This window comes from Streptomyces sp. NPDC054975 (assembly GCF_053609105.1).
This window is the reverse complement of the sequence record NZ_JBSGWV010000027.1, coordinates 4,356-60,899: the sequence shown is the minus strand read 5'-3', so window position 1 is coordinate 60,899 and position 56,544 is coordinate 4,356. Positions and strand designations below refer to the sequence as shown.

51 protein-coding genes (1 of these 51 cut by a window edge) are annotated in these 56,544 nt (G+C 71.8%); 25 read left to right on the top strand and 26 right to left on the bottom strand.

The annotated features are described in order from the left end of the window. A protein-coding gene (miaA, locus tag ACWF79_RS22810; RefSeq protein ID WP_453729970.1) for a tRNA (adenosine(37)-N6)-dimethylallyltransferase MiaA crosses the window boundary here: on the bottom strand, positions 1-39 show its 5' portion. The gene continues 900 nt to the left of window position 1, outside the view; 39 of the gene's 939 nt are visible here — the first part of the coding sequence; its start codon is at positions 37-39; its stop codon lies beyond the left edge, outside the window. A 261-nt stretch (positions 40-300) separates the two neighbouring features. On the opposite strand from miaA, the gene ACWF79_RS22805 reads away from it, so the two are divergent. After that, a complete protein-coding gene (locus tag ACWF79_RS22805; protein ID WP_453729969.1) occupies positions 301-537 on the top strand; it encodes a hypothetical protein in 237 nt (78 codons plus the stop codon). Positions 538-591: 54 nt separating this feature from the next. Continuing rightward, positions 592-915, top strand: a complete 324-nt coding sequence (locus ACWF79_RS22800) for an antitoxin (RefSeq protein ID WP_453729968.1) — start codon at positions 592-594, stop codon at positions 913-915. Between the two features lie 334 nt (positions 916-1,249). Here ACWF79_RS22800 and ACWF79_RS22795 read toward each other — a convergent pair whose 3' ends face one another. The 5 genes from ACWF79_RS22795 to ACWF79_RS22775 all read right to left on the bottom strand — a co-directional run bounded on the left by ACWF79_RS22795 (position 1,250) and on the right by ACWF79_RS22775 (position 6,682). Further along, a complete protein-coding gene (locus tag ACWF79_RS22795) occupies positions 1,250-1,957 on the bottom strand; it encodes a class III extradiol dioxygenase subunit B-like domain-containing protein (RefSeq protein WP_453729967.1) in 708 nt (235 codons plus the stop codon). Positions 1,958-2,150: 193 nt separating this feature from the next. Continuing rightward, the gene (gene miaB / locus ACWF79_RS22790) at positions 2,151-3,671 is read right to left on the bottom strand and encodes a tRNA (N6-isopentenyl adenosine(37)-C2)-methylthiotransferase MiaB (RefSeq protein WP_453729966.1); all 1,521 of its coding nucleotides are present in this window, start codon (positions 3,669-3,671) and stop codon (positions 2,151-2,153) included. Continuing rightward, positions 3,668-4,402, bottom strand: coding sequence for a hypothetical protein (locus ACWF79_RS22785; RefSeq protein WP_453729965.1), 735 nt, complete (start codon positions 4,400-4,402; stop codon positions 3,668-3,670). The genes miaB and ACWF79_RS22785 overlap by 4 nt, the downstream gene beginning before the upstream one ends. A 97-nt stretch (positions 4,403-4,499) precedes the next feature. Then, positions 4,500-5,498, bottom strand: coding sequence for a 4-hydroxythreonine-4-phosphate dehydrogenase PdxA (gene pdxA, locus ACWF79_RS22780; protein WP_453729964.1), 999 nt, complete (start codon positions 5,496-5,498; stop codon positions 4,500-4,502). Further along, positions 5,495-6,682, bottom strand: coding sequence for a four-carbon acid sugar kinase family protein (locus tag ACWF79_RS22775; protein ID WP_453729963.1), 1,188 nt, complete (start codon positions 6,680-6,682; stop codon positions 5,495-5,497). Before ACWF79_RS22775 ends, pdxA begins: the two co-directional genes overlap by 4 nt. Before the next feature lie 106 nt (positions 6,683-6,788). Here ACWF79_RS22775 and ACWF79_RS22770 point away from each other — a divergent pair, with 106 nt between their 5' ends. Next, the gene (locus tag ACWF79_RS22770; protein ID WP_453729962.1) at positions 6,789-7,670 is read left to right on the top strand and encodes a LysR substrate-binding domain-containing protein; all 882 of its coding nucleotides are present in this window, start codon (positions 6,789-6,791) and stop codon (positions 7,668-7,670) included. Positions 7,671-7,773: 103 nt separating this feature from the next. Continuing rightward, positions 7,774-8,772 (top strand): TAXI family TRAP transporter solute-binding subunit, encoded by a 999-nt coding sequence (locus ACWF79_RS22765; protein WP_453729961.1) that lies wholly within the window; start codon positions 7,774-7,776, stop codon positions 8,770-8,772. Between the two features lie 115 nt (positions 8,773-8,887). Here ACWF79_RS22765 and ACWF79_RS22760 read toward each other — a convergent pair whose 3' ends face one another. Both ACWF79_RS22760 and ACWF79_RS22755 read right to left on the bottom strand, forming a co-directional pair. Next, positions 8,888-10,285 carry a sensor histidine kinase gene (locus ACWF79_RS22760; RefSeq protein ID WP_453729960.1) on the bottom strand — a complete coding sequence of 466 codons (1,398 nt, stop codon included), beginning with the start codon at positions 10,283-10,285 and terminating at the stop codon, positions 8,888-8,890. A 15-nt stretch (positions 10,286-10,300) separates the two neighbouring features. Beyond that, entirely contained in the window at positions 10,301-11,005 is a 705-nt protein-coding gene (locus ACWF79_RS22755; protein WP_453729959.1) for a response regulator transcription factor, read from the bottom strand. Positions 11,006-11,281: 276 nt separating this feature from the next. Here ACWF79_RS22755 and ACWF79_RS22750 point away from each other — a divergent pair, with 276 nt between their 5' ends. From ACWF79_RS22750 to ACWF79_RS22710, 9 genes are all read left to right on the top strand, one after another. Further along, positions 11,282-12,067 (top strand): amino acid ABC transporter ATP-binding protein, encoded by a 786-nt coding sequence (locus ACWF79_RS22750; protein WP_453729958.1) that lies wholly within the window; start codon positions 11,282-11,284, stop codon positions 12,065-12,067. Positions 12,068-12,129: 62 nt separating this feature from the next. Beyond that, a complete protein-coding gene (locus ACWF79_RS22745; protein ID WP_453729957.1) occupies positions 12,130-13,047 on the top strand; it encodes a glutamate ABC transporter substrate-binding protein in 918 nt (305 codons plus the stop codon). An 88-nt stretch (positions 13,048-13,135) separates the two neighbouring features. Then, entirely contained in the window at positions 13,136-13,783 is a 648-nt protein-coding gene (locus tag ACWF79_RS22740; protein ID WP_453729956.1) for an amino acid ABC transporter permease, read from the top strand. Continuing rightward, on the top strand, positions 13,780-14,700 hold the full coding sequence (locus ACWF79_RS22735) for an amino acid ABC transporter permease (protein ID WP_453729955.1): 921 nt from the start codon (positions 13,780-13,782) through the stop codon (positions 14,698-14,700). Before ACWF79_RS22740 ends, ACWF79_RS22735 begins: the two co-directional genes overlap by 4 nt. 162 nt (positions 14,701-14,862) lie before the next feature. After that, complete coding sequence (locus tag ACWF79_RS22730) at positions 14,863-16,563, top strand: FAD-dependent monooxygenase (RefSeq protein WP_453729954.1); 1,701 nt, start codon at positions 14,863-14,865, stop codon at positions 16,561-16,563. A 32-nt stretch (positions 16,564-16,595) separates the two neighbouring features. After that, entirely contained in the window at positions 16,596-16,682 is an 87-nt protein-coding gene (locus ACWF79_RS22725; RefSeq protein ID WP_453729992.1) for a putative leader peptide, read from the top strand. Between the two features lie 90 nt (positions 16,683-16,772). After that, positions 16,773-17,333, top strand: coding sequence for a cysteine dioxygenase (locus tag ACWF79_RS22720; RefSeq protein ID WP_453729953.1), 561 nt, complete (start codon positions 16,773-16,775; stop codon positions 17,331-17,333). Beyond that, positions 17,330-17,749: a rhodanese-like domain-containing protein gene (locus ACWF79_RS22715; RefSeq protein ID WP_453729952.1), complete on the top strand. Its 420-nt coding sequence runs from the start codon at positions 17,330-17,332 to the stop codon at positions 17,747-17,749. The genes ACWF79_RS22720 and ACWF79_RS22715 overlap by 4 nt, the downstream gene beginning before the upstream one ends. Before the next feature lie 159 nt (positions 17,750-17,908). Further along, positions 17,909-19,066 carry an oxygenase MpaB family protein gene (locus tag ACWF79_RS22710; RefSeq protein ID WP_453729951.1) on the top strand — a complete coding sequence of 386 codons (1,158 nt, stop codon included), beginning with the start codon at positions 17,909-17,911 and terminating at the stop codon, positions 19,064-19,066. On the opposite strand, the gene recX is transcribed toward ACWF79_RS22710, so the two are convergent. Next, a complete protein-coding gene (gene recX / locus ACWF79_RS22705; RefSeq protein ID WP_453729950.1) occupies positions 19,067-19,636 on the bottom strand; it encodes a recombination regulator RecX in 570 nt (189 codons plus the stop codon). Positions 19,637-19,640: 4 nt separating this feature from the next. Then, positions 19,641-20,771: a recombinase RecA gene (gene recA / locus ACWF79_RS22700; protein ID WP_453729949.1), complete on the bottom strand. Its 1,131-nt coding sequence runs from the start codon at positions 20,769-20,771 to the stop codon at positions 19,641-19,643. Positions 20,772-21,019: 248 nt separating this feature from the next. Between recA and ACWF79_RS22695 the strand changes: the two genes are divergently transcribed. From ACWF79_RS22695 to ACWF79_RS22675, 5 genes are all read left to right on the top strand, one after another. Continuing rightward, complete coding sequence (locus ACWF79_RS22695) at positions 21,020-22,246, top strand: sensor histidine kinase (protein ID WP_453729948.1); 1,227 nt, start codon at positions 21,020-21,022, stop codon at positions 22,244-22,246. Beyond that, entirely contained in the window at positions 22,243-22,908 is a 666-nt protein-coding gene (locus tag ACWF79_RS22690) for a response regulator (RefSeq protein ID WP_453729947.1), read from the top strand. Before ACWF79_RS22695 ends, ACWF79_RS22690 begins: the two co-directional genes overlap by 4 nt. A 180-nt stretch (positions 22,909-23,088) precedes the next feature. Beyond that, complete coding sequence (locus ACWF79_RS22685; RefSeq protein WP_453729946.1) at positions 23,089-24,381, top strand: cytochrome ubiquinol oxidase subunit I; 1,293 nt, start codon at positions 23,089-23,091, stop codon at positions 24,379-24,381. A 10-nt stretch (positions 24,382-24,391) separates the two neighbouring features. Then, positions 24,392-25,168, top strand: coding sequence for a cytochrome d ubiquinol oxidase subunit II (locus ACWF79_RS22680; protein ID WP_453729945.1), 777 nt, complete (start codon positions 24,392-24,394; stop codon positions 25,166-25,168). Positions 25,169-25,189: 21 nt separating this feature from the next. Next, complete coding sequence (locus tag ACWF79_RS22675) at positions 25,190-27,409, top strand: MMPL family transporter (RefSeq protein WP_453729944.1); 2,220 nt, start codon at positions 25,190-25,192, stop codon at positions 27,407-27,409. A gap of 36 nt (positions 27,410-27,445) precedes the next feature. Here ACWF79_RS22675 and ACWF79_RS22670 read toward each other — a convergent pair whose 3' ends face one another. After that, positions 27,446-28,585, bottom strand: a complete 1,140-nt coding sequence (locus ACWF79_RS22670) for an AI-2E family transporter (RefSeq protein ID WP_453729991.1) — start codon at positions 28,583-28,585, stop codon at positions 27,446-27,448. Positions 28,586-28,901: 316 nt separating this feature from the next. Further along, positions 28,902-29,096: a DUF3046 domain-containing protein gene (locus ACWF79_RS22665; protein ID WP_361441542.1), complete on the bottom strand. Its 195-nt coding sequence runs from the start codon at positions 29,094-29,096 to the stop codon at positions 28,902-28,904. A gap of 79 nt (positions 29,097-29,175) precedes the next feature. Between ACWF79_RS22665 and ACWF79_RS22660 the strand changes: the two genes are divergently transcribed. Then, positions 29,176-30,105 carry a hypothetical protein gene (locus ACWF79_RS22660; RefSeq protein WP_453729943.1) on the top strand — a complete coding sequence of 310 codons (930 nt, stop codon included), beginning with the start codon at positions 29,176-29,178 and terminating at the stop codon, positions 30,103-30,105. 58 nt (positions 30,106-30,163) lie between these two features. On the opposite strand, the gene ACWF79_RS22655 is transcribed toward ACWF79_RS22660, so the two are convergent. Continuing rightward, positions 30,164-31,357, bottom strand: a complete 1,194-nt coding sequence (locus ACWF79_RS22655) for a PucR family transcriptional regulator (RefSeq protein WP_453729942.1) — start codon at positions 31,355-31,357, stop codon at positions 30,164-30,166. A gap of 136 nt (positions 31,358-31,493) precedes the next feature. Here ACWF79_RS22655 and ACWF79_RS22650 point away from each other — a divergent pair, with 136 nt between their 5' ends. From ACWF79_RS22650 to ACWF79_RS22640, 3 genes are read left to right on the top strand one after another with little or no spacing between them, the layout of a single operon-like run. Beyond that, a complete protein-coding gene (locus ACWF79_RS22650; RefSeq protein ID WP_453729941.1) occupies positions 31,494-32,966 on the top strand; it encodes an alkyl sulfatase dimerization domain-containing protein in 1,473 nt (490 codons plus the stop codon). Further along, complete coding sequence (locus tag ACWF79_RS22645; protein WP_453729940.1) at positions 32,957-33,901, top strand: MFS transporter; 945 nt, start codon at positions 32,957-32,959, stop codon at positions 33,899-33,901. The genes ACWF79_RS22650 and ACWF79_RS22645 overlap by 10 nt, the downstream gene beginning before the upstream one ends. Beyond that, positions 33,871-34,275, top strand: coding sequence for a hypothetical protein (locus tag ACWF79_RS22640; RefSeq protein WP_453729939.1), 405 nt, complete (start codon positions 33,871-33,873; stop codon positions 34,273-34,275). Before ACWF79_RS22645 ends, ACWF79_RS22640 begins: the two co-directional genes overlap by 31 nt. 112 nt (positions 34,276-34,387) lie before the next feature. On the opposite strand, the gene ACWF79_RS22635 is transcribed toward ACWF79_RS22640, so the two are convergent. From ACWF79_RS22635 to ACWF79_RS22625, 3 genes are all read right to left on the bottom strand, one after another. After that, positions 34,388-34,696, bottom strand: coding sequence for an AzlD domain-containing protein (locus ACWF79_RS22635; RefSeq protein WP_453729938.1), 309 nt, complete (start codon positions 34,694-34,696; stop codon positions 34,388-34,390). Further along, a complete protein-coding gene (locus ACWF79_RS22630; protein WP_453729937.1) occupies positions 34,693-35,496 on the bottom strand; it encodes an AzlC family ABC transporter permease in 804 nt (267 codons plus the stop codon). The genes ACWF79_RS22635 and ACWF79_RS22630 overlap by 4 nt, the downstream gene beginning before the upstream one ends. A 78-nt stretch (positions 35,497-35,574) precedes the next feature. After that, positions 35,575-36,399, bottom strand: coding sequence for an AraC family transcriptional regulator (locus tag ACWF79_RS22625; RefSeq protein WP_453729936.1), 825 nt, complete (start codon positions 36,397-36,399; stop codon positions 35,575-35,577). Between the two features lie 92 nt (positions 36,400-36,491). On the opposite strand from ACWF79_RS22625, the gene ACWF79_RS22620 reads away from it, so the two are divergent. From ACWF79_RS22620 to ACWF79_RS22610, 3 genes are all read left to right on the top strand, one after another. Then, positions 36,492-41,132 carry an Lhr family ATP-dependent helicase gene (locus ACWF79_RS22620; protein WP_453729935.1) on the top strand — a complete coding sequence of 1,547 codons (4,641 nt, stop codon included), beginning with the start codon at positions 36,492-36,494 and terminating at the stop codon, positions 41,130-41,132. Positions 41,133-41,166: 34 nt separating this feature from the next. Continuing rightward, positions 41,167-41,976, top strand: coding sequence for an Fpg/Nei family DNA glycosylase (locus tag ACWF79_RS22615; protein ID WP_453729934.1), 810 nt, complete (start codon positions 41,167-41,169; stop codon positions 41,974-41,976). 131 nt (positions 41,977-42,107) lie between these two features. Continuing rightward, entirely contained in the window at positions 42,108-42,872 is a 765-nt protein-coding gene (locus ACWF79_RS22610) for an SDR family NAD(P)-dependent oxidoreductase (RefSeq protein WP_453729933.1), read from the top strand. Here ACWF79_RS22610 and ACWF79_RS22605 read toward each other — a convergent pair. From ACWF79_RS22605 to ACWF79_RS22560, 10 genes are all read right to left on the bottom strand, one after another. Continuing rightward, the gene (locus ACWF79_RS22605) at positions 42,820-43,176 is read right to left on the bottom strand and encodes a hypothetical protein (RefSeq protein ID WP_453729932.1); all 357 of its coding nucleotides are present in this window, start codon (positions 43,174-43,176) and stop codon (positions 42,820-42,822) included. The genes ACWF79_RS22610 and ACWF79_RS22605 overlap by 53 nt on opposite strands. Before the next feature lie 100 nt (positions 43,177-43,276). Next, positions 43,277-43,747: a Dps family protein gene (locus ACWF79_RS22600; protein ID WP_453729931.1), complete on the bottom strand. Its 471-nt coding sequence runs from the start codon at positions 43,745-43,747 to the stop codon at positions 43,277-43,279. A 160-nt stretch (positions 43,748-43,907) separates the two neighbouring features. Continuing rightward, positions 43,908-44,291, bottom strand: a complete 384-nt coding sequence (locus ACWF79_RS22595) for a helix-turn-helix domain-containing protein (protein ID WP_019889909.1) — start codon at positions 44,289-44,291, stop codon at positions 43,908-43,910. A 109-nt stretch (positions 44,292-44,400) separates the two neighbouring features. Further along, complete coding sequence (locus ACWF79_RS22590; RefSeq protein ID WP_453729930.1) at positions 44,401-44,910, bottom strand: CinA family protein; 510 nt, start codon at positions 44,908-44,910, stop codon at positions 44,401-44,403. Next, on the bottom strand, positions 44,907-45,800 hold the full coding sequence (gene pgsA / locus ACWF79_RS22585; RefSeq protein ID WP_453729929.1) for a CDP-diacylglycerol--glycerol-3-phosphate 3-phosphatidyltransferase: 894 nt from the start codon (positions 45,798-45,800) through the stop codon (positions 44,907-44,909). Before pgsA ends, ACWF79_RS22590 begins: the two co-directional genes overlap by 4 nt. Then, complete coding sequence (rimO, locus tag ACWF79_RS22580) at positions 45,797-47,287, bottom strand: 30S ribosomal protein S12 methylthiotransferase RimO (RefSeq protein WP_453729928.1); 1,491 nt, start codon at positions 47,285-47,287, stop codon at positions 45,797-45,799. The genes pgsA and rimO overlap by 4 nt, the downstream gene beginning before the upstream one ends. 73 nt (positions 47,288-47,360) lie before the next feature. Continuing rightward, a complete protein-coding gene (locus ACWF79_RS22575; protein ID WP_453729927.1) occupies positions 47,361-48,188 on the bottom strand; it encodes a helix-turn-helix domain-containing protein in 828 nt (275 codons plus the stop codon). Positions 48,189-48,431: 243 nt separating this feature from the next. Further along, complete coding sequence (locus ACWF79_RS22570; protein ID WP_453729926.1) at positions 48,432-51,248, bottom strand: DNA translocase FtsK; 2,817 nt, start codon at positions 51,246-51,248, stop codon at positions 48,432-48,434. A 127-nt stretch (positions 51,249-51,375) separates the two neighbouring features. Continuing rightward, complete coding sequence (locus ACWF79_RS22565; RefSeq protein WP_315893446.1) at positions 51,376-52,050, bottom strand: response regulator; 675 nt, start codon at positions 52,048-52,050, stop codon at positions 51,376-51,378. Positions 52,051-52,291: 241 nt separating this feature from the next. Further along, the coding region (locus ACWF79_RS22560; protein WP_453729925.1) for a HAMP domain-containing protein at positions 52,292-56,544 on the bottom strand (4,253 nt) is incomplete at its 5' end.

Sequence of the window (56,544 nt, the reverse complement as noted above, 5' to 3'; positions counted from 1 at the left end):
GACGGCGATGACCCGCGGGGCGGGAGCTGCACTTCTCACCGTCACAGTCTCGCAAACCTCCCGACAGGTCCCCGAATGAGCGACGTGACGGTCCGCCACCGGGTTCGTTGCCAGTTGCGAGGTTCCGACCGCCGGTTTTCCGTACCGGCTGCGCCGGGTGGCGCAACAGGGCGCTCCGGGCGCCGCGGGGCTTTTCCCACACGAGTACGCTATGGAGTTGAAATGGGCGTTTTTGCAATGTTTCGGCGGAAGGGCAAGGAAGCTGCCACGTCGTCGACGGAGGAGGCCCAGCCTGTCGCCGTGACGGACGCGCCGGAGGAGGCGGAGGCCGGAGCGCGCAGCGGAGAGGCCACCGAGGCGGAGGCCGCGGACGGTGCCGAGACCGGCTCGTCCACGGAGCCGGCCGTCCGGGCCGAGAGCGGCGACGAGGCCCCCGTGGCGGAGACCGTCGAGGCCGTCGAGGCCGTGGAGATCCCGAAGCAGCAGTCGGCGGACGAGGCCGCGGACAACGAGGCCGGCGAAAGCGCCCGGAAGTAACGGGCCCGTGGCGACAGGGCACGGCATACGGACTCTCCGGAGGGAAGGTGGCCCATGGGTCTCCTGGATTCACTGAAGGCGAAGCTCGCCCCGGCCAAGGACAAGGTCTCGGACCTCGCCCAGCAGCATGAGGCCAAGATCGATCATGGCCTGGAGAAGGCCGCGAAGCTGGTCGACGAGAAGACCAAGGGCAAGTACAGCGCCAAGATCGAATCGGGCACCGGCAAGGCCAAGGGCGCCCTTGAGCGGATCGCCCACAAGGACGACGGCGGCACGAAGGGCCCCGGCGCGGCCCCCGGGGCAGGACCGGGTCCGGGGCAGGGTCCCGGTCCTGGGCAGGGCCCGGGTCCGGGCCAGACCCCGCCGCCGGCACCCTGAGGTCCGGCGTCACCCGACGTCAATCGACGGTCCCTCCCGCACGGCGGACGGCCGCGGAGCGCAACGCTCTGCGGCCGTCCGCCGTTCGTCGTGGGCGGTGCGTGGGTGGAGGCGCGTCGTGCGTGATGCGTCGTGCGTGATGCGTCGTGCGTGATGCGTCGTGCGTGATGCGTCGTGCGTGGTGCGTGGTGCGTCGTGCGTGATGCGTCGTGCGTGATGCGTCGTGCGTGATGCGTCGTGCGTCGTGCGTCGTGCGTCGTGCGTCGTGCGTCGTGCGTCGTGCGTGGTGCGTCGTACGCGGTTCGGTTCGGCTGCCGGTGCCTTAGGGCGGCCGTTACGACCAGGCCGCCACGAAGTAGCCGACGCCGTACGGGGCGTCCTCGTACAGGAGCCTGCCGTCGAGGCCCGCCCCCTCGGCGGCGCCCGCGAGGACCTGCCAGGGGGCGCGCCCGGCCGCCTTCAGCTCGTACGCGAGGTTCTCGTCGAGCGTGAGCAGGGCGTCCACGTCCGCCGCGCCCAGCGCCCGTGCGGCCTCCGCGTCGAAGTCGGCGGCCCGCTCGTCCAGGTAGCCGGGGGCCTTGAGGGTCCGGCAGGCGCTGCCGTCGCCCATCACGAGCAGCGCGACCCGGTCGGCCTCGGCGGCCAGCTCGCGGCCGGCGGAGACGCATCGGTCGGCCTCCAGCGCCTGGCCGATCCCGAGGCCCTCGACGGGCGCGTCGGCCCAGTCGGCGCGCTGGAGCAGCCAGGCGGCGACGGCCAGGGACGGGGGCAGCGGTCGCTCCCCGCCGGGCCCGGCACCGAGTCGTACGGAGAGATCGACGCCGAAGCCCGCGAAGCTGCCGGTCGAACCGCCCGGGAACGTCCCGCGCGCTCCTTCGTCGGCGGGACCGACGACGAAGAGCCGGTCGGGCCGGGAGGCGGCCAGCAGCCCGACGGCGTCGACGCAGGCCGTCCGGGCTCCATCGAGCTCACCGGCGGCTCCCGCCGCCACGTCGGGCACGAGCAGAGGGGGGCAGGGGCAGACGGCTGCGGCGACAAGCATGATCCGCAGCCTACTGCGACGGTCTCCGGTCCACGGGCGGGACACCGTCCTGCGGCTCGACGGTCGGCTCCACCGTGGCGATCCCCGGGTCGGCCGAGTCGTGGACCAGCTCGGCGATGCTCAGCACCGTCTGCCTCTCCGAGGGATATGACGGCTGTCGGTGTCGTCCCCGATGTCCGTGACGTCCGTGGTGTCAGTGGCTTCCGCAGGCCGGGGCGGAAGCCGTGGGGAGCGGCTCCGGGACACCGATCTTCGGGAGGCCCAGCAGGACGCCCGCCGGCTTCGCGGCGGCGGCGGTGGTGCGCTTCTCCCAGGCGTCGCCCGCGCGGGTGCGGCGTACCGAGGTCGTCGGGCCTTCGGCGAGCAGGTGGTGCGGGGCGGCGTAGGTGATCTCGACGGTCACCACGTCGCCCGGGCGGACCTCCTGGTCGGGCTTGGTGAAGTGGACGAGCCGGTTGTCGGGGGCGCGGCCGGAGAGGCGGTGGGTGGCGCCGTCCTTGCGGCCCTCGCCCTCGGCGACCATGACCTCCAGGGTCCGGCCGACCTGCTTCTTGTTCTCCTCCCAGGAGATCTCCTCCTGGAGGGCGACGAGACGCTCGTAGCGCGCCTGCACGACCTCCTTCGGGATCTGGCCGTCCATCTCGGCCGCGGGGGTCCCGGGCCGCTTGGAGTACTGGAAGGTGAAGGCGTTGGCGAAGCGGGCCTCGCGGACCGTGTGCATGGTCTGCTCGAAGTCCTCCTCGGTCTCGCCGGGGAAGCCCACGATGATGTCGGTGGAGATGGCGGCGTGCGGGATGGCCGCGCGGACCTTCTCGATGATGCCGAGGAAGCGCTCCTGCCGGTACGAGCGGCGCATGGCCCTCAGGACGGTGTCCGAGCCGGACTGCAGCGGCATGTGCAGCTGCGGCATGACGTTCGGGGTCTCGGCCATCGCGGCGATGACGTCGTCCGTGAAGTCGCGGGGGTGCGGGGAGGTGAAGCGGACCCGCTCCAGGCCCTCGATCTCGCCGCAGGCGCGCAGCAGCTTGGAGAAGGCCTCGCGGTCGCCCAGGTCGGAACCGTACGCGTTGACGTTCTGGCCGAGGAGGGTGATCTCCGAGACGCCCTCGGCGACCAGGGCCTCGATCTCGGCGAGGATGTCGCCGGGACGGCGGTCCTCCTCCTTGCCGCGCAGCGCCGGGACGATGCAGAAGGTGCAGGTGTTGTTGCAGCCGACGGAGATCGAGACCCAGGCGGCGTACGCGGACTCACGGCGGGTGGGCAGCGTGGAGGGGAAGGCCTCCAGCGACTCCGCGATCTCGATCTGGGCCTCTTCCTGGACGCGGGCGCGCTCCAGGAGGACCGGCAGCTTGCCGATGTTGTGCGTGCCGAAGACGACGTCGACCCAGGGGGCCTTCTTGACGATGGTGTCGCGGTCCTTCTGGGCGAGACAGCCGCCGACGGCGATCTGCATGCCCGGGCGCGTGGTCTTCTTGGGCGCGAGCCGGCCGAGGTTGCCGTAGAGCTTGTTGTCGGCGTTCTCGCGGACCGCGCAGGTGTTGAAGACGACGACGTCGGCGTCACCGTCGGAGCCCTCGGGGGCTCGGACGTAGCCGGCGTCCTCCAGCAGACCGGAGAGCCGCTCGGAGTCGTGGACGTTCATCTGGCACCCGTAGGTGCGCACTTCGTAGGTTCGCTGGACGTCCACTGCCTGGCTCCGGTCGCTGCTGGTCATGGAACAAGGGTATGCGGTGCCGGGGATTGCCCGGCCCCGTCCCTCCGCGGTGACGGCGCGGGGTCGCTCCCGGCGGCTTCGAGCGCCGCGCCGAGCTGGGCGGCGAGGGTGCCCGCGTGGGGGCGCAGGGAGCCGTCGAAGGCGGCGGAACCGACGGTGAAGGCGTCGGCTCCGGCGGCCGCCACTGCCTGTATCCGGGCGGTCGTGGTGAGGCTGCCGGCCACGACCAGGCGGCCCGTCGTGGCCGCTCGGGCGGCGCGGACCAGGTCGATCGGGTCCGCGTCCGTGGCCCGGTAGGCGAGGAGGTCGACGCCCGCGCAGCCTGCGGCCTCCGCCCGGCGGCAGTCGTCGGCGATCCGGTCGGGGCCGCCGGCGAGGCGGGTGGGGTGGCCGAGCGGCTCACCCACGAAGGGGAGGTACTCGACGGACGTGCCCGCGAGGAGAGGCAGCGTCTCGTCGATCCAGGTGCCGCCCATGAGCCGGTCGACGCCGAGGTCGATCGCCCGCCGGACGGAGGTGAGCGCCTCGTCACGGGTGGTGCTGACCACTTCGAGGTAGCTGGTGGCGCCGAGCTCCTTGATCTGCCGGTGGAGCCGGGCGAGGGTGGCCGGCTCCACGCCGACGTCCTTGAAGCCGAGGTGGGCGACTCCGAGGCCCCGGACGGCGTCGAGGACGTCGAGGCAGTCCGTGACGGTCCTGTCGTCGCGGGTGAGCATGAAGATGAAGTCCACGGGGTCCTCCGGGTCTGGGGGGGCGTGCGGGGCGGCGGTGGGGACGTGCGAGGGGGGCGCCGGCCTAAGGGGTGGGTGAGGCGGTCTGCGGGCTGGGTCAAGGCGCTGCGGTGGCCAGCTCGTCGGCCTGGTGCAGGGCGGTGAGCAGGCTGGTGTGGTCGGCGGTGCCCCGGCCTGCCAGGTCGAAGGCCGTGCCGTGGTCGACGCTGGTGCGCACGAACGGCAGGCCGATGGTGATGTTGACGCCGTGCTCAAGGCCCAGGTACTTGACCGGTATGAGCCCTTGGTCGTGGTACTGGGCCACAACGGCGTCGAACTCGCCCGCGCGGGCGCGCATGAAGACGGTGTCGGCGGGCCAGGGGCCGCTGGCGTCGATGCCTTCGCGCCGGGCTGCCTGTACGGCCGGTTCGATGATGTCGAGGTCCTCGCGCCCGAAGAGCCCGTTCTCCCCGGCGTGCGGGTTGAGGGCGGCGACGGCGATCCGGGGGCGGTTCCCGGAGGGTCCCGTCGCACGGCCGGCCCGGAGTGTCCGGTCCGTCAGCCGGATGATCTCCAGCTCGCGGGCGGTGGTGAGGGAGTCGATCGCGGTGCGCAGCGACTGGTGGACGGTGACGAGGACGACCCGCAGCTCGTCGTTGGCCATCATCATGGCGTAGTCGCTCGTGCCCGAGAGCGCGGCGAGGATCTCGGTGTGGCCGGGGTAGGGCAGCCCGGCAAGCCCGAGCGCCTCCTTGTTGATCGGTGCGGTGGTGAGGGCGCGGATCTCGCCGCGGAGCGCGAGCTCGATGCCTCGGCGTACGTACCGGAACGAGGCGTCTCCGGCGCGGGCGTCCACCGTGCCGGGCGTCAGGCCCCCGGGGAGCGTGCCCTCGGCGAGGACATCGAGGACCCGAGGGTCATGGGCCGCGTCCGCGACGGAGGCGATCGGTCGCACGGTCAGCTCGGTGTCCGTGATCCGGCAGGCCCGGGTGAGGGCGGCCGGGTCGCCGATGACGACGACCGCGGGACGGCGCAGGGGGTCGGCGTACGCCTTGACCGTGATCTCGGGGCCGATGCCGTTCGGGTCGCCCATGGTGAGGGCGATGGGGAGCGTCATGACGCCGGCCCACCTTCCACGAGGAGGCGGCAGAGCCGGTCGAGTGTGCCGTCGTCTCCGAAGCCGCCCGCCTTGACCAGGACAGGGAGGTGGGGCGGACTGAGGAGCACGCCACGTGCGACCCCTGGTTCGGGTTCGTCGGCCAGGTCGACACCGGCGGCTCCGAGGGCTTCGAGGACCGCCACCGCGGTCTCCCCGCCGGTCAGCACGAGCCCGTCCACCAGGCCGTCCGCCGCCAACTCCCGTACGACGAGGGCAAGCTCGCCGGTCAGCGAACCGGTTGCCGCGCGGCGGGCGTCCGGGGTGTGGACGGCGAGCACGGGTGCGGTGGACCGGCGCAGGGCTCCGAGGGCCTCGGCCGGGGCGTCGGCCGCCTCGACCGAGGCCACGTCCACCCGTGCCCGCAGCCGGTCCAACTGGCGGCGTGTCGCCGGATGCGCGCTGCCGACGACGATCAAGGGGCGCCGCACACGCGGCAGTTCGGGCGGCGGGTCGGCAGGACGACGGGAGTGGTGTCCGGCCAGCGCGGCGGCGAGGCCCGGGGAGCCGACCCAGAGCACGTCGCCCTGCCGGGGCACGGAGGAGACGAGGAGGCCGAGGTCGGCGTCCGTGGCCGCCGAGCAGACGAACACACCTCCCGCGTCGATCAGTTCTGGCAGTTTCCCGAACTGATCCGGCTCGAGGAGCTCCGCTTCGGGCAGCAGCCGGGCGAGGTCGGCGGTACGGACGGGGTGGGCCGGGTCGCGCGCGAAGTCCGTCTCGTGCACCGGCACGCCGTGGACGTGCTGGACCCCGCTGACGGTCGTCCTGCCCTCGGCGGGGAACGCGGGCGCGAGAACGACGGCCCGCCGGCCCGAACCGGCGTGGGCGGCGCGGATCTCGGCCGCCACATGGCCCCGGAGCGTAGAGTCGACGGTCTTGATCAGCAGGTCGGAACCGGCGAACGCGGCGGCGAACCGCCCGGCGAGAGCCACGGCCGAGGCCTCGTCGAGCAGGCGGCTGCCGAGGTCCACGGCGACGACGCCGTCATGGAAGGCCGTGTCCGGCTCGACGGCTCCGGACAGCAGCACCTTCGCCCGTCGCCCCGTCCTGCGGAAGGGCGCCGCGCCGTCGCCCGCACTCGTGAGGTCGTCCGCGAGGACGGCGATGCCCGTCACGGGATGGGCCGGGGGGTTCCGCCTCATGTCTTTCGTCCTCCTCGGAATCGGCGTCACTGACGTCAACCCTGGCGTTCGGGACGCTGGCCGACAAGCGATTCCTTCTCACCCCATCTGTGAGTAGATTTCACGCATGCGCTGGCCCGACCTCCCCCCGCTGAACACGCTGCTCCCCTTCGAGGCGACCGTGCGGCACGCGAGCATGACCCGGGCCGCGCAGGAGCTCCACGTGACCCACGGCGCAGTCAGCCGCCAGATCCAGAATCTGGAGAAGTCCCTCGGCGTCACGCTCTTCGAGCGAGGGACCCGCGCGCTGGGGCCGACCCCCCAGGCGCGTCGGCTCGCGGCCGCCGTCCGGGACGCGCTCGACCAGGTCGACACCGCCGCCCGGGAGGTCTCGGGCCGCGAACGCGGAGGTCCGCTGGCGCTGTCCTGCGAGCCGACCCTGCTGATGCGCTGGCTCATTCCGCGCCTGCCCGACCTCGCCACCGAGGTGCCCGGACTCACCGTGCACCTGTCGGCGGGCGGCGGACCCGTCGCCTTCGACCGGGACCCGGTCGACGTCGCCCTGCGCCGCGACGACTTCCCCGTACCGGCGGACGTGACCCGCTCCCCCCTCTTCCTGGAACGCATCGGTCCGGTCTGCAGCCCGGACGTGGCGGAACGGCTCACGGCCGGAAGCGGCGTGGCCGGTGTGACGATTCTGCACACCAGCACCCGGCCGCGAGCGTGGGCGGACTGGCAGCGCATCACGCGGCGGCGGGTCGATCCCACGGGCGAGCAGACCTTCGAGCACTTCTACCTGGCGCTGCAGGCGGCCGTCGCCGGCGTCGGCATGGCCATCGGTCCGTACGCGCTGGTCCACGACGACCTGATGAGCGGGCAGCTCGTGGCACCCTTCGGCCTGGTCGAGGACGGCACCGGATACCACCTGCTCAGCCCGCGGCCGCCCGCACGGGACGAGCGGATCGCCGCCCTGCTGGCCTGGTTGCGGGCCCAGGCGACCGGGCTGTGACACCGGCCGGCAGCAAGAGTCGCCGCCCCCTCCACGCGCGCGTGAAGCAGCACACCGGAGCCCGCCCTGGCCAGGGTGGGGATCGAGCTGGCAGGATCGCGCCATGCTCGCCTCGTACTCCCGTACCGCCCGCCGCCGCCTTCTCCAGGTGTCGGCGGCGGTTCTCGTGGTGTGCGGGCTGCTGGTCTGGTGGCTGGTTCCTTTCGGTACACCGGCGCCGAGCGGGCGGGTCACGTTCAGTACGGGCGTGCCTACCGGGGTCTACCAGCGCTACGGCGACCTGCTCCGGCAGGCTCTCGCCGCCGATCTGCCGGACGTGTCGATAACCCTGAAGAACAGCGAGGGCTCCCAGCAGAACCTCGCCCGCCTGGCCTCCGGCGAAGCGGATTTCACCGTGGCGACGGCCGACGCGGTGGCCCAGTACCAGCGCGACCGCAAGCCGGGCCACGACCGGCTGCGCGGCTCCGCCCGCCTCTACGACGACTACGTCCAGCTCGTCGTCCGCAAGGAGTCGTCCGTGCGGTCCGTAGCCGACCTGCGCGGGCTGCGGGTCGGCGTCGGGCAGAAGGGCTCCGGGGTCCGGCTCATCGCGGACCGGGTCCTCGCGGCGGGCGGTCTCGCCCCCGACGCCGACGTCGAGCCGGTCTCGGCCGGCATCGACACCATGCCCGGCCTGCTGGAGCGCGGGCAGCTGGACGCGTTCTTCTGGTCGGGCGGCCTGCCCACCCAGGCCGTCCAGGAGCTGTCCGAGCGCCTTCCGGTCCGCCTGATCCCGCTCGACGCCGCCCTGGTGGACAGGGTCCACGACGCGGGCGAGTCGACGCGCCACTACCGCTCCGCCGTCATCCCGCCGGACGCCTACGCCCTGGCCCAGGACGGGCAGCAGGTGCCGACCCTTGCCGTGGCGAACCTGCTCGTGACGACGGACGCGACGGATCCGGCGCTGGTGGAGGGTTTCACCCGCACCGTGATCAACAGCCGGGACGCGATCGGCCGCCAGGTCCACCCGGCGCAACTGGTGGACCTCCGCACCGCGATCTACACGGAGCCCCTCTCCCTCCACGAGGGCGCCCGCCGCTACTACCGCTCCGTGAAGCCGTAGGTCGCGTCCGGAAAGTCGGCCTGGCTCGCGACGTCCTTCGGGCGGACGGCTCTCCTTTCCGGACACCCCCTAGGCGCCCCCGGGACGACCAAGCGCCCAGGCCCCCGACCCCGCCTCACCGCCCCTGCGGCGCCGTCCTCGGCACCGTGAGCGTCACGCGCAGCCCGTGCGGCTCGTGCGGCGCGTAGGCGATCGAGCCACCGCCGGCCGCGAGGAGGACCCGGGAGATCGACAGGCCGAGGCCCGAGCCCTTGATGTTCTGGTGGCGGTTGCTGCGCCAGAAGCGGTCGCCGACCCGGTCGAGCTCCTCCTCCGTGAGCCCCGGCCCACGGTCCGCCACCACGATCGTGCAGCTGTCGCCCTCCGAGGCCACGGCGACCGTGACCTTCTCTCCCTCCGGGGTGAACTTCAGCGCGTTGTCGATCACCGCGTCGAGCGCGCTGGAGAGGGCCACCGGGTCCGCCCAGGCCGTCACCGCCCGCAGCTCCCCTTCGAGCCGTACACCCTTCTCGTCGGCGAGCGGTCGCCAGGCGGCGATCCGCTCGGCCGCGAGCGCACCGATGTCGGTGAGGCGCAGATCCGCGGCGGCGTGCTCGGCGAGCGCGAGGTCCAGCAGGTCGTCGAGGACCTGTGCCAATCGCTTGCCCTCGGTGCGGACGGAGGCGATCTCCTCATTCCCTTCCGGGAGTTCGAGGGCGAGCAGCTCGATCCGGAGCAGCAGTGCGGACAGCGGGTTGCGCAACTGGTGGGAGGCGTCGGCGACGAAGGCCCGCTGCTGCTCCAGGACGTCCTCGACGTTGTCGGCCATCTCGTTGAACGAGTGGGCCAGGCGGCGCAGTTCGGGCGGCCCTCCAGCAGCCGCGACCCGGGACTTCATCCGCCCCGTGGCGATGTCGTGGGTGACCGAGTCCAGGACGCGGACCGGCCGCAACACCCAGCCGGTGAGCCGGAAGGCCGCGCCGACGGCGACCAGCATCGCCGCGAACTCGCCGGCCGCGATGATCAGCCAGCCCCTCAGGATGCGCGAGCGCAGCTGCCCGGTGGGCGAGTCGGTCACCACGACGGCGACGACGTCACCGTCCCGTACGACCGGCGAGGCGATCGTGAGGCGGGCGTCGCGCTGCCACGGCCACACCTGGGGCGGGTCGTGGCTGCGGCGCCCGAGCAGGGACTCGTTGAAGGCGCGGCGCCCCTCCCCCTCGTACGGTACGACCCAGTCCGCGGGCGCGGCGGCCATGGCCCGGTTGTCGCGGTAGAAGATGCCCGTCCGGATGCCGTAGACGTCGTGGTAGCTGGCCAGTTCGCCGCGGAGGGTGGTCCGGCGCTCGTCGACGGTCGGTTCGGACTCGCCGACGAACTGGGCGAGCGCGGCGAAGCGGGCCTCGTCGTCGAGCCGGTCCACGACCACGCGCTGCTGCTCGGCCGCGGCGAGGCTCGCCGCGAGCGGGAAACCCAGGGCGAGGAGCACCCCGGCCATCAGCACGAGGAGGAGCGGGAGGAGACGTGTGCGCACGAAGGACCCGGGCGGCTAGGCGGCGGGGGCGACCAGGCGGTAGCCGACGCCGCGCACGGTCTCGATCAGGGCGGGCATCGCGAGCTTGGAGCGGAGCGAGGCCACGTGCACCTCGAGGGTGCGTCCGGTCCCTTCCCAGTTGGTACGCCAGACCTCGCTGATGATCTGCTCGCGCCGGAAGACCACACCGGGCCGCTGGGCGAGCAGGGCGAGCAGGTCGAACTCCTTGCGGGTGAGCGGCACGGGCGCACCGTCGACGCTGACCCGGCGGGTGGGCAGCTCGATGACGACCGAACCGAGCCGCAGCGCGGTGTCCTCGCCGGCCGCGCCGGCCTCGTCGCCGGCGACGGTGCGCCGGCTGACGGCGTGGATCCGGGCGAGCAGTTCCCCGGTGTCGTACGGCTTGACCACGTAGTCGTCGGCCCCGAGGTTGAGGCCGTGTATCCGGGACCGTACGTCGGCGCGCGCCGTCACCATGATCACGGGGGTGGTGGTGAGCTTACGGATCCGGCCACAGACCTGGTAGCCGTCCTGGTCGGGCAGGCCGAGGTCGAGCAGGATCACCCCGAACGAAGGGCGCTCGCCGTGCGCGGCGGGCAGCACCGCCTGAAGGGCCTCCTCGCCGTTGCGGGCGTGGGTGACCGTGAAGCCGTGTTTGGCCAGTACGGCGGACAGGGCCGCGGCTACGTGATCGTCGTCCTCGACGAGCAGGAGTCTCATGGCCCCCCTCCGGTGGCTCGGTGATCGCGGGTCCGCGATCTCCTGATGGCTATCTGTGTACCAGGGCATGAACGCCGATGGTCGGCGTCACAGTCAAGTCTCCCCCCGTTGGGCCGGGGTTTAGTTATGGACCCGGTACGCCACCGGGCACCCTCTTCACGCAATGTGTCCGGTTGAGGCCGTATCGTTATCCTCAATTTCCGCTCAGATGTAATGACGCTCGTCGTACGGCGTGCCTAGTGTCCTCCCAACCGAGGAGGACGGAGCAAGAAGCCGATGAGCGGAGTGTCAGTGACCAAGGGCTCGGAAGACGCCGTAGCGGCGGCGGGCGACCTGGTCGTGCTGTCCAACGTGAACAAGCACTTCGGCGCGCTGCATGTGCTCCAGGACATCGACCTGACCATCGCCCGTGGCGAGGTCGTGGTCGTGATCGGGCCCTCGGGGTCCGGCAAGTCCACACTGTGTCGCACCATCAACCGCCTGGAGACGATCGACTCCGGAGCCATCACGATCGACAACCGGCCGCTGCCCCAGGAGGGCAAGGAGCTGGCCCGGCTGCGCGCCGACGTCGGCATGGTCTTCCAGTCCTTCAATCTCTTCGCGCACAAGACCGTGCTCGAGAACGTGATGCTGGGCCAGGTCAAGGTCCGCAAGACGGAGAAGAAGGCGGCCGAGACCAAGGCCCGCGCCCTGCTCGACCGAGTGGGTGTCGGCACCCAGGCGGACAAGTACCCGGCGCAGCTCTCCGGTGGCCAGCAGCAGCGCGTGGCGATCGCCCGGGCGTTGGCGATGGACCCGAAGGTCATGCTGTTCGACGAGCCGACCTCGGCGCTCGACCCCGAGATGATCAACGAGGTCCTCGAGGTCATGCAGCAGCTGGCGCGGGACGGCATGACCATGGTCGTGGTCACCCACGAGATGGGATTCGCACGGTCCGCCGCCAACCGCGTGGTGTTCATGGCCGACGGCAAGATCGTCGAGCAGGCCACGCCGGACGAGTTCTTCAGCAACCCGCGCAGCGACCGGGCCAAGGACTTCCTTTCGAAAATCCTGCACCACTGACGACGGTCAGCCCGCATGATTCACCTGCCGATCAACAACCCACGAATCAAGGGATGTTCACCATGAAGCTCCGCAAGTCCGCGGCCGTGGCCGTCGCCGTACTCGCGCTCACCGCGACCGCCTGCGGTGGCAAGGAGGGCTCGGCCGGCGACAAGCCCGCCGTGAAGCCCGGCGATTCGAGCGCGCCGCAGCTCCCCAAGTACATCGTCGCCACCGACGTGAAGCTGGAGTCTCCGACCTTCAAGAAGGCGCAGGAGCGCGGCAAGCTGCTCATCGGCTCCAAGGCCGACCAGCCCTACCTCGGCTTCGAGGACCAGGCCACCAAGGAGCGGTCCGGCTTCGACGTCGAGATCGCCAAGATGATCGCGGCGGGTCTCGGCTTCTCCGAGGACAAGATCGAGTGGGAGACCATCGACTCCAAGTCCCGTGAGTCGACGATCTCGGCGGGCAAGATCGACTACTACGTCGGTACGTACACGATCAACGACAAGCGCAAGGCGCAGGTCGGCTTCGCGGGTCCGTACTACAAGGCCGGCGCCGACCTCCTGGTCCGCAAGGACGAGACCTCGATCACCGGCCCGCAGTCCGTCAAGGGCAAGAAGGTCTGCTCCATCACGGGCTCCACCCCGCTGCAGGAGATCAAGAAGCCCGAGTACGGCGCCCAGACCGTCGAGCTCGGCAAGTACTCCGACTGCGTGCAGCAGCTGCTCACCAAGCAGGTCGACGCCGTCACCACCGACGACGCGATCCTCAAGGGCTACGCCGCCGCCAACGCCGGCAAGCTCAAGGTCGTGGGCAAGCCGTTCACCGAGGAGCCCTACGGCATCGGCATGAACAAGGACGACAAGGCCCTGCGCGACAAGATCAGCGACATCCTCGAGGCGAACATCAAGGACGGCACGTACAAGAAGATCTACGAGGCGACTCTGGGTCTGTCCGGCTCCACCTACACCGAGCCGCCGGCGCTCGTCCGCTACTGATCCTCGCCTGAAGTCGAGCGCCCCGTACGGGAGTACGGGGCGCCGCTCCTCCTGCCCGTAAGCCGCTGACCGCCGACGCGGAGACCTCATGAACGTACTGCTCGACCATTTCCCGGAGTTCCGCGACGGCTTCATAGGAACCGTGTCGATCACCGCCGTCAGTTCGGCCATCGCACTGGTCCTCGGCATCATCGTCGCCGGCTTCCGCGTCTCGCCGGTCCCGCCCCTGCGCCTCTTCGGGACCGCCTGGGTGACGCTGCTGCGCAACACCCCCCTGACGCTGCTCTTCCTCGTCTCGTTCTTCGTCGTCCCGGAGATCCTGTTCCCGGGTATGAGCCCCTTCGTGCTCGGCTCGCTCGCGCTGGGCTTCTACACCTCCGCGTTCATCTGCGAGGCGGTCCGCTCCGGCATCAGCACGGTGCCGATCGGGCAGGCGGAGGCCGCCCGATCGCTCGGCATGACCTTCTCGCAGACGCTGCGGATGATCGTGCTGCCGCAGGCGACCCGGACCGTTCTGCCCCCGCTGAGCTCGATCTTCATCGCGCTCACCAAGAACTCGGCCATCGCGGGCGCGTTCAGTGTCACCGAGCTCTTCGGCTGGCAGACGCTGATGAGCGAGCAGGGCTACGCCATCGGCCCGATCTTCCTGTGGGTGGCAGCCGCCTACCTGGTCGTCACCTTCACCATCAGCGGGATCTTCCGTCTCCTTGAGCGCCGCCTGGAGGTCGCCCGATGAGTGCCAGCGTTCTCTTCGACACCCCGGGCCCCAAGGCGCGTGCCCGCAACCGGATCTACGCCGTCGTGGGCACCCTCGCCATCGTCGCGCTGCTCGCCGTGAGCGTGGTCCGGCTTGCGGACAAGGGGCATCTCGACCCCGCGATGTGGGACATCTTCAACTACGCGGGCATCCGGCAGAACATCGCCGACGCCCTCGTCGCCACCCTGAAGGCGTTCGGTCTCGCGGCCGTCGGCTCGCTCGTCCTCGGAGTGCTGCTCGCCGTCGCCCGGCTCTCCGACCACACGCCCGTCCGCGTGGTGGCCACCGGCTTCATCGAGGTCTTCCGCTCCATCCCGCTGCTGATCACGATCTACGCGGTGTGGTTCGCCTTCCTGATCGACTACTCGCTGTGGGCGCTGGCCATCGGCCTGTCGATCTACAACGGCTGCGTCCAGGCCGAGGTGCTCCGCGCCGGCGTGAACTCCGTGCCGAAGGGGCAGCGCGAGGCCGCGTACGCCCTGGGCATGAGCAAGACGCAGGTCATGACGACGGTCCTGATGCCGCAGGCCGTCCGGGCGATGCTGCCGACGATCATCAGCCAGCTGGTGGTCACCCTGAAGGACACCTCGCTCGGCTTCGTGATCCTCTACCCCGAGCTGCTGTACTCGGCCCGCCTGATCGCCTCCAACACGCAGGTCAACGGCCAGTACCCGTACGTCTCCACCATCGTGGTCTTCGGCGCCATCTACATCGCGCTGTGTCTGGCGCTGTCCGCCCTCGCCACCTGGATCGAGAAGCGGGGCCGCCGGGCCAAGACGGGGATCGCGGTGCACGCGGCCGCCGAGCCGGCCGAGGCACCCGGCGTCCTCGACGACGCGCCGCCCACGGATGACAGGGCGAACGGCGCCGACGGGCCCGGTATCTCGAAGAACTGACAGTATGTGACATCATCCGGGGGCAGTGGCGTCGCGCCGCTGCCCCCGTCGCTTGACGCAAGCACCCGCAATGGGTTGCATACGTTCTGTGATCACGCACCGGGCTCGCGCCACACTTCGCTGTGCTACCCGCATGACCGAACGGCCTTCAGGAGCCGCGCCGTGGACCCGGTGATCATCGTCGGCGCGGGGCCCGTGGGCCTCGCGCTCTCCCTTGCTCTGGCCTCGCAGGGAGTACCCAGCGTCGTCCTCGACGAGGGCCCCGGCAAGGAGGATCCGCGCCCCGCCCGAACGGTCGTGCTGCGCGCGGACATGGCCGCGATGGTCGAGCGGCTCGGCTGCACCACCCTGCGTGACGAGGGGGTCCGGTGGGTCGGCTGGCGCTCCGTGCGACGCAGGCAACAGATGAGGCACATCGAACTCAGTCTCGGTCTGGGCGAAACGGAGAGTGACGACGAGGGCGGTCCGGCGGCCCCGCTGCACATCCCGCAGCACGCCCTCGCGCGCGGTCTGCGCGACGCGATCGCCGGACAGGAGCTCATCCAACTCGTCAGCGACGCCCGCCTCGACACGATCGAGCAGGACGCGCGCGGAGTCACGGCGCACACCCGCGCCGCCGGTTCAGGATCGGGCGGGACCTGGTGGCGCGGCAGCCATCTGGTCGGCTGCGACGGCGCCCGCTCCACGGTGCGGAAGCTGCTCTCGATCCGCTTCCCCGGACGTACGGCGGTGGAACGGCACGCGGTGGCCGCTCTGCGCACCGAACTCCCCTGGCCCGGCGAGGCCCTGTTGCACCGTCAGCCGCCCTGGCGGGGCGGTGGCGAGGAGGTCACGGCGCGCCCCCTGCCCGACGGCGTCTGGCGGATCGACTGGCTGCTGCCGGCGCGCGGCGACCTCGTCACGCCGGACGCACTCGTCACCAAGATCCGCGACACCCTGGCCGGCTGGTGCGGCGGGGCGACTCCGCCGTACGAGTTGATCGACACCGGAGTCCACACGCTGCACCACCGGCTCGCGCGGCGCTGGCGCGTCGACCGGGTGTTCCTCGCGGGCGACGCCGCCCATCTGCTGGGCGCGGTCGGCACGCAGGGGCTCGACGAGGGGCTGCGGGACGCGGACAACCTGGCCTGGAAGCTCGCGTACGCCTGGCACCACGGGGCCTCGGACACGCTGCTCGACAGCTATCAGAGCGAGCGGCGGGCCGCCGTCGCCTCCCGGCTGCGCGCCGCCGACCAGTCGCTTCCGGTGCTGCGGGGCGGCGGGGGCCTGCGGACGTACCTGCCCGGTGGATCCCGCAGCCACGACGCGCTGTTGACGGACGGTCACCTCGGGCGCGGCCCGCTGGGGGCGCCGCCCTCGTACCCGCACTCCCCCCTCGCACCCCAGGACGCCGGTGCGTCACGGAGCGCGCTGGCCACGGGGGCGGGCGCGCCGGTCGAGGACGTACGCGTGACGGCTCCGGACGGCACGACCGTACGGCTCAGGGACCGGCTCGGGCAGGGGCGGCTCCTCGTGGTGCTCGTGGCGCCCGGGACGGGCGTGTGGGACCGGCGGCACTGGGTGAGCGCGGGCGTGATGCCACGGCTCGCGGAGGCGGTACGGGCCCTGCCGGTGAAGGCGGAGCTGCTCGTGACGGAGGCGTACCCGGGCGCGGTCGCCCACACGGTCCTGCTCGTACGTCCGGACGGGCACCTGGTCGCCTCGTTCCCGGGGGTCCGGCCGGACGAGCTGTACGCGGCGGCGGACGCGACCCGGGGCGGGAAGGCCGAGCCGGCGGCGAGCGAGGCGGCCGGGAGCGGCGCCCCGCGGAGGGAGATCTCACGGGGGGCCACGCCGAGCGACCGCACAGCGGACATCAATTGACCCTCGCGGGCGCACATGGTGTACTCCGGAGCGTGACCGACACCGATGTGCGCCTGTGGCGGAGGGTCCATGTGGATCTCCTCCGTTTCGCGGGCTGCGTGTGTCGCCCGTCCTGCTGAATTCGCCCCTCCCCTCGCGTGATTCCGGCCGCCGACCGACGTCGGCGTGGCCGTCGCGCGTCTTTCCGCGAACCTCCAGGACGGTCTTCCGTGTCCCAGCGTGTCCCCCCTTCCTCCGTCGTACCCTCCGCCGCGCCTTCCGGCCGCTCTTCCGCCGCCGCGCCCACGGCGGCGGACCTTCTGGACTTCGTCCGTCGGACGGCGGCGGACGACGAACTGATCGACTCCCTTCCCCTCGACCCCGAGGGCCGTACGTGGGTGCGGCTCGACGGTCCCGGCGGCATCGAGGCCTGGCTGATCGGCTGGCCGCCCGGCACGGGCACGGGCTGGCACGACCACGCCGAGTCGCACGGCGCCTTCACCACGGCGCGCGGCGCGCTGCGGGAGAGCTCCCTTGCGGTGCGGCTGCCGTCCGGGGGCTGGAAGACCCTGGAACTGGCCGACGGTGTCGACCGGGAGCGGCGCCTGCCGGCGGGCAGGGGACGGGCGTTCGGGCAGCACCATGTGCACGAGGTGCTCAACGACTCCCCCGACAGCCACGCCGTGTCGGTCCACGCGTACTATCCGCCGCTCCCGTTGATCCGGCGTTTCAGCCGGTCGGGCGCGGTGCTCCGTCTTGAGCAGGTCGAGCGTCCGGAGGACTGGCAGTGAGTGAGCAGCGGGCAGGCGAGCGGGTGGGGATCGACGAGCTCCTCGAGCGGGTCAGGTCGGGGCTGGACCGGATCGAGCCCCGCGCGGCCCACGAGGCGTACGAGGCGGGTGACGCGCTTCTGGTCGACACCCGGTACGCGGCGCTGCGCGAGCGGGACGGGCTGATTCCCGGCGCGCTGATCGTGGAGCGCAATGAACTGGAGTGGCGGCTCGACCCGTTGGGCAGCCACCGCGCCCCGCAGGCGGACAGCCATGACCTGCGGGTGGTGGTGTTCTGCAACGAGGGGTACGCGTCCTCGCTGGCGGCGGCGTCCCTACGGCAGTTGGGGCTGCACCGGGCGACGGACGTGATCGGCGGCTTCCAGGCCTGGAAGGAGGCGGGCCTCCCGGTCCTGCTGCCGGGGACGACGGGCTGACCGAGGGCCCACACGCAAGCGCTCCCTCTGCGCGCCGGGCGCACGACCGGACCCCCCGGATGGTGCAAGCGAGGGTGGCCCGGCCCACGGAATGATCACACACGGTGATCTTGCGCGTAGTCGGTCACCGTCCGTGATCAACCAAGAGGGAGCTCTGCTGTGCCACTGACAACCGCGAACGTTCAAGCCGAGCTTGAGGCCGCCAGCAAGTACGGGGACCCGCCCGCCGATCAGCTCGTCTCGGAGCTGATCGACAACAGGGAGGTGGACGGGGTCAACGGCCTGTTCCGTACCATCGGCTCGATTCAGGAGGGCAAGGACTACTCGAACCTGCCTGAGAAGCTCGCCGACTTCCTGGACCAGGCCGACAACCCGCCGCCGGACTGGAGCGAGGCGGACATCAAGGCCGCCGAGGGCTTCTTCAAGAACCACCACGGCGAGGCGTCGATGCTCCAGGGCACCGTGGGTCTCATCGGCACCTACCTCTCCCCGACCGGGGCGTTCACCCTGCGGTCCACCGGGCGCCTGGGCGGCGTGGAGGGGCCGGGCCGACGGCTGTCGCAGTCCTCACGCCTGTTCATCGGCATGGGCAACGAGGGCGCCCTGCGAGACGGATCGCTTGCCGCGACCGTGACCAAGGTCCGCCTGGTGCACGCCTCCGTACGCCAGCTGCACAAGAAGAGCGGCGAGTGGGACTACGCCAAGTGGGGCGAGCCGGTCTCGCAGAAATACACCACCGGCGCCGCCTGCGTCTTCAGCTCGGAGATCCTCCAGGCGATGAAGCGCCTGGGCATCGACGTCAACCGCAACGACCAGCAGGGCTTCATGTGCGCCTGGCACTACGTCAACCACTACCTCGGCACTCCGGAGAAGTGGCTGCTGCCCAAGGACCCGGCGGTGGTCGAGGAAGTGTGGAACGCCGAGCGCAAGCGTGAGTGGCAGGAGACCGACGACGGCAAGTTCATGACGAAGAAGGCCATCGACTTCTACAAGAAGTACCTGCCTCCGGGCATGCACGACATGTTCGTGGCGATGGTCCGCGTCGCACTGACCGACACGTACGCCGACAAGGCCGGTATCCGCAGCAACCTCGTCCTCGACCCGGCCGCCAAGGCCGCCGCCACCGGCAACCGCGTCGTCGGTGGCATCGGCGGTGGCCTCCTCGGCGACGGCGCCAAGAAGGTCACCGGGGTCAACCCCTGGCAAGAAGTCCGCGGCGAGCTCTCCAAGGCGTTCAACAAGGTGGAGAACTACGCGCTGACCCACGGCCAGGACGACCAGCCGCAGATGCACCAGGAACTCGGCGACGACCGCTGATCAGTGGAAGGGCTCGTCCAGGCCCTCCGTGTCCTCCCCCTCAGCCTCCAGGGCCTGGCGGACGACCCTCAAGGCCATGCCCTCCGGGTATCCCTTGCGGGCGAGCATCCCCGCCAGGCGGCGCAGCCGGCGGTCCCGGTCGAGGCCACGGGTGGCGCGGAGCTTGCGGTCGACGAGCTCGCGCGCGGTGATCTCCTCCTGCTCGGAGTCCAGTTGACCCACGGCTTCCTGGATGAGCGAGGGATCGACGCCCTTGGTGCGCAGTTCGCGTGCGAGGGCCCGGCGCGCGAGTCCCCGTCCGTGGTGCCGGGACTCCACCCACGCGTCCGCGAAGGCGGCGTCGTCGATCAGCCCGACGTCCTCGAAGCGGGAGAGGACCTCTTCGGCGACCTCGTCGGGGATCTCACGCTTACGCAGGGCGTCGGCGAGCTGTTTACGCGTACGGGGCGTCCCGGTGAGCAGGCGCAGGCAGATCGCCCGCGCCCGCTCAGCCGGATCCTGGGGCGACAGCTCCTTCTCGGCCCTCGACGAGTCGGCGCTGTCGCCCGGCCATTCGGTGCGACCGGTCACGGGCTCAGCTCTTGGCCGCCGGGGCCTTGGTCGCCTTGGTGGCCTTGGCCGCCGGGGCGGACTTGGCCGTCTCGTCCGTGGCGGCGGCCTCCGCGCCGCCCGTGGTCTCCGCGGCGGCCTCGGCCGGAGCGGCACCCGGCTTGACGCCGACGCCCAGCTTCTCCTTGATCTTCTTCTCGATCTCGTCGGCGAGGTCGGGGTTGTCCTTCAGGAAGTTGCGGGCGTTCTCCTTGCCCTGGCCGAGCTGGTCGCCCTCGTACGTGTACCAGGCACCGGCCTTGCGGACGAAGCCGTGCTCCACGCCCATGTCGATCAGGCCGCCCTCGCGGCTGATGCCCTGGCCGTAGAGGATGTCGAACTCGGCCTGCTTGAAGGGCGGCGCGACCTTGTTCTTGACGACCTTGACGCGGGTGCGGTTACCGACGGCGTCCGTGCCGTCCTTCAGGGTCTCGATCCGGCGGATGTCGAGGCGCACCGAGGCGTAGAACTTCAGGGCGCGGCCACCGGTCGTGGTCTCCGGCGAGCCGAACATCACGCCGATCTTCTCGCGGAGCTGGTTGATGAAGATCGCGGTGGTCTTGGACTGGTTGAGCGCGCTGGTGATCTTCCGGAGGGCCTGGCTCATCAGTCGGGCCTGGAGACCGACGTGCGAGTCGCCCATCTCGCCCTCGATCTCGGCGCGCGGGACGAGCGCGGCGACGGAGTCGATGACGATCAGGTCGAGGGCGCCGGAGCGGACCAGCATGTCGACGATCTCAAGGGCCTGCTCGCCGTTGTCCGGCTGGGACAGGATGAGGTTGTCGATGTCGACACCGAGCTTCTTGGCGTACTCGGGGTCGAGGGCGTGCTCGGCGTCCACGAAGGCGACCTGGCCGCCGGCCTTCTGGGCGTTGGCGACGGCGTGCAGCGTCAGGGTCGTCTTACCGGAGGACTCCGGGCCGTAGATCTCCACGACACGGCCGCGGGGCAGGCCGCCCACACCGAGCGCCACGTCGAGGGCGGTCGATCCGGTGGAGATCACCTCGATCGGCTCCTGGGTGCGGTCGCCCATGCGCATCACGGCACCCTTGCCGAATTGCCGTTCAATCTGCGCGAGGGCGGCGTCGAGTGCCTTCTCGCGGTCGGTACCTGCCATGGGTTCCACCCGGTTTGCTTGAGTCGATCGCTTCATGTGAAAGACGCTAACCCCTGCCACTGACAATGGGCCCCGGCGTCCCTCCGACCTGTGGATAACTCGCCCACAACCCCGCGATTCCAAGGGCCGGAATCCAATAAGAATGGATGTTCGATTTTGGTGTCAAGCGCACCACGCGGGCCGCTACGCACGCCCGAGGAGCGTCGACGCGCCTGAACGGCCCCCCTCGCCCGCCTATCCTTCCTGGCATGGCCCTCCCCTTCCGCGTCCGTGGCGGCGGCATGTCCCCGCGCGCCGCCGACGCCGTCGTGGCCCTGGTCATCGCCCTCTTCGTGACCGTCTGGACCCTGCTGTCCGGGCGGAACGTGAGCGAGCCGGTGGCCCGGACGGTCGTCGCCTGGGCGCTGATCGCCATCGGCTGCGGGGCGCTCGCCTTCCGGCGGCGGGCACCCGTCGCCGTGGCCGTCGTCTCCCTGCTCGCCTGCGTGGCCTACTACCCGGTGTCGGCGCAGGACGGGCCGCTGATGATCTCCTTCGCCCTCGCCCTCTACACCACGGCGGCGGAGGGCCGGTTCGTCGCGGCGGTCGCGCTCGCCGCCGCCACCCTGCTCGCCGTCGGCCTCGGCGAGCTCCGGCAGGAAGGCGGCCGCCGGCAGATCGACGACACCTCGCTCGCGATGCTCTCCGGCTGGCTGATCAGCCTCGTCGCCGTGGGCCGCGCCCAGCGGACCCGGATCGCCTACCTCCACGAGGTGGAGCAGCGGGCGCTCGCCGCCGAGCGGGAGCAGGAGGCGCGAGCCCGGCAGAGTGCCACGGAGGAGCGACTACGCATCGCCCGGGAGCTGCACGACGTGCTCGGCCACAGCGTCTCGCTGATCAACGTGCAGTCGGGCGCGGTGCTGCACCGGCTGAGCAAGAAGCCGGAGCCCGAGGTCGCGCTGGCCGCCGCCGAGGAGGCGCTCGAAGCGGTGAAGGCCACCAGCAAGGACGCGCTGCGCGAGCTCCGCGCCACGCTCGGGGTGCTCCGCCAGGCCGACGAGGCCGCGCCGACCGGCCCGACCTCCGGGCTCGCCCTGCTCGGGGAGCTGGTCGAGCGGGCCAGGAGCACGGGTCTGGACGTCCGTACAGAGCTGACGGGCACACCCGTACCGCTGGCGCCGCCGGTCGATCTCGCCGCGTACCGGATCGTGCAGGAGTCGCTGACCAACGTGGCCCGGCACTCGGGTGCCCGTACCGCCACGATCGCGCTCGACTGGCGCGCCGACGAGTTGTGGCTGCGCATCGAGGACGACGGCGAGGGGGCTCCTGAGGAGCTCCCTTCGGGCAGCGGCATCCGGGGCATGGCGGAGCGCGCCCGGGCCTTCGGCGGCGAACTGACCGCGCACAGCACGGCCGAGGGCTTCCGGGTGGACGCCCGGCTGCCGCTCGGCGCACCCGCGTCCACGACCACCACGTCCGAGGGGGACCCCCGATGATCCGCGTCGTACTCGCCGACGACCAGACCCTGGTCCGGGCCGGGTTCCGCTCGATCCTGGCCGACGAGGACGACATCGAGGTGGTCGGAGAGGCCGGGGACGGCGAGCAGGCGATCGCACTCGCCCGCGAACTGCGCCCGGACGTGGTCCTGATGGACATCAGGATGCCCGGGCTCGACGGTCTGGAGGCCACCCGCCGGATCACCGCCGACACCCGGCTCGAAGGGGTCCGGGTGGTCATCCTGACCACCTTCGACGTCGACGACTACGTGTACGGCGCGCTGCGCGCCGGGGCGAGCGGTTTCCTCGTCAAGGACACCGAACCCATGGAGCTGCTGCACGGGGTACGGGTCGTCGCCCGCGGCGACGCGCTGATCGCCCCGGCCGTGACCCGCCGGCTGATCGCCGAGTTCGCCGGCCGCTCGAAGCAGCCGGATCCGAGCCCCCGCCTGAACGCCCTGACCGAACGGGAGCGGGAGGTGATGGGTCTGGTGGGGGCGGGTCTCTCCAACGACGAGATCGCCCAGCGCCTGGTGCTCTCCCCGGCCACCGCCAAGACGCACGTCAGCCGGATCATGACCAAGCTCGACGTCCGGGACCGGGCGCAGCTGGTGATCCTGGCGTACGAGTCGGGGATGATCACGCCCGGCTGGCTGGGCTGACCCGCGGCTCCACCGAACACCTGGGGGGGCACACGCGGAGGCGCATGTCCCCTAGGGGCCACGCGCGCGTGGTCGCAACTCCTGGGGTACGCGCGCGTGGAGCGGCGCAACCCCGGGGGTAGGGCCACTGACCACTGCGGGGCGACGCGCGCCCCGTAGCCGTACGCCGACGCTGGCCGCGTGAATCCAGACGTCCTCGATCTCGCCCGGCTGCAGTTCGCCCTCACGGCGGGCGGCCACTTCCTCTTCGTCGCGCTGACCCTGGGGCTCGCGACCGTGGTCGCGGTCGTCCAGACGGTGGCGACGATCGGGCGGAAGCCCCTGCACGCGCGCATGGTCCGCTACTGGGGCCAGCTGTACGTGATCAACTACGCGGTCGGGATCGTCACCGGCATCGTGATGGAGTTCCAGTTCGGGATGGGGTGGAGCGGGCTCACGCACTACGCGGGCAACGTCTTCGGCGCCTCACTCGCGGTCGAGACGATCGTCGCGTTCTTCGTCGAGTCGACCTTCCTCGGGCTGTGGATCTTCGGCTGGCACCGCTTCGGCCGGTGGCTCCATCTCGCGATGATCTGGGTCGTCACGCTGACCGCGTACCTGTCCGCGTACTGGATCCTCGTCTCCAACGGCTTCCTCAACCATCCGGTGGGGTATCGGACCGAGGGCGACACGCTGGTCCTGGACGACCCGGTCGCCGTGCTGACCAACCCCTCGGCCCTGCTCGCCTTCGGGCACATCCTCGCCGGAGCGCTGCTGACGGCGGGTTTCTTCGTGGCCGGTGTCAGCGCATACCACCTGTTCCGGCGGACGTCCGAGTGGGAGTTCTTCGGCCGGAGCCTGCGGATCGGGGTGTTCCTCTCCTTCCCCGCGCTGATGGTCACGGCCGTCTTCGGCGGCATCCAGTTCGCCGCCCTTGACACCTTCCAGCCCATGAAGTCGGCCGTGTTCAGCCAGAAGACGGCGGAAATCGCGCAGATCCAGGCGGACATGGTCGCCCGCTTCGGTCCCGGCGACTACGTCCCCTCCGAGGCGTGGACCCGCGGCGGCGGACTGGTCATGCTCATCAGCTTCGCCCTGATGATGTACTTCACCTTCGCCGGCGTGATCCTGGCCTCCTTCAAGAGGGTCGTCTTCCGCTTCCGGCTCTGGCATCTGGCCCTGATGGCCGCCGTACCGCTGCCCTACCTCGCGATGATCAGCGGCTGGGTGTTCCGCGAGGCGGGCCGCCAGCCCTGGGTCGTGTACGGCCTGCTGAAGACCGAGGACGCGGTCTCCGACCTCTCCCCCGGCGCCATGCGCGCCTCGCTGATCGTCTTCACCACCCTCTTCGGGCTGCTCGTCGTCCTCAACGCCTGGCTGCTGGCCCGGCACGCCCGCCGCGGCCCGGTCGACGCCGGTCTCGGCCACGACGACCGGGACGGCCCCGAGGGCCCCCAGGACCCCGTCGACTCCCTGCCCGCCACGAGCTACTGAGGAGCCGGCCGTGGAAACCCTCGCCATCGCCCTGCTCGCCTTCTTCGCCACCGGCTACTTCGTGCTCGCGGGCGCGGACATCGGGACCGGGATGCTCACCCCGTACCTCGGCCGCACCGACCGCGAACGCCGGCTCGTCATCGCCTCCTTCGCGCCCTTCTTCCTGGGCAACGAGGTGTGGCTGATCGCCACGGCAGGCGTGCTCGTCGGCTGCTTCCCGGACCTCGAAGGGGAGCTGCTGTCCGGTCAGTTCGTGGTGCTCGTGCCCCTGCTGACCGGCTGGATCGTCCGTGACCTCGGGCTGTGGTCGCGGGGCCGCGGGCCGGGCCGGCGCTGGCGGGTGGCGTGCGACGGCGCGGTGGTGTGCGGCAGCTGGACGGTGGCCCTGTCCTGGGGTTGGCTGCTGGCCGCGCCGCTGACCGGTGCGCCGTACGAGCCGGCCGGCGGTCCCACCGCGATCCTCGTCGGCCTCGCCACGGCCGTCCTGTTCGCCGCGCACGGGCTGGGTTTCGCCACGCTCCGGCTGACCGGGCCGCCGTACGAACGGGCCCGTCTGCTCGTCGGACGGACCGGACCGTGGCGGTCCTTGGCGCTCACCGCCGCCCTGCTCGGCGTCCTTCCGCTGCTCGCCGGGAGGGCCCTCCCACTGGCCGAACAGGCCGCGGACGGCGCCACGCTCGCCCTCCTCGTCCCCGCGCTGCTCGTCGTCACCCCGTTCCTCGTCGCCGCCCAGGTGTGGGCCTGGCGCACCTTCCGGCACCGGGTGACCCGCCCCTCGTACCTGTAACTCCCAGAAGGAGACCCGATCATGACCGCCACGCGGGACAACGCACCCCCGACCCCGTCGCCTCCGTCGACCACCCGGCGGGGCAGCGTCTTCGAGCGCCTGGCCGCCTTCTCGTACCGCCACCGCTGGTCCGCCGTTCTGCTGTGGATCGTGGTGGTGGTCGCGGCGACCGGCGCCTCGACGGCTGTCGGAAGCGCGTACCACAACGACTTCTCGCTGCCCGGCACCGATGCGCAGGCGGCACGGACCGTCCTCGAACGGCACGGCTCCGCGCAGGCCACGGACGCCACCCTGCAGATCGTCGTCAGGGACGAGCGGGGCGTACGGGAGAAGACCGTCCACGCGCGCGTGGAGGGACTGCTCGACACGGTCGAGGGGCTGCCCGGCGTGACCGACGTACGCGGCCCGTACGAGGATCGGGCGGCGGTCTCCGAGGACGGCACCGTCGCCTACGCCACCGTCACCCTGGACGACACGGCGGAGAACACCGACCGCACCGAGGTCCTGAAGATCATCGACACCGTGCGGGAGGCGCAGGGCGACGGGCTGACCGCCGCCGTCGGCGGTGAGGCGGCGCGAGGCGCCGAGGAGGGCGGCGGCGGAGCGGCCGAGGGCGCGGGCATGCTGGGCGCCCTGGTGATCCTGGTCTTCCTGTTCGGGTCCCTGGTCGCGGCGAGCCTGCCCGTGGTCACCGCGGTCTTCGCGGTCGGCAGCTCGATCGGGCTGATCGCACTCGCCTCGCACCTCGCGGACGTCGCCGACTTCACCCCGCCGATCATGATGCTGGTCGGCCTGGGCGTCGGCATCGACTACGCACTGCTGATCTTCTCCCGCTACCGCTCCGAACTGCTGCACGGGGCGGAGCCCGAGCGAGCCACCCGGACCGCGCTGGACGCGGCGGGACGCACGGTCTTCTTCGCGGGCTGCACGGTGATCATCGCGCTGATGGGTCTGGTCGTGCTCGGCCTCGGCTCGCTGCAGGGCGTGGCGCTCGCCGTCGCCCTGACCGTCCTCGTCACGATGGCCGCCTCGCTCACGCTGCTCCCGGCTCTGCTCGGGATCTTCGGCCGACGCCTCCAGAGCCAGGTCGCCCGGCGCGCCACGAGGGCGGCGCGCCTGGAGGGCGCCCGGTGGCGCGGGTGGGCGACGGCCGTGCAGAAGCGGCCGTGGGCGGCGCTGTTGGTCTCGATGGTCGCCCTGGGCGCGCTCGCCGCGCCCGCGCTCGACATGCGGCTCGGCTTCGCCGACGCGGGCAACGACGCTCCGACGAAGTCCAGCAGACAGGCGTACGACCTGCTGGCCGAGGGCTTCGGGCCCGGTTTCAACGGGCCGCTGATCATCGTCGCGGACGGCAGCGCGAAGGGCGGCGGCGCGGCCGGTCGCGGTGACGGCGGCGCGGACGGCAGCGGCGAGCGCGCCGGGCAGGCCCTGCGCGAGGCGCTCGAGCACACGGAGGGCATCGCCGCGGTGACCGCGCCGATCCCGACGAAGGACGCCGCCGTTTCCACCGTGATCGCCTTCCCCGAGTCGGCGCCCCAGGCCGAGGCGACCTCGGAGCTCGTAGACCGGCTGCGCTCCGACGTCCTGCCGCCGGTGGAACGGGCGACCGGCGTCGATCTGCTGGTCGGCGGGCCGACGGCGGCGACCGAGGACTTCGCCGCCACCGTCGCGGACCGGATGCCGCTCTTCGTCGCGATCGTCGTCGGTCTCTCCGCGCTCCTGCTGCTGCTCGTCTTCCGGTCCGTGCTCATCCCGGTCAAGGCGGCGCTGCTCAACCTGGTGAGCATCGGAGCGGCCCTCGGGGTGATCACCCTGGTCTTCCAGCACGGCTGGTTCGGGGTGCAGCCCGGCCCGATCGAGGCGTTCATCCCCGTGATGATCTTCGCGATCGTCTTCGGGCTCTCGATGGACTACGAGGTCTTCCTGCTCTCGCGGATACACGAGGAGTGGGAACGCGGCCAGGACCCTCAGGGCGCGGTACGGGAAGGGCTGGCGGCGACCGGGAAGGTCATCACCGCCGCCGCGGCGATCATGATCGTGGTGTTCTCGGCCTTCGTCCTCAGCCCCGACCGGATGCTCCAGCAGTTCGGGCTCGGCCTCGCCGTGGCGATCCTGCTGGACGCGCTGGTCATCCGCTGTCTGATCGTGCCCGCGGTGATGCGGCTGCTCGGGCGGCGGGCGTGGTGGCTTCCGGCGCCGCTGGCGCGGATCCTGCCGAAGGTCCAGCTGGAACGCCACTGAGGGACGGGCCGGAGGGCGAGAGACCCTCCGGCCCGGTCAGGTGCCGTCCTCCCCGGCCTGCCCCTGCTCCTTCTTGTGGTGCAGCGCCTTCTGGAGCCGGGCGACGACGGCCTCCCCGTAGCGCCGGTGACCGTGCACACGCGGATCGTCGGTCACGTCGTACCGCTTCACATAGGCGCCCAGGAAGGCCTGGAGGGTGGCGACGGCCGGGATCGCGATCAGCGCGCCGACCGCGCCGAGCAGCGCCGTGCCGGCGATCACCGAGCCGAACGCGACCGCCGGGTGGATGTCCACCGTCTTGGACGTCAGCTTCGGCTGGAGGACGTAGTTCTCGAACTGCTGGTAGACCACGACGAACGTCAGCACCCACAGTGCGTACCAGGGGTTCTCGGTGAACGCGATCAGCATGGGCAGCGCGCCCGCCAGGTACGTGCCGATGGTGGGGATGAACTGCGAGACGAGGCCCACCCAGACTGCGAGCGCCGGCGCGTACGGCACCCCCAGGATCTCCAGCAGGACGAAGTGCGCGACGCCGGAGATCAGGGCCATCAGGCCACGGGAGTAGAGGTAGCCGCCGGTCTTGTCGACGGCGATCTCCCAGGCGCGCAGGACCTCGGTCTGGCGGGCCGGGGGCAGGACGGAGCAGAGCGCGCGGCGCAGCCGGGGCCCGTCGGCGGCGAAGTAGAACGAGAACAGGAAGATCGTCAGCAGCTTGAACAGGCCGCCGAGGACGGTGGCGGAGACGTCGAGCACGCCGCTCGCGCTGTTCTGCACGTACTTCTGGAGCCAGTCGGAGCGCAAAAGGCTGTCCTGGACCTCCACGCGGGACAGCTCGGTGTGGAACGTCTGGTTGATCCAGTTGATCAGTGAGTCGAGGTACTTGGGGAAGTTCCCGACCATGTCGACGATCTGGCCCGCGAGCATCGAGCCGAGCAGGACCACGAAGCCCACGCTGAAGACCATCACCGCGAGGAAGACGAGGAACGTGGCGAGTCCTCGCCGCATGCCCCGGGCGGCCATCCTCCCGACGGCCGGTTCGATGGCGAGGGCCAGGAAGAACGCGACGACGATGTTCACGAGCAGCCCGATGAGCTGGTGGAACGCCCAGCTCCCCAGCTGGAAACAGGCGTAGAGCGCGAGGGCGAGCACCATGGCCCGGGGCAGCCAGCGGGGCATCCGGGCGGCGGGCCCGGCCGGCACACCGGCCCCCGGCCCACGGGAGCCGGGCCCGGCTCCGGTCGGGGCGGTCTCGGGCTCACCCGAGGGGGTCGGAATCCCGCCCCGGGCCGGTGGGGGTACGGCCGACCGCCCCTCGGACCGCGTGTCCGGGGTCTGCCCGGTCACAGCGTGGTCGAGGGTCCCGTCGGCAGTCGTCCTGCCGGTCTCTTTGCCGGTCGCGTCGGTGTCGTCAGTCGGAGCCACCCCGCCAGTCTCGCGCACCACGCGGACATTCCGTCCCCGCCGGGTCCCGTCGACGCGTGGCCGACGCGGGTCAGCGCTTGTCGGCCGGGACGTCCATGGCCGCGCAGACCGCCCGCCAGACGTCCTTCGCCTCCCACCCGGCGTCCAGCGCCTCGTGCACCGTACGGCCGCCCAGTTCGGACATCACATGGTCCCGCGCGAAGGATTCGGCGTACGACCCGCCGAAGTGGTCCGCCATCCGCTCCCAGAAAATCGTCAACCGCATGACCCCAGTATCCCGCTCCCAAGAGTGCAGCCCGGCCGGTAAGCCTTGTCACACGTCCCCGGCGGCCTACGGTCGGACCATGGCTGGAACTCCTCTCGCGGCTCCACACCCCACGCCCCGCGCGCGTGCCGAACACTTCGTCTGGCTGACGGCCCGCGTGCTCGAACAGCGCCGGTTCGCCTACCACTTCCTGCGCGGCGGCGCGGAACCCGTCGAGGTGGCGCTCGCCGCCTACCTCAACGAGGACGGCGGCTACGGCCACGCCCTCGAACCGGACCTGCGGGGCCCGGTCAGCCAGCCCCTGCACACCGGGCACGCGCTGCGGGTCCTGGACTCCATCGGCCGCTGCGGCGGGCTGCGGGTCGAGCGGATCTGCCGCTACCTCACCGAGGTGTCGACCCTCGACGGCGCGCTGCCCGCCGTCCACCCGTCGCAGCGCGGCTACCCCTCCGCGCCGTTCGTGCCGATCGTCGACGACCCGCCCAGCGCGCTGCTCTCCACCGGCCCGGTGGTCGGCCTGCTCCACCGCAACCAGGTGTGGCACGCCTGGCTGTTCCGGGCGACCGAGTTCTGCTGGTCGGCGGTCGAGTCGCTGGAGAAGTCGCATCCGTACGAGATCCAGGCCGCCGTCGCCTTCCTGGACGGGGTCCCGGACCGGTCGCGCGCGCAGGCGGTCGCCGACCGGCTGGGGCGCATGGTGCGGGAGCAGCGGCTGGCGGTCCTGGACCCCGGGCGGCTCGACGACTTCCCGGTGGCGCCGGGCTACGCGCCCGGGGAGCACCACTTTCCGTACGACTACGCGCGCGTGCCGGACTCGCTGGCCCGCCGCTGGTTCACGGAGGAGGAGATGGCACGCTCGCTCGACCATCTGACGTCCGCCCAGCAGGAGGACGGCGGCTGGCCGGTCACCTGGCGCCAGTGGGCCCCCGGCACGGCGCTGGAGGCGCGGCCGATGGTGACGATCGAGGCGCTGCGGACGCTGCGCGCCCACGGCCGCCCGATCGACTGACGCCCGGCACGCCAGAGGTACGAACCGGCGCCTCTGTCCGCGGGGCGCGGGACGGGTCCTACGCCTCGGGGGTCCCGCGGAGCAGCAGCGCTGCGAGGGCCGTGGCCGTGCCGCGCGGGGTGGTCAGGTCGATGCCGGTGCGCTCGGTGACCTTGGCCAGGCGGTTGTCCACGGTGTTGGGGTGCAGGCCGAGCGCGACGGCCGTGGCGCGGCGGTCCTGGCCGCCGGCGAGGTGGACCCGCAGTGTCTCCAGCAGCTCGGCACGGTCGGCGACCGGGTCGAGGAGCGCGGCGATGCGGCGCCCGCTCTCGCCGGGGCGGGAGAGGTGGTACTCCAGCAGGACGTCGTCGAGCCGGTGGACCCCGGGCGGCAGCCCGCATCCGCGCGCGACCCGCAGGACCTCCCCGGCGGTGCGGGCCGCCTCCGGTACGTCGCCGGGCGCGGCGGCGGGGACCACGGCGACCCTGAGCGGGGTGCCGGCCGCCCGTGAGAGCCGCCCGGCCAGGTCCTCGGGCGGCTCCCCGCCGCCGGGCGCGATCGCCCGTCCCAGGTCCGTCCCGGCGTCGAGCAGGGCGGGCACCTCCACTCCGAAGGAGTGGTCGAGGGCGGTCTGGACGCGGCGGAGCCGCCGGCGCACGGCGACGTCCCCCTCGCGCGGGGCGCTGTCCACGCCGAGCGCCAGGACCAGCGAGGGCCCGACGATGCCGAGCTGCTCCAGCAGGTCGTGGCCGGGCGGCGAGGTCCCGTCGAGGAGCCCGCGCACCAGGGAGCGGCGCTGGGCCCGCTGCTCGGCCTCCAGGGCGGAGCGCTCGTCGAGATAGGTCCCGGCGACGGCGCCGACGACCCCGTCGTGGGAGGCGAGGAGCAGGTCGGCCAGCTCGACGAGCGCCGCCTCGTCGCCGGGTTCCGCCGCCTCGCGAAGGGCCTGCCACAGGACGTACATCCCGAGGGCGTGGGTCCGCAGCAGCAGGTCGAGCGGCATGCCCTCCTCGGCCCGCTGGGCGGCGCGCTCACGGAACAGCGGCACGGCGCCCGGGGCGGCGGCCGCTTCCGGATCGTGGACCTGGCGCAGGAAGAGCCGTACACCGTGCCGTACGGTCGCGGCGATCTCCAGGTCCTTCATCTCGTCGGGCAGACCGCCGTAGCCGGGGAGCCGTTCGAAGGACTCGCGGGCCATGCGCCGGGCCAGTTCGTTGACCCTCGGCTCGCAGCGCAGGGCGAGCGCCCGCGCGGCATCGGACACCTCGGTCATGGCGCACCTCCCGATTGTGACGGGTCACAGTACACACGCTCGGAGGATGTGACGCGGGCGGATGTCGCGGCTCCGCCGACAGGCCGAAACTCGGGTGCCAGGCGTTCCGCCGCACAGCACCGAAGGAGGCGCTGGTATGACAGAGCACAACTCTCACGAGCTCGACTATCTGACCTACATCGACCAGGTCTGGCGGGGCGAGGAGACTCTGCTGCCGCATCTCACGGGCGCGTTCACCTCGCAGGAGCTGATCGCGGTCCGTGAACGGGTGGGATTCTTCCCCGCGTTCGCGAACGTCGCAGTCTTCGACACGGGGGCCGGGCTCGTCCTCGTGGACTCGGGCGGCGTGCGTACGGCGAGCCTCCTGCACACGGCGGTACGCGCCTTCAGCCCCGACCCGGTCCGGACCGTCGTGTACACGCACGGCCATGTCGACCATGTCTTCGGAGTCGCCCCCTTCGACGAGGAGGCCGTACGCCCCGAGGTGGTCGCGCACGAGGCCGTCACCGCGCGCTTCGACCGGTACGTGCAGACCGCGGGCTACAACACCTGGATCAACCGTCGGCAGTTCGGCGTCCCGTCCCTGGACTGGCCGACCGAGTACCGCTACCCGGACACCACCTATCGCGACCGGCTGACCGTGCGTCATGGCGCGTTGACGTTCGAGCTGTTCCACGCGCGCGGTGAGACGGACGACCACACCTATGTGTGGGTGCCCGAGGTCAGAACCCTCTGCACGGGTGATCTCTTCATCTGGAACAGCCCCAACGCGGGCAACCCGCAGAAGGCCCAGCGCTACCCCGAGGACTGGGCGCGGGCCCTGCGCGCGATGGCCGAGCTCGGCGCCGAGGTGCTGTTGCCGGGCCACGGCATCCCGATCGTCGGCGCGGACCGGGTGGCGCAGGCCCTGGACGACACGGCGAGCCTGCTCGAATCGCTCTGCGCGCAGACCAGGGACCTGATGAACGCGGGGCTGCGGCTGGACGGGGTGATCCATGGCGTCAAGGTCCCGGCGGAGCTGCTGGCCAAGCCGTATCTCCGTCCGGCCTACGACGAGCCCGAGTTCGTCGTACGGAACCTGTGGCGGCTCTGGGGCGGCTGGTACGACCAGAACCCCGCGCACCTCAAGCCGGCGCCGGAGGCCGCGGTGGCCGCCGAGCTCGCGGCGGCGGCAGGCGGGGCGCTCGTCCTCGCGCGGCGCGCGTCCCGGCTCCTCGCGGAGGGTGAGCTGCGGCTCGCCTCCCATCTGGCGGAGACGGCGGCCCTGGCCGCGCCCGAGGACATCGAGGTGGCCCGGATCCGCGCCGAGGTCTACGCGACCCGTGCGCGGCACGAGACCTCGACCATGGCGCGCGGGGTCTTCCACTGGGCGGCCGCGGAGTCGGCGGCGGTCGCCGAGGGCACGGACGTGACCACGGAGCTGACCCGCTCGGCGGACGGGCGGGCGCGGGCGGCGGGCGCGATCAGCGTCGGCGTCGTCGACGCCCCCGGCGACGCCGTCCGGGCCACCTTCGGCGGTGCGCCCGGCGGTCAGCTCAGCGGTGCCTCCGGCGGTGCGCCCGGTGGTGCTTCCGGCGGTGCTTCCGGCGGAGCGGACTCGTGCTGCTGAGGAAGGCGGCGGCGCGGGGCGGGGGCGGGGCGGGGCCCTGGGGGACGACCTGGCTGCTGCTCTGCTTCATGCTGGTCAACTTCGCCGACAAGGCGGTCCTGGGGCTCGCCGGTCCGGGCATCATGCGCGAGTTCGGCATCTCCCGGCAGGAGTTCGGGATGGCGCAGGCGGCGTTCTTCGCGCTCTTCTCGGTCTCGGCGCTCGCGGTCTCGGCGCTGACCAGGAAGGTCCGGACGCCTCTGCTGCTCCTGGTGATGGCGCTGCTGTGGTCCGCCGCGCAGCTGCCGATGGTCTGGGCCGCGGCCGGTTTCGGGACGCTGGTGGCCACGCGGATCCTCCTCGGCGCCGCGGAAGGGCCGGCCGCGCCGGTCGCCGTCCACCACCTGCACGGCTGGTTCGGTCAGCGTGACCGGACGCTGCCGACGGCGGTCCTCATGGTCGGCGCCGCGGCCGGTGTCGCGGTCGCCGCGCCCGCGCTCTCCGCCGTGATCTCCGCGTGGGGGTGGCGCTGGGCGTTCGGCGCGGTCGGTCTGATCGGGCTCGTCTGGGCGGTGGTGTGGCGACGGTACGGCTCCGAGGGGCCGCTGGCGCCGCCGGTAGGGGCGGTGCGGGACCCGGCCGGGGCGGCCACGGAGGTCCCGCTGCGCCGGATCCTGCTGAGCGGCACGTTCCTGACGGCCTGCGCCGGTTCCTTCGCGGCGTACTGGCTGATGAGCTCGAAGCTCACCTGGCTGCCGGACTACCTGGAGACGGTCCTCGGCTGGGACGCGCGTCGGGTCGGTCTCGTCGTCGGCGCGGGGGCGATCGCCAACGGTGTCGTGCTGCTCGTCCACGGTCTCGTGGCGCAGCGGGCGGCCCGGCGGGACCGCCCGGGCCTGCTGCCCGCAGGGGCGGGCGCGGGGGGGTGCTGCTCCTGCTCTCGGCGGTGGCGGTGACGGTCTTCGCGACGGCGGACGCCGACTGGCTGCGGGTGCCGATGATGTTCGGCCCGATGGCCCTTGCGCTGGTCATGATGACGGTCGGCCAGACGGCCTGCGCGCGGATCACCCCGCCGTCGCAACGTGGAGTGGTGCTGGGCGCGGTGGTCTGCGTCTTCGCGCTGGGTGGTGTCCTCGCGCCGCTGGTCCTCGGCGGGATCGTGGACGCCGCCGCGACGACGGCCCAGGGCTACGAGAACGGCTGGCTCTTCACCGCCGCCCTCCTGGCGGCGGCGGGCGCGGCGACCACCCGCTTCCTCCGCCCGGAACGCGACGCGCAGCGCCTGGGAGTCCCGGAGACGCCACCGGTGGGGGTGTCGATGACGCACTGAGGACGGTCGGGGTCGGGCCGTACGCCAGGCCCGCCCCGAGCAGCAGGGCCGCACGCGCGCGTGCGGCCGACCGCATCGGTCCGCGGCCCACCGCGACGGCCGGGGGCGGCCGCTACCCGCCCAGGGCGCGTACCCCCGCCGTGACGGCCACGGCCGCGCCGACGACCACCAGGAAGGGGGCGCGCAGGACCAGGGCTACGGCCGCCGCGGCCACGCCTGCCGCGCGCGCGTCCAGGACGAGGCCGGAACCCTCGCCGAACGTCTGCTGGGCGGTCAGCGCCGCAAGCAGGGCCACCGGCAGCAGCGCGGCCAGACGCTGGACGAGCGGCCGCTCCAGGGTGCCCGCCGGGACCAGGAGGCCGAGCAGCTTGAGGAGGTAGCAGCCGACGACCGTGAGGCCGATCGCGATCCAGACGCTCATCGGTCCTCCTCCTTGCCCACCACGTCGGTTTCCGCCCCGCCCTTGCCCACCACGACCGTTCCCGCCCCGCCCTTGCCCGCCTCACGCGTTCCCTCGGCCGACCGGCGGCCCCGCATCCACAGCACCGCCGGCGCGGCCAGCGCCGCCGCCAGGACGGGCACGCCGGCCGGCAGCACGGGGAGCAGCCCAAGGCCGAGCACGACCGCGAGCCCGGCCGTGTACCGCTCCGTCGCCGTCTTCAGCATGGGCGCCAGGAGCGCGAGGAAGACGGCGGGTCCCGCCGCGTCGAGGCCCCAGGCCTTGGTGTCGCCGATGGCCTCCGCGCCGAGGGCACCGAGGAACGTCGTCAGGTTCCACAGGACGTAGAGCGTGAGGCCGGTGACGGTGAAGCCGATCCGCGCGGCCCGCCGCGTCGGCTGTGCCAGTGCCACGGCGGCCGTCTCGTCGATGACCCACTGCGCGGCGAAGGGCCTGGCCCTGCGGGGCAGCGCGAGCAGCTGGGACAGGCGCAGCCCGTAGAACGCGTTACGCGTACCGAGGAAGAAGGCGCCCGCCGCGGCCGTGAAGGGGTTGCCGCCGGCCGCGAGCGCTCCCACCAGCGCGAACTGCGAGGCGCCGGTGAAGACGAGGAGGCTGAGCGCGCAGGTCTGGAGCAGGGTGAGTCCGGAGCCCGCGGACGTGACGCCGAAGGCAAAGCCGGAGAGGCCGACGGCGATCCCGACGCCAAGTGCGTCGCGCACGACCGCCGAGTCCGGCTTGGTCGCCTCCGGTATGACTGGGGGTGCTGTCTGTTCTGCCACGTCAGCGACGGTACGAGCCCGCCCGTTCACGGTCTTGTACGTTCTTGCACACCCGTACCCCGGCCACCCCTGGGCCGGCTACCCCGCCCGCCGCGAGCGCTGGTACGCCCCGGGCGGCACCCCCACGCTCCGTACGAAGTGCCGGTTGAGGTGCGACTGGTCGGTGAAGCCGACGGCGACGGCCGCCTCCGCCGGTGCCGTCCCCGTGTCGAGGAGCCGCCGGGCCCGTCGCACGCGCGCGTCGGTGAGCCAGGTGTGCGGCGGCATCCCGTACGCGTCACGGAAGGCCCGCAGCAGGGCGAAGGGGCTGGTGCCAAGGTCGGCGGCGAGGTGCTCCAGCGTCGGCGGGTCGATCATCCGCTCCTCCAGGACCGCACGCGCGCGTGCGGCGTTGCGGGCCCCCGCCGAGCGGGCGGCGAGCGGCGCGACCCGGCCCCCGTGGCTGCGCAGCATCCTCGCCGTGACCAGGCGCAGCAGGCTGTCGGCGGCCAGCGCGTTGCCCTCCTCGGCGGCCCGGTGGACGCCGATGACGAGCTGGGCGGCGTACGGATCGTCCACGACCGGGTCGGTGAACCCGACATCGCCCCGGAGCGCGATCGTGTCGGCGGCGATGGACCGGATCAGCTCCGCGTCGGGGTAGATCGTGCGGTACGTCCACCCCTCGGGAACGCCCGCGTGCCCGGTGTGCGGGGTGTCGGGGTTGACCAGGGCGATCTGCCCGGGTCCTGCCTGCACGAGCTCGTCGCGATAGTGGAAGGCCTCCACGCCGTCGGTGATCGCGGCGAAGACGAACGTCTCGTGCGTGTGCCGGGCGAAGGCCTTGCGCACGTAGTGGGCGTGCAGCAGGTCGACGCCGGGCAGCTCCGCGTACCGCCAGTACCGTGCGCGTTCGCCAGTCGCCATACCCCCCATTCTGCGTCACCGACCAGCCCGGCCACGAGCCGGATTTCCCCAGGTCCGGGCGGTTGTCAGTGCCGGGGTGCACGATGGGGGGCATGGTCAGGTCCGCGCTCGACTCGTTCTCCCCCGCGACCCGTGGTTGGTTCACCGGGGCCTTCCACACGCCCACGGCCGCCCAGGAGGGCGCGTGGCAGGCCATCGGCGCGGGCTCGGACGTGCTCGTGGTCGCCCCGACGGGTTCCGGCAAGACCCTGGCCGCCTTCCTCGCCTCCCTGGACCAGCTGGCGTCCACCCCGCCGCCTGCGGACCCCAAGAAGCGCTGCCGCGTGCTGTACGTCTCGCCGCTGAAGGCCCTGGCCGTCGACGTCGAACGCAATCTGCGGTCCCCGCTCACCGGTATCCGCCAGGAGTCCGTCCGTCTCGGGCTGCCCGAGCCGGACGTCAAGGTCGGCATTCGCTCCGGTGACACGCCGCCCGCCGAGCGCCGCGCGCTGGCCACGAAACCGCCGGACATCCTGATCACGACGCCCGAGTCGCTCTTCCTGATGCTGACCTCCGCCACCCGGGACGCGCTGGCCGGGATCGAGACCGTGATCCTGGACGAGGTCCACGCGGTCGCCGGGACGAAGCGCGGCGCGCACCTCGCGCTCTCCCTGGAGCGGCTCGACGAGCTGCTGCCGCGCCCGGCGCGCCGGATCGGCCTGTCGGCGACGGTCCGGCCGGTGGACGAGGTCGCCCGCTATCTCTCCCCGCAGCGCAAGGTGGAGATCGTCCAGCCGCCGTCCGGCAAGGAGTTCGACCTGTCGGTGGTCGTCCCCGTCGAGGACATGGGAGAGCTGGGCGGCTCCCCCGCCTCCGAGGCGACGGACGGCGGCGACAAGCCCTCGATCTGGCCGCACGTGGAGGAGCGCATCGCCGATCTCGTCCAGGCCCACCGCTCCACGATCGTCTTCGCCAACTCGCGCCGGCTGGCCGAGCGGCTGTGCAACCGGCTCAACGAGATCGCCTACGAGCGCGCGACGGGCGAGCCGCTGCCCGACGACGCCCCGCCGCCGGCCGAGATCATGGCGCAGTCGGGCGCCGCCCAGGGCGCGCCCGCGCTCCTCGCCCGCGCCCACCACGGCTCGGTCTCCAAGGAGCAACGGGCACAGGTCGAGGAGGACCTGAAGGCGGGCCGGCTGCCCGCCGTGGTGGCCACTTCCAGCCTGGAGCTGGGCATCGACATGGGCGCGGTGGACCTCGTCGTGCAGGTCGAGTCGCCGCCCTCGGTCGCCTCGGGCCTCCAGCGGGTGGGCCGCGCCGGACACCAGGTGGGCGCCGTGTCGACGGGCGTGGTGTTCCCGAAGTACCGGGGCGACCTGGTCCAGGCCGCCGTGGTCACCGAGCGGATGCGCAGCGGTTCCATCGAGTCGATGCGCATCCCGGCGAACCCGCTGGACGTCCTCGCGCAGCAGCTCGTGGCGATGGTCGCCCTGGACACCTGGCAGGTGGACGACCTGCTGGCGACGGTCCGCCGGGCCGCCCCGTTCGCCTCACTGCCCGAGTCGGCGTTCACGGCCGTCCTGGACATGCTGGCCGGGCGGTACCCCTCGGACGCCTTCGCCGAGCTCCGCCCGCGCGTGGTCTGGGACCGGGTGGCCGGCACGGTCACCGGCCGTCCGGGCGCGCAGCGCCTCGCGGTCACGTCCGGTGGCACGATCCCCGACCGGGGCCTCTTCGGTGTCTTCCTCGCCGGTTCCGACCCCAAGAAGGGCGGCGGCCGGGTCGGTGAGCTGGACGAGGAGATGGTGTACGAGTCCCGGGTCGGCGACGTCTTCACGCTGGGCACCACGTCCTGGCGGATCGAGGACATCACCCGGGACCGGGTCCTGGTCTCCCCCGCCCCCGGGGTGCCGGGCAGGCTGCCGTTCTGGAAGGGTGACCAGCTGGGCCGTCCGCTCGAACTGGGCCGCGCGGTGGGCGCGTTCCTGCGCGAGGTCGGCTCCCTGGAGACCGAGGACGCCCGGCTCCGTCTGGTCGCCGCCGGCCTGGACGCGTGGGCCGCCGACAACGTCCTGGCGTATCTGACCGAGCAGCGCCAGGCCTGCGGCCACGTGCCGGACGACCGGACGATCCTGGTGGAGCGGTTCCGGGACGAGCTCGGTGACTGGCGGGTCGTCATCCACTCCCCCTTCGGGGCCCAGGTGCACGCCCCCTGGGCGCTGGCCCTCGGCGCGCGGCTCGCCGAGCGGTACGGGATGGACGCCCAGGTGATGCACGCCGACGACGGCATCGTGCTGCGCCTGCCGGACGCCGACCTGATGGGCCTCGACCTGCTGGACGAGGAGCCGGTCGACCCCGGACGGCACCTCGACACGACGTACGACTCCGACCAGGCCCCGGTCGGCGCGGCGGACGCCCTCTTCGACAAGGGCGAGATCGGCCAGATCGTCACGGACCAGGTCGGCGGCTCCGCCCTGTTCGCCTCCCGCTTCCGCGAGTGCGCCGCGCGCGCCCTGCTGCTGCCCAAGCGCAACCCGGGCAAGCGGACCCCGCTCTGGCAGCAGCGTCAGCGGGCTGCCCAACTGCTCCAGGTGGCGAGCGAGTTCGGTTCGTTCCCGATCGTCCTGGAAGCGGTCCGCGAGTGCCTCCAGGACGTCTTCGACGTTCCCGGGCTGGAGGAGCTGATGGGCGACATCGAGTCCCGTCGCGTCCGGCTCGTCGAGGTGACGACCCCCGAGCCGTCGCCGTTCGCCCGCTCCCTGCTCTTCGGCTACGTCGCCCAGTTCCTGTACGAGGGCGACTCCCCGCTCGCCGAGCGGCGGGCCGCCGCGCTCTCCCTGGACTCGCGTCTCCTGGCCGAGCTGCTCGGCCAGGCCGAGCTGCGCGAGCTGCTCGACGCCGACGTCCTGACGGAGCTGGAGCGGGAGCTCCAGTGGCTCACCGAGGACCGCCGGATCAAGGACGTCGAGGGGGTGGCCGACGCGCTCCGCGTCCTCGGCCCGCTCACCGAGGCCGAGTTGACCGAGCGCGGCGGGGAGCCCGGGTGGGTCCACGAGCTGGGAGCGTCCCGCCGGGCCATCCGGGTGCGGATCGCGGGCACCGAGCACTGGGCGGCGATCGAGGACGCCGGCCGCTTGCGGGACGCCCTGGGCACGGCGCTCCCGGTGGGCGTCCCCGAGGCGTTCACGGAGCCGGTGAAGGACCCCCTGGGCGACCTCCTCGCCCGTCACGCGCGCACCAACGGCCCGTTCACGTCCTCCGCGGCCGCCGCCCGCTTCGGCCTCGGCGCCGCCGTCACCGACGGGGCACTCCAGCGCCTGGCGGCCGCGGGCCGGGTCGTCCAGGGCGAGTTCCACCCCTCCGGGATCGGCCAGGAGTGGTGCGACGCGGCCGTGCTGCGCCGACTGCGCCGCCGCTCGCTCGCCGCGCTCCGGCACGAACTGGAGCCGGTGCCCCCCGCCGCGCTCGCCACGTTCCTGCCGCAGTGGCAGCACCTGGGGAGCAACAGCCTGCGCGGGATCGACGGACTGGCCCGCGCCGTCGAGCAGTTGCAGGGCGCGCCCGTGCCCGCCTCCGCCCTGGAGAAGCTGATCCTGCCGTCCCGGGTCAGGGACTACGCCCCCGCTCTGCTGGACGAGCTGACCACGACCGGCGAGGTCGTCTGGGCCGGCGCGGGAGCCCTGCCCGGCAAGGACGGCTGGGTCTCGCTCTACCTGGCCGACGCGGCACCGCTGCTCCTCCCGCCACCCCACCCGCTGGAGCAGACCGCGCTCCACGAGTCGGTGCTCACCACCCTCTCCGGCGGATACGGCCTGTTCTTCCGCCAGATCGCCGACCAGGTACGGGCCACCACGCACCCGGACGCCACCGATCCCCAACTGGCCGACGCCCTCTGGGACCTGGCCTGGTCGGGCCGGCTCACCAACGACACCCTCGCCCCGCTGCGCTCCCTGCTCGGCTCCGGCCGTACGGCGGGCTCCACCGCCCACCGCGCCAAGCGGACGATCCCGCGCGGCCGTTACGGCACCCTCACCGCGGCCGCCCGGCCCGCGTCCCGGACGGGCCCGCCCACGGTCAGCGGACGCTGGTCGCTGCTCCCGCCCGCCGCGCCGGAGCCGACCCACCGCGCCCACGCGCTCGCCCGCACCCTGCTCGACCGGCACGGAGTCGTCACCCGGGGCGCCGTGGCGGCCGAGGGCGTCGAGGGCGGCTTCTCGGCGACGTACCGCATCCTGTCCGCCTTCGAGGACAGCGGGCAGGCGCGCCGCGGCTACGTGGTGGAGGGCCTCGGCGCGGCCCAGTTCGCCATGGACGGGGCCGTGGACCGGCTGCGCGCGGCGGCGACCGCCCGCGACCGCGGCGCGGAGGCGGGCACGGGCCCGCGCGCGGTGGTCCTCGCCGCCGCCGACCCGGCCAACGCCTATGGAGCGGCGCTGCCCTGGCCCGAGCCACCGAGCGGCGCGGGTCACAAGCCCGGCCGGAAGGCGGGGTCCATGGTCGTCCTGGTCGACGGGGAGCTCACGCTCTACATGGAGCGCGGCGGCAAGACGCTGCTGTGCTGGCCGGACGACCCCGAGGACCCGGCGCTCAGAGCCGCGGCCGAGTCCCTGGCCACGGCCGCTCTCGCGGGCTCGCTCGGCACGGTCACGGTGGAACGGGTCAACGGAGCCACGGCCCTCACCTCCCCCCTCGCCCGCGCCCTGGAGGCCGCGGGCTTCCACGCCACCCCGAGGGGGCTGCGCCTGCGCCCTTGAGCGACGCGGCCCCTCCCCGACGCATCATGGAGCCATGCCCGAAGGAGACACCGTCTGGTGGACCGCCCACCGCCTGCACTCGGCGCTGGCCGGACGCGTCCTGACCCGGTCGGATCTGCGCGTGCCCCGGTTCGCCACCGCGGATCTCACCGGCCGCTCCGTCCTGGACGTGACCCCGCGCGGCAAACACCTCCTAACCCGGTTCGACGGCGGTCTGACCCTCCACTCCCATCTGCGGATGGAGGGGGCCTGGCGTGTGTTCGCCACCGGTGAGCGCTGGAGCGGTGGTCCGACCCACCAGATCCGGGCGATCCTCGCCAACACCGAGCACACCGCCGTCGGCTACCGGCTCCCCGTCCTGGAGCTGATCCGCACGGCCGAGGAGAAGAACGTGGTCGGCCATCTGGGCCCGGACCTCCTCGGACCGGACTGGGACCCGGCGGAGGCCGTCCGCCGCCTCACCGCCGACCCCGACCGCCCCCTGGGTGAGGCCCTCCTCGACCAGCGGAATCTCGCGGGCATCGGCAATGTGTACAAGTCGGAGCTGGCGTTCCTCGCCGCCGTCACGCCCTGGCTCCCGGTCGGCGAGCTCCCGCCGGACGTCCCCGAACGCCTGGTCGCCACCGCCCACCGCCTCCTGGAGGCGAACAAGGACCGCCCGAACCGGCGCACCACCACGACCCGACACCCCACGCACGACCTCTACGTGTACGGCCGCGCGAACCGCCCCTGCCTGCGCTGCGGCACGCCCGTGCGCCGCGCCGGGCCCCCCGCCCACCGATCCGCACCCGACGACCGCGTCTCGTACTGGTGCCCCGGCTGCCAGCAAGGCCCCTCAGCCTGACCTCCGCGCCCGCCCCTCAGCCTGACCTCCGCGCCCGCTCCCTCAGACCGACTTCCGCGACACCCGCCCTCATCCGCTCAATCCCACCCCACCAATTGACGGACCGTCAGATGCGGTCGTACGGTCCGTTCATGGCCCTCACGGCGTACGACTTCACTGGCCGCACCGCCTTTGTCACCGGCGCCGCGAGCGGAATCGGCCGCGCGACCGCCACGCTCCTCGCCCAGGCGGGCGCCACCGTCCATTGCGCGGACCGCGACGAGCCCGGGCTCCACGCGACCGCGAAGCTCGTCACCGAGCAGGGCGGCACCGCGCACGTCCACGTCCTCGACGTCACCGACCGCGCCGCCCTCGCCGCAGCGGTCGCCGCCGCGGGCCCGCTAACCACGATGGTCGCCGCCGCCGGGATCATGCACACGAGCACCGTCCTGGAGACCCGGGAGGAGGACCTCGACCGCGTCCTCGCGGTCAACTTCAAGGGAGTCCTCTACGCCTGCCAGGAGGCCGCGCGCTCGATGATCGCGACAGGAACCCGCGGCTCCATCATCACGATGGCCTCAGGAGCCATGGACACCGCGAGCCCGGGCCTGCTCTGCTACAGCGTCACCAAGGCCGCCGTCGTGCAGCTGACCAAGACGCTCGCCACCGAGGTCGGACGGCACGGCATCCGGGTCAACGCGATCGCCCCCGGATGGATCCGTACCCCCATGACCGACCGGCACGAACCCGCCGCACAGGAGCAGGCGGAGGCGGCCATGGCCCGTCGTTCCCCCCTGGGCCGGGTGGGCGAACCGCAGGACATCGCGCACGCGGTCCTCCACCTCGCGTCCGACGCCGCCTCCTTCACGACGGGTCAGATCCTCCGCCCCAACGGCGGCGTCGCGATGCCGTGGTGACCTGTGCGGCACCCCCTGCGTCCCGCACGGCCCGTCCGACATGCCCGGGTCCTGAACGCACCGACCGCCCCGGCCCCGAGCGCGCCGGCCTCCCGCGCGTCCGACCGCCCACGGCGGCGGACGCCGTCACGTGCACCGGCAGCAGACTCAACCCCCAGCCGCCGGCCGCGACCGCCCCCTCCACCAGCCCCGACTGCTCGGGAACCAGCACCAGTCGCAGCACCGCCCACCACCACAGCCCGCCGGCCGCCAGCCCGCCCGCCACCCACACGGGCGTCACCAGCGCAACCCGTCGCCGTACCATGGCCGCCTCCTCCGGTCGACGCTAGACCGGCCGTATCACCCGGCGGGAGGGCGCACCGGAGGCAGACCCGGCGCGCGGACCGCGCAACGCGGGCGCCACGCTAGGCGCTTTCGGCCTGGAACATCCAGGCGTGCTTCTCGAGGTCGGCCGTCAAACCGATGAGGATGTCCTGGGTGACCGGGTCCGGCTCGTCCGTGGCCTCGATCCGCTCGCGCATCCTCGTGATGACCGCCCCCAGGGCGTCCACCAGGATCTTCACCGCGTCGACGTCCTTGATCCAGCCCGTCGGCACCTCGCCGATGGCGCTTCCCGAGGCCACCGAGGCGGCGCGTCCGTCCGGGTTGACGCCGACGGCCGACGCGCGTTCGGCCACCACGTCCGAGTGCTGACGTGCGGTGACCACCACCTCGTCGAGCTGGAGATGGACGGAACGGAAGCGGGGCCCCACCACGTTCCAGTGCACCTGCTTGGCCACAAGACCGAGGTCGACGAGGTCGACCAGCGCGCCCTGCAGAGCGTTGCCGACCGTCTTCAGGTCGGCTTCGGACAGCGAACTCTTCACGACGGACATCAGTTCTCCAACCAGTCGAACGTTCCCCCACCATGGCACGCATCACCCGAATCGGGCATCTCAAACTCCCCCGCCGAAGACGCCCTGAAGCCCCTGAAACGACTGAAGCCCCGGCCGATGCCCCGCAACGGGACATCTCCGGGGCTTTAGCCCACTTCGGTCAGGCAGCGACGACGTCCACCGCTTCTGCGGGCGCCTTGATGGTCACCCGCTCGGTGGGCACACCTGCCACCGACGTCACCGACACCGAATTGAGCATCGGGCGTACCGGCGCCGGCACCGGTTCGCTCGCCGCTGCCGACTCGGCCAGTTCGGCCAACGACAGCTCGTCGCTCACTTCACGCATGAGCTCGGACATCCGTACGTCAAGCGCGTCGCAGATCGCGGAGAGCAGCTCGGAGGAAGCCTCCTTCTGCCCCCGCTCCACCTCGGAGAGATAGCCGAGCGAAACTCGGGCGGACGAGGAGACTTCGCGCAGAGTACGGCCCTGGCGCTGGCGCTGCCGACGCAGCACGTCACCCAACAGGCGACGGAGCAGAATCATCGGTGGCTCCCTCCTCGGACCGCGTAGCCGCATCCTTCACGCCCCACCGTACCGCCTCGCGCTGCGGCCGTGCGGGGAGCGATGTCGTGTTCACTCAGGGCTGCAAACATCAATTCCCCCCGTTCTGTTCCGTATCCTGTGCCCGCGCATTTCCCGACAGTTCGTCGTCGAGCAGTTCCAGCACGCTCCGTACGCTCTCTCTACGGATTTCCGCACGGTCGCCGTTCAACCGCAATGCGACCACTTTCCCGGCCCCCACGGGTCCCGCAACCGCCACGTACACCGTTCCGACGGGCTGGCCGTCCTGCGGCTCGGGCCCGGCGACCCCGGTCGTCGCGACGCCCCAGTCGGCGCCGAGCCGGAACCGCACACCCACCGCCATCTGCAGCGCGACCTCGGGGTCGACCGCTCCGCGCTCCGCGAGGAGGGTCTCGTCGACGTCCAGGAGATCCCGCTTGAGGGCCGTGGCGTACGCCGTGACGGACCCGCGGAAGGTCTTGGAGGCACCAGGTGCGGCCGTGAGCTCCACGGCCACCAGACCGCCCGTGAGGGACTCCGCGGCGGCGAGGGTCTGACCACGCTCCGCGAGCAGCTCCAGTACTCGGGCGGCCCTGGTCATCGCGCCGACCCCGCCGCCGGCCCCGCCGCGGAGGCATCGCTCGCGGTGACCCCCGAGACTCCCGGGGCTTCCGCACCACTTGCGGGCCCCGGCACAGCCTGCGCCGCACTCTCCGAAGCACCCTCCGAAGCCTCACCGGCCCCAGACGCTTCAGGCTCCTCGCCGACCCCAGCCGCAGCGGTCTCAGCAGTCCCAGCGGCCCCGCCGGCCCCAGCGGCCGCCTCACGACCACCGACGCCCCGACCCGCCCGCTCCTCCGCCAGGCCCCGGCGCCGCAGCACGATCGCCTGCCGGACGTAGTCCAGGCCCGTGACGACCGTCAGCACGACGGCCACCGCCATCACCCAGAAGCGCAACGTGGCAAGTGGACCGGTGAGCACCAGCACGTACATCCCGACCGCCGTGCCCTGCGCCAAGGTCTTCATCTTGCCGCCGCGACTGGCCGGAATCACCCCGTGCCGGATCACCCAGAACCGCATCAGCGTGATTCCGAGCTCGCGCGCGAGGATCACGACCGTCACCCACCACGGCAGATCACCGAGCGAGGACAGGCAGATCAGACCGGCGGCCATGATCGCCTTGTCGGCGATCGGGTCGGCGATCTTGCCGAAGTCCGTGACCAGGTTGTACGTCCGCGCCAGATGTCCGTCGAAGACGTCCGTGATCATGGCGACGGCGAACGCGGCCCATGCCCAGGCACGCCAGACCGGGTCGTGGCCGCCGTCCTGGAGCAGGAGCACCACGAAGGCGGGCACGAGCACCAGGCGGATCATGGTGAGGATGTTGGCGATGTTCCACAGGCTGGCCTGGTTGACCGCCGCGGAGCCCAGCTTGCCGCCGGGCGCGGGCCTACCGGTCCCGCCCGCCGCGGATGCCGGGACTCCGGTCATCTGCCCGCCTCCTCGATAAGACACTCGGCCACGAGGTCGACGCCTTCCGTTCCCACGACCTTCGCCTCGACCATACGGCCAGGAGCCAGCTCCCGGCTCGCGGCGGAGTCCGCGGTGATGACGACCTGGCCGTCCGTCTCCGGCGCCTGGTGCGCCGCGCGGCCGATCACGCCGTCCTCGTCGTCGACCGATTCCACCAGTACTTCCAGGGTCTCTCCGATCCGCTCCTCCGCACGCTGAGCGGTGAGCTCCTCGGCGAGCCGGGAGAGGTGGGCGAGCCGCTCGTCCACGACCTCCTGGTCGAGCTTGTGCTCGTACGTGGCGGCTTCGGTGCCGTCCTCGTCGGAGTAGCCGAAGACGCCGATGGCGTCGAGCCGCGCGTGGGTGATGAAGCGTTCCAGCTCGGCGAAGTCCGCCTCGGTCTCGCCGGGGAAGCCGACGATGAAGTTGGAGCGGGCACCGGCCTGCGGGGCCTTGGAGCGGATGGTCTCCAGAAGCTCCAGGAAGCGGTCGGTGTCGCCGAAGCGGCGCATGGCCCGCAGCACGTCCGGGGCGCTGTGCTGGAAGGACAGGTCGAAGTACGGGGCGACCTTCTCGGTCGAGGTCAGCACGTCGATGAGGCCGGGCCGCATCTCGGCGGGCTGGAGGTAGCTGACGCGGACCCGCTCGATGCCGTCGACGGCCGCGAGGTCGGGCAGCAGGCTCTCCAGGAGGCGGATGTCGCCGAGGTCCTTGCCGTACGAGGTGTTGTTCTCGGAGACCAGCATGACCTCCTTCACACCCTGCTCGGCGAGCCAGCGCGTCTCGTTGAGGACGTCGGAGGGCCGCCGCGAGACGAAGGAGCCGCGGAAGGACGGGATGGCGCAGAAGGAGCACCGGCGGTCGCAGCCGGAGGCCAGCTTCACCGAGGCGACGGGGCTGCGGTCGAGCCGGCGGCGGAGGGGGGCGCGTGGCCCGGAGGCCGGGGCGAGTCCCTCGGGCAGGTCGGCCGGCACGTTCTCCGGGGCCTCGACGGCGCCGTGGCCCGGGAGGGCGATCTCTGCGGCGGCCTCCTGACGCTCCACGGGGGACAGCGGCAGCAGCTTGCGGCGGTCGCGGGGGGTGTGGGCCTCCACGCTGCCGCCGCTGAGGATGGTCTGGAGCCGGTTGGAGATGTCGGCGTAGTCGTCGAAGCCGAGCACGCCGTCGGCCTCGGGGAGGGCGTCGGCAAGCTCCTTGCCGTACCGCTCGGCCATGCAGCCGACGGCAACGACGGCCTGGGTCCTGCCGTGATCCTTCAGATCGTTGGCTTCGAGGAGGGCGTCGACGGAGTCCTTCTTGGCGGCCTCGACGAATCCACAGGTGTTGACGACGGCGACATCGGCGTTCTCGGCGTTCTCGACGAGCTCCCAGCCGTCCGCTGCCAAGCGGCCTGCGAGCTCCTCCGAGTCCACCTCGTTACGGGCGCAGCCAAGAGTGACAAGGGCGACGGTACGGCGTTCGGGCATGGACTCAAGACTACTTCGTCCCAGCCGTACCCCCGCCGCGCAGGGTTCACCTGCGCGACGGTCGCCCGGGGGATCATCCGGCCTCGGGGTCGCCCTTGGTGTAGGAGAGCCGCTCGACGGCACCCGTTTCGAACTTCTCTTCGATCTTCTTGCCGTTCACGAAGAGCTCGATCGCACCGGCGTTGCCGAGGATCAGGTCGACCCGCTCGTTGTCCTGGAAGGTCTTGGACTCGCCCTTGAGGAGGAGTCCGTCGAAGAACAGCTTGCCGTTGCTCGCCTTGGCGGAGATCCAGCTCTTGTCGTCGGTGGCGGTCAGCTTGACCGTGACCTTGTCCTTCGGGGCCGCCGCGATGGCGCTCGGCACCGGCTGCGGGGCGGTCTTGGTCGGCTTCGTGGTGGGGCTGGTGGTCTTCTTCTCCGGAGCCGGGCCCTCGGCCACGGCACCGGCCCCGTCCTTCACGTCGGTCCCGTTGAACATCGTGAAGCCGACGAAACCGACGACGGCGACGATCGCGGCCACCATGGCCGCGGTCCAGTTGGGGCGGCGCGGCTCGGGGCGGATACGTTCCGCCTCGAAGAGCGGCGCCGCGGGGGTCGGCGCGGGCCGTCCGCCGTGCTCGGCGTCGTACTGCTCGACCAGTGGCGCGGGATCGAGTCCGACGGCGCGGGCGATCGTACGGATGTGCCCGCGGGCGTAGACGTCGCCGCCGCAGCGGGTGAAGTCACCTTCCTCGATCGCGTGCACGATCGGGATGCGGACCCGCGTGGAGGCACTGACCTCGTCGACGGTGAGACCGGCGGCGATCCGGCCCTGCTGGAGGACACGACCGATCGAATCCCGGTCGTCTGCCGGGGAGTTCCGGTCGTCTTCGGGGGATTCGGGGGAGTTGCCGATGGACACGAGAGCGCCTTTCGAGCGTGTAACCACCTGCTGGACGTTCAGTCTATGGGTGGTACGAAAGGGTGGGGCAACCGGGCGGACGCTGTTTGTACGCCATGAGGCTGGGACATCCTTCTGTCCCTCCCTCCAACTTGACGTACGGCCAAGGGAAACGGTTGCCCACGTTCCCTTACGAGTGAGTCTCGACCGGGTCTCGTTACGGCCAGGGCCCGCCCGGCGGACTACTCCGGACGGGCCCGCGTCTCACGCCTCGGACTCCCCCCGGATCACGGCCAGCACCCCGTCCAGCTCGTCCGGCTTGACGAGCACGTCGCGCGCCTTGGAGCCCTCGCTCGGTCCGACGATGTTCCGCGACTCCATCAGGTCCATCAGCCGCCCGGCCTTGGCGAAGCCGACCCGCAGCTTGCGCTGGAGCATCGAGGTGGAGCCGAACTGTGTGGAGACGACCAGCTCAGCGGCCTGGCACAGCAGGTCCAGGTCGTCGCCGATCTCCTCGTCGATCTCCTTCTTCTGCTTGGTGCCCACGGTGACGTCGTCCCGGAAGACCGGCGCCATCTGCTCCTTGCAGTGCTGGACGACGGCCGCGACCTCGGCCTCGGTGACGAAGGCACCCTGCATGCGGACGGGCTTGTTCGCGCCCATCGGCAGGAACAGACCGTCACCCTTTCCGATGAGCTTCTCGGCTCCCGGCTGGTCGAGGATGACCCGGCTGTCGGCGAGCGAGGAGGTCGCGAACGCGAGCCGCGAGGGCACGTTCGCCTTGATCAGACCGGTGACCACGTCCACCGACGGCCGCTGCGTGGCAAGCACCAGATGGATGCCGGCCGCACGCGCCAACTGGGTGATGCGGACGATGGCGTCCTCGACGTCCCGGGGCGCGACCATCATCAGGTCGGCCAGCTCGTCGACGATCACCAGCAGGTACGGATAGGTCTTCAGCTCGCGCTCGCTGCCCTCGGGCAGCTTGACCTTGCCGTTGCGGATGGCCTCGTTGAAGTCGTCGATGTGCCGGAAGCCGAACGCGGCCAGGTCGTCGTAGCGCAGGTCCATCTCGCGCACCACCCACTGCAGGGCCTCGGCGGCCCGCTTGGGGTTGGTGATGATCGGCGTGATCAGGTGCGGGATGCCCTCGTACGCGGTGAGCTCGACCCGCTTGGGGTCGACGAGCACCATCCGGACGTCCTCGGGGGTCGCTCTTATCATGATCGACGTGATCAGGCAGTTGATGCACGAGGACTTTCCGGACCCCGTGGCACCGGCGACCAGGACGTGCGGCATCTTCGCCAGGTTGGCCATCTCGTAGCCGCCCTCGACGTTCTTTCCGAGCGCGACCAGCATCGGGTGGTCGTCCTCCGCCGCCGCGGCGAGCCGCAGCACGTCGCCGAGGTTGACCATCTCCCGGTCGGAGTTCGGGATCTCGATGCCGACCGCGGACTTGCCGGGGATCGGCGAGATGATCCGTACGTCCGGGGAGGCCACGGCGTAGGCGATGTTCTTCGTCAGGGCCGTGATCTTCTCGACCTTCACGGCCGGGCCGAGCTCGACCTCGTACCGCGTGACCGTCGGCCCGCGCGTGAAGCCGGTGACGGCCGCGTCGACCTTGAACTCGCTGAAGACGGTGGTGAGCGAGTCCACCACGGCGTCGTTGGCCGCGCTGCGCGTCTTGCCAGGGCCGCCGCGCTCCAGCAGGTCGAGCGAGGGCAGCGCGTACGTGATGTCCCCGGACAGCTGCAGCTGCTCCGCGCGCGGCGGCAGCTCGGTGTGCTCCGGCGCGGGCTTGGTGAGGTCCGGTACGCCTCCGGGCAGGCGCCCGGCCTTCTCGGCGCGGGCGGTCGGCACGGGCGCGGCGGACGGCGCCTCGGCGCTCCCGGGGCCCCCGGACGTCTCGGCGGTCTCGGCGGCCGCCGCGACGGCGGCGGCGCGCTCGGCGCTGACGTCCCGGGTGAGGTCGGCGACCAGCGGGGAGGGCGGCATGCCGTTGAGCACGGCGCCGTCGAGCGCGGCCGCGGCCGCGGCGGCCACGTCCACGGCGTCCATGGGCCGGTCGAAGGCGGGCTGCACCGAGGGCCTGCGCGGGCGACCGCGGCGGGTGAGCGCCTCTTCCTCGGCCTGGTCGACGTCGTACACCGCCCGGGACCCGGGGGGCGTGCGCCGGGCGCGCGCGGCGGGCTGCGGGTCGGCCTCGCGCCAGTCGTCCTCGTACGCCTCCGCGTCGGCCTCGGGGTCGTACGCCGGCTCGACCAGGCCGAGCCTGGCGCCGAGCGCGCGCAGGCGCTGAGGGATGGCGTTGACGGGCGTCGCGGTGACGACGAGCAGCCCGAAGACCGTGAGCAGCACGAGCAGCGGTACCGCGAGGACCTCGCCCATCATGAAGATCAGGGGCTTGGACGCGCCCCAGCCGATGAGCCCGCCGGCGTCCTGCATGGCCTTGGTGCCCTCGCCGCGCCCCGGCGAGCCACAGGCGATGTGGACCTGGCCGAGCACCCCGATGACGAGGGCGGACAGCCCGATGACGATCCGGCCGTTGGCCTCGGGCTTCTCCGGGTAGAGGATCAGCCGGATGCCGATGGCGCCGACCAGCAGCGGTACGAGCAGGTCGAGCCGGCCGAAGGCGCCGGTGACGAGCATCTCGACGAGACCGCCGACCGGGCCGCGGAGATTGGACCAGGTGCCGGCGGCGACGATCAGCGCGACGCCGAGCAGAAGCAGCGCCAGGCCGTCCTTGCGGTGCGCGGGGTCGAGGCCCTTCGCTCCGCGCCCTATGCCCCGGAACACCGCCCCCACGCCGTGGGCGAGACCGAGCCAGAGGCCGCGCGCCAGCCGGTACACGCCCCCGGTCGGGGACGGCGCGGGCTTGGGCGCCGCCTTCTTCGCGGCGGTCTTCTTGGCGGGCGCGCGCTTGGCGGGCACGGCTTTCTTCGCCGCGGTCTTCTTCGCGGGCGGTTTGGCGGGCGACTTCGCGGGCGCCGCCTTCTTCGCGGCGCCGCTCGTACGGCCGGCACGCTGCTTCGCGGTGCCCGCCGTGCCCTGGGAACCCTTGCCGGACGTACGTGAGGCCATGTTGCTGAGGTTACCGGTGTGGGCCGCGTCGGACACGTGCCCGTCCGGGCTCACCCGTTCGTGTCGTCCGTACACGGGCACGAAACTGACGCCCGCTCACTGCGGGCGCACGGACCTTGACGGAACGTCAGCTCTGCGAGGGCAGGACGGGCGGGCCGCCCGCGCCGGGCTCCAGCGCGTCCAGGGCTCGCCGCAGCCCGGTGAGCTTGCGCTCCAGATGGGCGGCGGTGGCGACGGCCGCGGCGTCCGCCGAGTCGTCGTCGAGCTGCTTGGACAGCGCCTCGGCCTGCTCCTCGACCGCCGCGAGGCGGGCGGAGAGCTCGGCGAGCAGACCGGCCGACTCCTTGGCGTGACCGCCGGAGCCGCCGCCCTCCAGCTGGAGCCGGAGCAGCGCGGCCTGCTCACGCAGCTGGCAGTTCTTCATGTACAGCTCGACGAAGACCGAGACCTTGGCGCGCAGCACCCACGGGTCGAACGGCTTGGAGATGTAGTCCACCGCGCCCGCCGCGTAACCCCGGAAGGTGTGGTGCGGGCCGTGGTTGATGGCGGTGAGGAAGATGATCGGGATGTCCCGGGTCCGCTCGCGCCGCTTGATGTGCGCCGCGGTCTCGAATCCGTCCATTCCTGGCATCTGGACATCCAGCAGAATGACCGCGAAGTCATCGGTCAGCAGCGCCTTGAGCGCTTCCTCCCCGGACGATGCCCGCACCAGCGTCTGATCGAGCGCGGAGAGAATGGCCTCCAGCGCCAGCAGATTCTCCGGCCGGTCATCGACCAGGAGGATCTTGGCCTTCTGCACCATGCCCCGTCCTCCTCGCCCCGGCATCGGCTCTCCCCGACTCGCCGAGCCGAGGGAAGCACCGGGCGCCGCCCCAGAAGACGACTCCCATGCGCCGTCCGTCCTTGTGCCGGTCATGGTAGCCGCACCCCGCCTGTCGCCACACCCTGTCACCACGATGTCACTGTGCACGTAGCAGAAACGCGGTGAGAGACCAGAAGGTTCCCCGGATCCCGCCCTCTCACACGCCTGCGGCGACAGTGCGTCAACAACCCTCGCTTTCGTTTCCGCGCATCCACTCCTCCATCACCGACAGCAGGTGATCGGGGTCGACCGGCTTGGTGACGTAGTCGGAGGCGCCCGACTCGATCGCCTTCTCCCGGTCGCCCTTCATCGCCTTCGCGGTGAGCGCGATGATCGGCAGGCCGGCGAACTGCGGCATCCGGCGGATCGCCGTCGTCGTCGCGTATCCGTCCATCTCGGGCATCATGATGTCCATCAGAACGACCGTCACATCGTCGTGCTGCTCCAGCACTTCGATGCCCTCCCGGCCGTTCTCCGCGTACAGGACCGCGAGCCCGTGCTGCTCCAGGACGCTGGTGAGCGCGAAGACGTTACGGATGTCGTCGTCCACGATCAGCACCTTCTCGCCGCTGAACATGAACGTACGACGCGCCTCCGGCTCCGCCCGGTCGTCCTCGGCCGCCGCCGGCTCGGCCTGAGCGCCCCGCGCGGGCTGGCCGGGCAGCGCCGGCTGCCGCTCGTCGACACCGGCCTGCTGCACCGCCTTGCGCCGGTGCCGGAACAGCGCCCCCGCGCCCGAGCGCAGATCGGCCGCCATGGGCGAGGGCGGGAACGCCGGCAGGACCTCGCCGGCCGAGCCGTCCTCCTGACCCGCGCGCGGGTCCGTGGACCCCTGCTCCCCCGGCCCGTAGCCGTGCGGAGGCAGCTCGCTGGGGCTCAGCGGCAGGTAGAGCGTGAAGGTGGAGCCGCGGCCCGGCTCGCTCGCCGCGTAGATCTCGCCGCCGAGCAGCCGCGCGATCTCCCGGCTGATCGAAAGCCCCAGTCCCGTACCGCCGTACTTGCGGCTGGTCGTCCCGTCCGCCTGCTTGAACGCCTCGAAGATCACCCGCATCTTCCCGGCCGCGATCCCGATGCCGGTGTCCGTCACCGAGAACGCAATCAGATCGGCCTCCGGGTCGCGCAGCGAACCCGACTCCAGGAGCTGCTCCCGGATCGACTGCGGCACGTCCGTCCCGGCCGGCCGGATCACCAGCTCCACCGCGCCCGAGTCGGTGAACTTCACCGCGTTGGACAGCAGGTTGCGCAGCACCTGGAGCAGGCGCTGCTCGTCCGTGTGGAGCGTGGCGGGCAGCTCCGGCGAGACCCGGACCGAGAAGTCGAGCCCCTTCTCGGCGGTCAGCGGCCGGAAGGTGGCCTCCACGTAGTCGACGAGCTGGACGAGCGCGATACGGGTCGGCGAGACGTCCATCTTGCCCGCCTCGACCTTGGACAGGTCGAGGATGTCGTTGATCAGCTGGAGCAGGTCGGAACCGGCGCCGTGGATCGTCTCGGCGAACTCGACCTGCTTCGGCGAGAGGTTGTGGTCCGCGTTGTCGGCGAGCAACTTGGCCAGGATCAGCAGCGAGTTGAGCGGGGTGCGCAGCTCGTGCGACATGTTGGCCAGGAACTCCGACTTGTACCGCATGGAGACGGCGAGCTGTTCGGCCCGCTCCTCCAGGACCTGCCGGGCCTCCTCGATCTCGGTGTTCTTGACCTCGATGTCCCGGTTCTGCCGGGCGAGCAGCTCGGCCTTCTCCTCCAGCTCGGCGTTGGAGCCCTGAAGCTCCTTCTGCCGGTGCTCCAACTCCGCCGAACGCTCCCGCAGCTGCTCGGTCAGCTCCTGCGACTGCTTGAGCAGCACCTCGGTCTTGGTGTTGACGCTGATGGTGTTGACCGTGGTGGCGATCAGCTCGGCGAGCTGGTTGAGGAAGTCCCGCTGGATCTGCGTGAACGGCTGGAAGGAGGCCAGCTCGATCACGCCCAGCACCTTCCCCTCGAAGAGGACGGGAAGGACGATCACATGCGCCGGGGCGGCCTCGCCGAGCCCGGAGGAGATCTTCAGATAGCCCGGCGGCACGTTGACCTGGATCGTCCGCTTCTCCTCCGCGGCCGTCCCGATGAGCGTCTCGCCGGGCCGGAACGAGGTGGGCATGGAACCGGCGGAGTACCCGTAACTGCCGCGCATCCGCAGCTCGTACGCGTTCTCCCCCTGCCGGCCCAGTTCGGCGCCGGCCGTGGCGCCGGTCGGCACCGCGACGAAGAAGGCGCCGTGCTGGGCGGAGACGACCGGGGTCAGCTCGCTCATGATGAGCGAGGCGACGTCGTCCAGGTCGCGCCGGCCCTGCATCAGGCCCGAGATCCGGGCCAGGTTGCCCTTGAGCCAGTCCTGCTCCTCGTTGGCGAGGGTGGTGTCGCGCAGGTTGGCGATCATGGTGTTGATGTTGTCCTGGAGGGCCTGGATCTCGCCCGCCGCGTCCACACCGTCGATCTTCAGGTTCAGATCGCCACGCGTCACCGCCGTGGCGACGGCCGCGATGGCCCGCACCTGCCGGGTCAGGTTCCCGGCCATCTCGTTCACGGACTCCGTCAGGTCACGCCAGGTGCCGTCGACGTCCCGGACGCGCGCCTGGCCGCCGAGGATGCCTTCCGTACCCACCTCACGGGCCACACGCGTGACCTCCTCGGCGAACGAGGACAGCTGGTCGACCATCGTGTTGATGGTGTTCTTCAGCTCCTGGATCTCACCGCGCGCGTCGATGTCGATCTTCTTGGTGAGGTCGCCCTTGGCGATGGCCGTGGTGACGGCGGCGATCTGGCGCACCTGACCCGTCAGGTTCGACGCCATCGAGTTCACCGACTCGGTCAGGTCCTTCCAGGTGCCCGAGACACCCGGCACCCGCGCCTGACCGCCCAGCTCACCCTCCGTACCCACCTCGCGGGCGACGCGGGTCACCTCGTCCGCGAACGACGACAGGGTCGTCACCATCGTGTTGACGGTGTCGGCCAGCTCGGCGACCTCGCCGCGCGCCTCGACCGTCACCTTCTTCGTCAGGTCACCGTTGGCGACCGCCGAGGAGACCCGGGAGATGTTCCGCACCTGACTCGTCAGGTTGTTGGCCATCAGGTTGACGTTGTCGCTCAGGTCCTTCCAGATGCCGGTGACCCCGCGCACCCGCGCCTGACCGCCGAGGATGCCCTCCGTACCCACCTCGCGGGCCACGCGCGTGACCTCGTCGGCGAAGTTGGACAGCTGGTCGACCATCGTGTTGACGGTCGTCACCAGTTCGAGGATCTCGCCCTTGGCGTCGACGGTGATCTTCTTCGACAGATCGCCCTTGGCGACCGCCGTCGTGACCTCGGCGATGTTCCGCACCTGCGAGGTCAGGTTGTTGGCCATGAAGTTCACGGACTGGGTGAGGTCCTTCCAGGTGCCGGAGACACCCTGCACCTCGGCCTGACCTCCCAGAATGCCTTCCGTACCCACCTCACGGGCCACCCGCGTCACCTGCTCCGCGAAGCTCGAGAGCTGGTCGACCATGGTGTTGAGGGTGTTCTTCAGCTCCAGGATCTCGCCGCGCGCGTCCACGTCGATCTTCTGCGACAGGTCACCCCGCGCCACCGCAGTGGCCACGCCCGCGATGTTGCGGACCTGGGCGGTGAGGTTCCCGGCCATGCCGTTCACCGAGTCGGTCAGATCGCGCAACACACCCGCGACCCCGGGCACCTGCGCCTGACCGCCCAGTCGGCCGTCCGTACCCACCTCACGGGCCACCCGGGTCACCTGCTCCGCGAACGCGGACAGCTGGTCGACCATCGTGTTGATGGTGTTCTTCAGCTCCAGGATCTCGCCGCGCGCGTCCACGTCGATCTTCTGCGACAGGTCACCGCGCGCCACCGCCGTCGTCACCTGGGCGATCTGCCGCACCTGCGACGTCAGGTTGCCGGCCATGAAGTTGACGGAGTCGGTGAGCTCCTTCCACGTACCGGAGACACCGTCGACCCGCGCCTGACCGCCGAGGCGGCCCTCCGTACCCACGTCACGCGCCATCCGCGTGACCTGGTCGGCGAAGTTCGACAGCTGCGACACCATCGTGTTGACGGTGTTCTTCAGCTCCAGCATCTCGCCGGCCACATCGACCGTGACCTTCTGCGACAGATCACCGTTGGCGACCGCCGTCGTCACCTGCGCGATGTCCCGCACCTGACCCGTCAGGTTCCGGAACGCCGTGTTCACCGAGTCGGTCAGGTCCTTCCAGGTCCCCGCCGCGCCCGGTACGTGCGCCTGACCACCGAGCAGACCCTCGACACCGACCTCGCGCGCGACCCGGGTCACCTCGGAACCGAACGCCGACAGCTGGTCCACCATCGTGTTGACGGTGTTCTTCAGCTCCAGCATCTCGCCGGCCACATCGACCGTGACCTTCTGCGACAGATCACCGTTGGCGACCGCCGTCG

Excerpts from the sequence above, each read along its gene's own strand:
- ACWF79_RS22775 (WP_453729963.1), bottom strand. The coding sequence starts at position 6,682 with ATGAGGCGGAACCCCCCGGCCCATCCCGTGACGGGCATCGCCGTCCTC.
- ACWF79_RS22745 (WP_453729957.1), top strand. The coding sequence starts at position 12,130 with ATGAAGCTCCGCAAGTCCGCGGCCGTGGCCGTCGCCGTACTCGCGCTC.
- miaB (WP_453729966.1), bottom strand. The coding sequence starts at position 3,671 with ATGACCAGCAGCGACCGGAGCCAGGCAGTGGACGTCCAGCGAACCTAC.
- ACWF79_RS22605 (WP_453729932.1), bottom strand. The coding sequence starts at position 43,176 with ATGGTACGGCGACGGGTTGCGCTGGTGACGCCCGTGTGGGTGGCGGGC.
- rimO (WP_453729928.1), bottom strand. The coding sequence starts at position 47,287 with ATGCCCGAACGCCGTACCGTCGCCCTTGTCACTCTTGGCTGCGCCCGT.
- ACWF79_RS22765 (WP_453729961.1), top strand. The coding sequence starts at position 7,774 with ATGCTCGCCTCGTACTCCCGTACCGCCCGCCGCCGCCTTCTCCAGGTG.
- ACWF79_RS22615 (WP_453729934.1), top strand. The coding sequence starts at position 41,167 with ATGCCCGAAGGAGACACCGTCTGGTGGACCGCCCACCGCCTGCACTCG.
- ACWF79_RS22650 (WP_453729941.1), top strand. The coding sequence starts at position 31,494 with ATGACAGAGCACAACTCTCACGAGCTCGACTATCTGACCTACATCGAC.
- ACWF79_RS22620 (WP_453729935.1), top strand. The coding sequence starts at position 36,492 with ATGGTCAGGTCCGCGCTCGACTCGTTCTCCCCCGCGACCCGTGGTTGG.
- ACWF79_RS22750 (WP_453729958.1), top strand. The coding sequence starts at position 11,282 with ATGAGCGGAGTGTCAGTGACCAAGGGCTCGGAAGACGCCGTAGCGGCG.
- recA (WP_453729949.1), bottom strand. The coding sequence starts at position 20,771 with ATGGCAGGTACCGACCGCGAGAAGGCACTCGACGCCGCCCTCGCGCAG.
- ACWF79_RS22600 (WP_453729931.1), bottom strand. The coding sequence starts at position 43,747 with ATGTCCGTCGTGAAGAGTTCGCTGTCCGAAGCCGACCTGAAGACGGTC.
- ACWF79_RS22635 (WP_453729938.1), bottom strand. The coding sequence starts at position 34,696 with ATGAGCGTCTGGATCGCGATCGGCCTCACGGTCGTCGGCTGCTACCTC.
- ACWF79_RS22590 (WP_453729930.1), bottom strand. The coding sequence starts at position 44,910 with ATGACCAGGGCCGCCCGAGTACTGGAGCTGCTCGCGGAGCGTGGTCAG.
- ACWF79_RS22660 (WP_453729943.1), top strand. The coding sequence starts at position 29,176 with ATGGCTGGAACTCCTCTCGCGGCTCCACACCCCACGCCCCGCGCGCGT.
- ACWF79_RS22755 (WP_453729959.1), bottom strand. The coding sequence starts at position 11,005 with ATGAGACTCCTGCTCGTCGAGGACGACGATCACGTAGCCGCGGCCCTG.
- ACWF79_RS22735 (WP_453729955.1), top strand. The coding sequence starts at position 13,780 with ATGAGTGCCAGCGTTCTCTTCGACACCCCGGGCCCCAAGGCGCGTGCC.
- ACWF79_RS22595 (WP_019889909.1), bottom strand. The coding sequence starts at position 44,291 with ATGATTCTGCTCCGTCGCCTGTTGGGTGACGTGCTGCGTCGGCAGCGC.
- pdxA (WP_453729964.1), bottom strand. The coding sequence starts at position 5,498 with ATGACGCTCCCCATCGCCCTCACCATGGGCGACCCGAACGGCATCGGC.
- ACWF79_RS22610 (WP_453729933.1), top strand. The coding sequence starts at position 42,108 with ATGGCCCTCACGGCGTACGACTTCACTGGCCGCACCGCCTTTGTCACC.
- ACWF79_RS22670 (WP_453729991.1), bottom strand. The coding sequence starts at position 28,585 with ATGCCCCGCTGGCTGCCCCGGGCCATGGTGCTCGCCCTCGCGCTCTAC.
- ACWF79_RS22695 (WP_453729948.1), top strand. The coding sequence starts at position 21,020 with ATGGCCCTCCCCTTCCGCGTCCGTGGCGGCGGCATGTCCCCGCGCGCC.
- ACWF79_RS22655 (WP_453729942.1), bottom strand. The coding sequence starts at position 31,357 with ATGACCGAGGTGTCCGATGCCGCGCGGGCGCTCGCCCTGCGCTGCGAG.
- ACWF79_RS22675 (WP_453729944.1), top strand. The coding sequence starts at position 25,190 with ATGACCGCCACGCGGGACAACGCACCCCCGACCCCGTCGCCTCCGTCG.
- ACWF79_RS22795 (WP_453729967.1), bottom strand. The coding sequence starts at position 1,957 with ATGCTTGTCGCCGCAGCCGTCTGCCCCTGCCCCCCTCTGCTCGTGCCC.
- ACWF79_RS22740 (WP_453729956.1), top strand. The coding sequence starts at position 13,136 with ATGAACGTACTGCTCGACCATTTCCCGGAGTTCCGCGACGGCTTCATA.
- ACWF79_RS22800 (WP_453729968.1), top strand. The coding sequence starts at position 592 with ATGGGTCTCCTGGATTCACTGAAGGCGAAGCTCGCCCCGGCCAAGGAC.
- pgsA (WP_453729929.1), bottom strand. The coding sequence starts at position 45,800 with ATGACCGGAGTCCCGGCATCCGCGGCGGGCGGGACCGGTAGGCCCGCG.
- ACWF79_RS22770 (WP_453729962.1), top strand. The coding sequence starts at position 6,789 with ATGCGCTGGCCCGACCTCCCCCCGCTGAACACGCTGCTCCCCTTCGAG.
- ACWF79_RS22690 (WP_453729947.1), top strand. The coding sequence starts at position 22,243 with ATGATCCGCGTCGTACTCGCCGACGACCAGACCCTGGTCCGGGCCGGG.
- ACWF79_RS22665 (WP_361441542.1), bottom strand. The coding sequence starts at position 29,096 with ATGCGGTTGACGATTTTCTGGGAGCGGATGGCGGACCACTTCGGCGGG.
- ACWF79_RS22565 (WP_315893446.1), bottom strand. The coding sequence starts at position 52,050 with ATGGTGCAGAAGGCCAAGATCCTCCTGGTCGATGACCGGCCGGAGAAT.
- ACWF79_RS22625 (WP_453729936.1), bottom strand. The coding sequence starts at position 36,399 with ATGGCGACTGGCGAACGCGCACGGTACTGGCGGTACGCGGAGCTGCCC.
- ACWF79_RS22570 (WP_453729926.1), bottom strand. The coding sequence starts at position 51,248 with ATGGCCTCACGTACGTCCGGCAAGGGTTCCCAGGGCACGGCGGGCACC.